A 57254-nucleotide genomic window follows, 5' to 3' on the forward strand; every position below is an offset into this window, starting at 1 on the left:
AGCCAAATGGGCGGCCCTGATCGCCATCTGCCTCGCGGAACTGCTGGTGGTCCTGGACAACACCCTGGTCAATGTGGCCCTGCCGTCCATGGCCGTACAGCTGCAGGCCGACATGAGCGGCCTGCAATGGATCGTCGACGCGTTCACCCTGGCCTTCTCCGGCCTGCTGCTCGCCATGGGACACCTCGGCGACCGGTACGGGCGACGCCTGTTCATGATCATCGGCCTGAGCGGCGTGGCCGTCATGTCCGCGGCCGGCGCACTGTCCTCCGGACTCGGACAGGTCATCGCCGCCCGCGCGGGCATGGGCGTCTTCGCGGCCGTGGTCTTCCCGGCCACCCTGGCGCTGCTCACCAATATCTTCACCGGAGCCCGCGAGCGCGCGGCCGCCATCGCGCTGTGGACCGCCATGGCCGGAATCGCCATCGCCATCGGACCGACCGTCGGCGGCTGGCTGCTCGAGTACTACTCCTGGCACTCGGTGTTCTGGATCAATGTCCCGGTGGCGCTGGTGGCCATCATCGCGGTCCTGGTCACCGTGCCGGAATCCCGTGCACCGCACGTGGATCGGCTCGACCGGATCGGCATCCTGCTGTCCCTGGCCGGCGTGACCGCGCTGGTGTGGTCCATCATCGAGGCCCCCAAGCACGGCTGGCTCGCCACCGAAAGCCTGGCGGGCTACCTGCTCTCGGCCGCCCTGCTGGCCGCGTTCGTGGCCTGGGAACTGCGGGTGCCCGCGCCGGTGCTGAACATGCGACTGTTCCGCAACCGCCGCTTCGCGCTGCCCTCGCTGGCCATCACGGTGTCCTACTTCGCGGCGTTCGGATTCCTGTTCCTGATCACCCAGTACTTCCAGGGCGTGAAGGAACTGTCGCCACTCGAATTCGGCATCCACTCACTGCCGTTCGCGGTGGCGGTCGGATTCGGCGCGCCCATCGCGACCCTGCTGGCGCAGCGGCTGGGCACCACGGCCATGGTGGTGTCCGGACTGCTGACCCTGGCCGTGGCCATGTACATCGCGGGCCGCACCACGGTCGAAACCCCTTATCTGGGACCGGTTGTGGTGTCCATGATCCTGATGGGCCTGGGATTCGCCATCGTTCAGGGTCCGGCGACCGAATCCATCATGGGCGCGGTGCCTTTGGCGGAAGCGGGCGCGGGCTCGGCGGTCAACGACACCACGCGCGAGGTGGGCGGCGCGCTCGGGGTGGCGGTGCTGGGCTCGGTGATGACATCGGTCTACGCGAACCACATCGGCAACCGGATCGCCGGGATCCCGGGCCAGATCATGAACCCGCAGCAGAAGGAACTGGCGAGCAATACGCCGATCAGCGTGCTCGAGATCGTCAAGGCGCCGGTGAATCCGATGTTCGCGCCGGCGAAGGCGGACCTGATCCACGCCATGAAGGTGGCGGCCATGCAGGGCTCGGAGACGGCCTCCTACATCGCGGTCGGCACGCTGGTGGGGTGCGCGGTCATCGTCGCGCTGGCGCTGCCGTGGCGGCCGGAGCGGGGCCGTTCGGTACTGCTGGGGTGGCGTGAGAGTGATTCCGGGACAGCGGAATCGGACCACTGATACGACTAGGTGCCGGTCCGATGTCGGACCGGCACCTGCGTGTCGTTTCGTGAGTCAGATGCTTTCCTTCTCCGAATCCGGGTCCGGCGGCAGCACGCCGGTGACCAGGAAGACGACGCGGCGGCCGATCTCCACGGCGTGGTCGGCGAAGCGCTCGTAGTAGCGGCCCAGCAGCGCCACGTCCACGGCCGCCGCGACACCGAACTGCCAGTCGCGGTCCATGATCAGCGTGAACAGGTGCTTGCGCAGGTCGTCCATCGCCTCGTCGTCGTCGGTGAGCTTGGCGGCCCGCTCGGGATCACGGGTCTCCAGCACCTCCTTGGCGGTGGCGCCCATCTTGACCGCGACGCGGCCCATCTCGGCGAAGTAGCTGTTGACGGCCTCGGGCACGGCGTGGGCCGGGAAGCGGCGCCGGGTCATCTTGGCCACGTGCAGCGACAGCACGCCCATCCGGTTCACATCGGAGACGATCTGGATGGCGCTGACGACCTGCCGCAAATCTCCGGCGACCGGGGCCTGCAGGGCGAGCAGCGCGAACGCCTTCTCCTCGGCCAGCTGGATCATCTCGGCAATACGGTCGTACTCGCTGATCACCTGCTCCGCGAGCTCGAGATCGGCGGTGAGCAGGGACTGGGTGGCCCGCTCCATCGCCGATCCGGCGAGCCCGGCCATGCCGCCGAGCAGATCGGCGAGCTCGGCCATTTGTTCGTTGTAGATGACACGCATGAGTCAAGACATTAGTGCGCGTCGCTGACCAAGTCACCAACGGTGGGTAAAACCTGGGTGCCGGTCGGTCCCGGCAAAGTCGTCGCAGTTCCCGCAGGTCGGGCCGACGCACTACTTACATAGGTCGTCGGCCGCGTTCACGTGCTCGAGATCGGAGGGAAGTGTGACCGGAGCCGCACTGGGACCGCCGGCATCGCTCGGCGTGTCCGGCAGGGTCTGCCCGAAGCCGGTCGGCGTTTTCACCGCGCCCGCGAAATCGGAACCCACCACGACCTCGACAATGCTGCCCAGCCCGCTCGCCGGTTCCAGGATCGCGCCGGGAATGGCGCTGGCCACCGTCCCGGCGTCGGCCTCGTGGCCGCTGGAGTAGCGGACCATGGTCTTGGCGGAGACGCCGTCGGAGTAATTGCCGGTGCTGTAGATCCGGAAGCCCTGCGCGGCCAGCTTGGTCGCGGTGCTGCCCGCCAGACCGCCCTGACCCGACCCGTTGGACACCTGCACCGAGACGGTGCTCGGCTCGACCGCCGCCGGTTTGGGTTTGGCCGCGGGTGCGCTGGTGGTGGTCGCGGGGGCCTCGGTCTTCTTCTCACCGGGCAGCGGCTGATCGTCGATGACGGCGCGGAAGATGGCCTTGATATCCGACTCCCGCGGAATCTCGTTGCCGTAGGAGGTGGTGCCCGCGGTCGGGACGGTCAGGAAGGTGATGGCACCGGCCTGCATCTTCTGCATCGAACGACCCAGGGTCAGCAGGTCTTTCGTGGTGACGCTGTCCATGAAGGAGTGCTTGGCGAAGGCGTCGATGAACCCGTTGAGCTTGCCCGGGTCGAACAGCACCTTGCTCGACAGCGCGCTGCGCAGCAGCGAGGACAGGAACCGTTGCTGCCGGTTGATGCGGTCGTAGTCGCTGCGCTCCTCGCCGTAGACGTGGCGGGCGCGCACGTAGTCCAGTGCGGTGGAACCGTTCACCGTCTGCTTGCCCGGGGTGGTGAGCACGGTGCCGAGGACCTCGTCGACCAGCGGCTTGGTGGTGCACACCTCGACGCCGCCGACCACGTCGACCATGGACTCGAACCCGGCGAAGTCGATGCCGACGAAGTGGTTGATCTTCAGGCCCGACAGTTTGGTGATCACCTTGGTCAGGCATTTCGGCCCGCCCAGCGCGTAGGTGGCATTGAGCTTGTCGCCGTCCGCGGCCGGGAACTTCTGGCCGGTGTAGGCGGCCTTGTCGTTGTCCCAGCCCTCGCAGATCGGGCGGGACACGTCCAGGTCGCGGGGGAAGGACACGGCGACCACGCGGGACCGGTTGGCCGGGATGTTGACCAGCATGACGGTGTCGGAGCGCGCGCCCTCGGCGTCGTCCACGCTGCCCGCGCCGAGCGTGCTGTTGGTGCCGGCCCGGGTGTCGGTGCCGACGATCAGGAAGTTCTCGTCACCGGTCTGCCCGTCGGCGTCGACGACGTCGGCGCTGTTCGGGTCGAGCGCGACGACCTGCTGGAAGTTGTTGTCCTTGGCGCGCAGATAGCTCCAGCCGCCCGCGGTCACCAGCAGGGCGAGCACCGCGAAGGTGGCCAGGGCGCCGCGCAGGGCCAGGTACAGCCGCCGGTTGCGGTGCCGGCGCGGACTCGAAGCCCAGGCGGCCGCTGCGGATCCCACGGAGGCGGGGAGCGCGGTGGTCGGGTAGTCGGCGGGCGAGGCGACCGGGCGGCTGAACAGGGCGCGGGTGCGGCCGGCGACGGTCGGCGCGGGGATGGCCTCGGTGATCGGGGGGAGTTCGTCGGTGACGAGGTCGGCCGTCGGGTCGGCGCGCCGCACCTTCCGATTGTTGCCGGGCGCGGCCACGCGGCGGAGGTGACTGTCGTCGCGCGGGGGCCGCTGGGAGCCGGCGTTCGATTCCGGCTGGGGCGGCGTGGCCGGGGTCGGCTGGGCGCCGGGGGCCGGCTGGGTTCCGGCGGGCCGGGAGCCGACGGCTGGTGCGGCGTTGGGGGCCGGGGCGGGCGCCTGCGTGACCGGTCCTGCCGTCGAGCGCTCGGCGGTGCCGCCGGTGGCCGGGTCGCCGGATTCGGGGCGGGGCCGGCGGCGGGAGAGCCGCTCGCTGTCCACCCGCTCGACGAGGTCCTGCACGGAGATCGGGGCGGCGGCGGACTCGGCGTCGTCGGTGTGCCGGGAGCGGCGGCCGGCGCGCGCCGGGTCGTCCGCGTCCTCGGAGTAGCGCTCCCAAGGGGCGCGACCTCCGGGCCGTGGCGTACGCCCGTACCGATCGTCACCCACCAACGAACCTCACTTTGCTTTTGATGCCCGGGGGCCATGATAACGATTTCGCCACGGTGAACCACTCGAACATTTGTCCACCGAGGTAGATCCGTTTTTTCCGCTATGTCGGAATGCTTCGCCCGCTCGGATGGGCGCGTTCGCAAAGTGTGCCAGGGCGTCGGTGCAACGCCGGGGAGCTGGGCCGGACATTGACCGGATCGTGCCCGCTGCTCCCATTTCGGCAGCGGGCCGGGTGACGGGTCTCCGCTGAGCTCGGGGCCTACTAGCCGCCGCTGTGCATGACGTCGGCGGCCGTGGGCACGGTGGCGTCCTCGGGATCGTCGAGCCAGCCGTCGGGCAAGGCGACCTTGGTCTGCGGGGAGCCCTGGCGGCCGCGCGGGCCGAGCGCGTCCTCGGGGAACGGCACGTCGGGATCGAGCTGCCCGACCAGGTCGCCGATCTGGGTGAGGCTGGTGACGGTGGCGAACTGCCGGCGCAGCGCGGAGCCGACCGGGAAGCCCATCAGGTACCAGGCCATGTGCTTGCGGATGTCGCGCATGGCCTTGTCCTCGCCGTCGTGTTCGACGAGCAGCGCGGCGTGCCGGTAAAGGATTTCGCCGACCTTGCCGAGGGTGGGTCCCGCCGGGATCGGTTCGCCGCGCAGGGCGGCGCTGAGTTCGCCGAACAGCCACGGGCGGCCGAGGCAGCCGCGGCCCACCACGACACCGTCGCAGCCGGTTTCGGCCATCATGCGCAGGGCGTCGTCGGCGCTGAAGATGTCGCCGTTGCCGAGCACCGGGATGGTGGTGACGGTTTCCTTGAGCCGCGCGATGGCGGTCCAGTCGGCCTGCCCGGAGTAGAGCTGGGCGGCGGTGCGGGCGTGCAGTGAAACCGCTGCCGCGCCTTCCTCTTCGGCGATCCGGCCGGTGTCGAGGTAGGTGAGGTGGTCGTCGTCGATGCCGATCCGGAATTTGAAGGTGACCGGCACATCGCCTGCGGCCGCGACCATTTCGCGCACGATCTCGCGGAACAGCCGCCGCTTGTAGGGGAGGGCGGAGCCCCCGCCGAGGCGGGTGACCTTGCGGACCGGGCAGCCCAGGTTCATGTCGATGTGATCGGCCCAGCCCTCGCCGACGACGATGCGCACGGCTTCGCCGAGGGTCTTGGGGTCGACGCCGTAGAGCTGCATGGACCGCGGGGACTCGTCGGGTCCGAAGGCCATCATATTGAGGGTCTTCTCGTTGCGTTCCACGATGGCCCGCGCGGTGATCATCTCGCACACGTACAGCGATGTGGCGCTGCCGAATTCGCGGCACAGGGTGCGGAAGGCGACATTGGTGATGCCCGCCATCGGGGCCAGCACGACCGGCGGATCGAGCGGGTAGGGCCCGATCCGCAGCTCGGTCTTGGGGGCTTCGAGCGAGGCAGTCACGCCTTCCAGTCTCTCATCCGCGTGACGGTGGCCAGAGCCGCATCCTGCGCGCAGTGCCTCCGATCACACCGTTCACCACATCCGCAGGCCGCGCCGGCGCACCACGGCGACCGCCAGCGCCGTGCCGGCGGCCCACACCGTGACCCCGATCCCGAGGTGGATCGCGCCGCGGGCCGCGCCCGACATCGAGCGGCCCAGGTGATGGCCGAGGATGGCGCGCTGCTCGCCGTCGATCGGCGCGACGAAGTAGTAGAGCCCGTACGGAAGTACCAGGTGGAGCAGCCAGGGCACGGTGCTGGGCAGGTCGCGGCGCGCGGCCCAGCGTTGCCCGAGGGCGCGGGGCGGCACCGCGAGCAGCGCCGACACCAGGTTGCCCACGCCGAGCCAGGCCAGGATCGGCAGCGTGACATCGGTGACCGAGACTCCGGTTCGCTGCATCGGGTGGGCGCTGGTGGTCGCGGTGAGGACGGCGGTGGCCAGCAGCGTCGGCAGTCCCACGATGATCAGCAGGGCCAGGTTCTTGATGATCAGGATGCGCTGCACCGGTACTCCGGTGGCCAGGCTCAGCCGGGTCCGGTCGGCGTCCACACCCAGCACATTGGTGGTGGTGACGTCGGCCAGCACGAAGGTCGCGAAGTAGATGCCGACGAGTACCACCCAGCCGTGTTTGTGCAGGGTGAGTGGCGAGATCAGCACGAACAGTCCCGACAGCAGCACGTTCGCGCCGACGCCCTCCAGCCACAGCGCGGGTGGGGTGAACGACCAGCGCACCTCGCCCGCGACCTGCTGCCACAGCGGTTGTCCGGGTTGGATCGGGTGGGGGGCCGGATGGCGGCGCTCGGTGTGGAATTGGGTGAGTGCGCGGTCGCGTAGGGCGAGCATGGTGCCGCGCATCGGTTCACTCCAACGAGTCGACGAATTCGCCTATCCGGGCGGCCACGGCGCCGGGCAGTCGTCGTGGCAGATGGTGACCACCCCCGTTGACCAGTTCGATTCGGGCGCAGGGCAATTGCTCGCAGAGCGCGTGGGAGGTGGAGATCGGCACGACCTTATCGGCCGGGTCGGCGAGGATCAAGGCCGGGATCGGGATGTCGGAGAGCCGCCCGGTCCACCGGTCGAGCCCGTCGAACAGTTCGCGTTGTTCGGACAGAAAGCTGCGCCACACCGCGCCGTGCCGGTGGTGGACGCCGCCGAGCAGGTGGAGGTGTTCGGCGTGCCGGTGCGGGAGTGGCTGTGGTCGAGGCTCTTTCGCGCCAGCCACGGCAGCACCGACCACGCGGTCACCGCGAGGGCGGTGTCAGCGGGCGGTGGGGCGGGTGCCCGGCTGGAACATGAAGCTGATGGCCTCCATCAGCGGCTTGCGCTGGGTCTTCTGGATGGCGGCGATCCGCCACTCCCCGTCGGTGTCGCGCACGACGGTGTAGGTGGCGAGTTTGCCCAGCTTCGCGGGCTGCTTCTTGCCCACGTCCCCGGCGGACACGACGACGGCGGTGTCGTTGCAGTAGCGGCGGATGTCGAGGGTCTCGCCCCACATCCGGGTGCCCTTCAGGAAGGAGTCGAACAGCGCCTGGTGGGCGCGGCCGATCTCGTCGCCGCCGTGGTAGACGGTGCCGGCGAAGGTCACGTCGGTGGCGTCGGCGGTGAAGCAGGCGCCGTAGGCGGCGCCGTCGCCGTTGTTCCAGGCTTCGGCGCTGCGGTCGAGGAGGGCGTGGATGGCGTCGAGGTCGGTGCTGGTGGTCATGGTTCAATCCCCTTCAGATGTTCGCTGCTCCTGGAAAGTATCTTCTCACAAGAAGTATCTTCCTACAAGAAGAGAATTGAATCGGAGGCGTCCCATGCTGTCGGACCCCGCACGGGCCAGTGCGATCTATCGCCGCTACCTCAGTGCCCTGGTGCTGCACGCCCAGGCCGGGGCGCGGGCCGTCGGACTCGGCGCGACCGATCTGTACGCCCTCAACATCCTCGAGCTGAACGGCGCGATGACCCCCGGCGAGCTGTCCGCTCGCACCGGACTCACCACCGGCCCGACCACCCGCCTCATCGATCGCCTGGAGCAGGCGGGCCATGTGCGCCGCGTCCCCGACGCCGCCGACCGGCGCAAGGTGCTGATCGAACCGATCGCGCAGCCCGGCGAGCTGGAACGGGTGCTCGCCCCCGCGCGCCGCAAGGTGGGTGAGATCCTGCTCGGCTACACCCCCGAACAGCAGGAAGTCCTGTTCGACTACTTCGAGCGCGCGGGCATCGCGTTCCAGGAGGCGGTCGACGAAATCGAGTGAGCCGCAGGGCTACTCGTACGGCAACGGCCCCCCGGGATCGGAATCCCGAGGGGCCGTGTCGAATTCGAGCTCGATCAGGCGTTGGCCGCGGCCAGGTCCTTGTCGCGCTTGGCGGCCTCGCGGGCCAGCATCTTGTCGCGCTGCTCCTCGAACTTGATGACGTCCTTGCCGAGCCGCTCCAGGAAGAGGCCCAGGCGCTCGCGGGTCTCCTCACCGCGCACGGTGAAGTCGTCGCGCTCGAAGATGCGCCACTTCTTGAGCACCGGGTTCACCACCTCTTCGAGGTGCTGACGCAGGTCGTAGATGCCGTGCTTGGCCATCAGCACGCCGTTGCGGCGGAAGTTGGGCATGCCCGCGCCCGGCATCTGGAAGTTCTCCAGGATCATGGTGATCGCGTCGAGGGCCTGGTCCGGGGAGAGGTCCAGGGCCGCGCTGCACAGGTTGCGGTAGAAGATCATGTGCAGGTTCTCGTCGGCGGCGATGCGCTGCAGCATGCGGTCGGCGATCGGGTCATCGCAGACGCGGCCGGTGTTGCGGTGCGAGACGCGGGTGGCCAGTTCCTGGAAGGTCACGTACGCCACGGAGTGCAGGAAGCCGGCGCTGCCGGTCGCTTCCAACTGCTCGGTGGGGGAGGCGAACCCGTTGGTCATGTGGATCATGCGGGCCTGCTCGAGGGCGACCGGGTCGACGCCGCGGGTGACGACCAGGTAGTCGCGCATCGCGATGCCGTGGCGGTTCTCCTCGGCGGTCCAGCGGCCGACCCAGGTGCCCCAGGCGCCGTCCTGGGAGAAGTTCTCCGCGATCTCCCGGTGGTAGGAGGGCAGGTTGTCCTCGGTGAGCAGGTTGGTGATCATGGCCGCCTTGGCCAGTTCACTCAGTCGCGACTGTTCGGGATCCCAGTCGATGCCGCCCATGGCGGCGAAGTTGCGGCCCTCGTCCCACGGCACGTAGTCGTGCGGGTGCCATTCCTTGGCCAGGGAGAGGTGGCGGTTGACGTTCTCTGCGGCAACCGGCTCCAACTCCGTCAGCAGCTCGAGTTGAGTCAGATCCTTTGCCATACATGTGCCCTTCGTGTCGTGCGTCGTGCTGTCATGCCCTCGCCGGCCTGCCGCCGCGCCCATACCTTACGTGACCGTAGGGTGATGTGAAACTCATCTGTGCGCCATTGCGGGGTAGGTGAGAGATGTCATAAGCAACGGCCCACAGCGTGTGGTCTATCGCTGTGGGCCGCGCTTCGTTAGCTCCGCATCGGGATTGGATGCGAGATCACTTCTTTCCCAGTAGACCGCCCAGGACGCTGCCGAGTACGCCACCCGCGTTCTGGCCCATGGCCTTGCCCAGCACGTCGGCCAGACCGCCGCCGCCCTGACCGCCGGTGGCCCCGCCGAGCAGGCTGCCGAGGATGTCGCCGATGCCGCCACCGCCGGCCGCGCTGGGCTGGGCGGCCGCGCCGCCACCGCCGAGCATCTTCTTGCCGAGGTAGGCGAGCACGATCGGCGCGAGCATCGGGAGCAGCTTGCTCATCAGGTCTTGGCTGATGTTGCTGCCGCCGACATTGCCGAGAGCGCTGATCACCGTGTTCTTTTCGGCGCCGAAGGTCTGGTCGACGATCTGGCTGCCGTTGGAGACATCCACCTGGTTGATATCGACGCCGCCGTCGAGCAGACCGAGCGGCTGGTTGGCGACTTCGTTCTCCAGATTCAGACCGACCTCGGGGTTGCCGGCCTGTGCCTGGAAACCGCCGAGTAGTACGGGGACGGCCGCGTCGATCGCCGTCTTCGCGGTCGCCTCGTCGACGCCGAGCTGTTCGGCGATCTGGGCGACTGGAACATTGGAGAGCAGGTCATCGAAGGAAGTCATGAACTCCGCCTGTGGTGATGGATTCCCGGGGAAAAGCCCTACTCGGGTCACGGTAGGTGAAATCCGGACAGATTGCCACAGATTCGCGGATGTGGCGAGGGGTCCGGGACGTGTCCCGGACCCCTCGCAACTGTGCCCCCACCAGGGCTCGAACCTGGGACCTGCGGATTAAAAGTCCGTAGCTCTACCAACTGAGCTATAGGGGCGTGCGGGACGTCAGTTTAATGTGCGGACCCCGCAAGTGTTAAACGAGTATCCGATTGTGGTCTGGCAGACGGTATTTGCGCAGGTCATGGTGCCGGGGAGGAGTGCGCGGCGCGGCGTGTGGCGGCCCGTTGCGCATCGCGGGTCGGCCGGCGAGTAATGACGGGGTGTGCCGATCGGGTGACGGGCCGTGCCGATCGCCGGGGCTCGGTGCGCCGCGGGCGCGTGTTGGGGGGACGATGTGGCGCTGTGAGGGTGCGGACCGGTCGGTGCGTCACCGCGACGGAGCAGAGCCGGGGTGCTGCGGGGGTCGGCGCGGAATTCGGGGGTGGAGTGGCGGCGCGGTCTTGTCGCGCCCGCGTCCGGTCCGGTGAGCGGGCGCTGATCACGGTTGACCACGGGTCCGGTAATCACCTTGCCACTCAGTTTGTTTGGTTCCCCCGGGATGTGAATATCATCCAATGGTGATGCGTGGCAAGCTTTTTGGGGAGGAGGCTCGCTTCCGGCCGGGGCCGGTGCGAGCGCGGGGGTGGTGGCCGCGCGACGGTGCGCGCCGTCGGGAGCCGGTGCGTGCGGCGGTGATCGGCGGTCGAACTTCGGTGAGATATGGGCGAATTCGTCGTTTCGGACCAATCGTCCATACGATTGCTGCGGAATTGCGGTTTCGGAAAGGAGATGTGCTGGCTAACTGACTTTCCGGTACACGTCACGCTGGGTGAACTTTCCGGGTACGGTGACCGACTGGTGAATTCCGGAGGGGCTGGGATTGCCCCGGCGGCACGGGATTCGGCTTATCGTTGATGTGCCCGAACGTGTCGCGACCGGCTCATCCGATCGCGGCTCCAACAGATGAAGCTGCGGGGAGGCGGACCAGGACGACGTGAAACACCCGGGTGCGCACCCCCTGCGGTGCACCCGGGCGGGAAAAACTATACCAGTTGGTGTGTTTCAAGTTTCTCGCGCTTTTTCGTACCAAAAGTTTGGTAATTCCGGGCGTAGCCCGATTTGAAGTATTTGAAAGACACGTAACTTCGCGTCGAGGCCGTACCGCGGTCTGCGACGGTTAGCTAGCTTCGGAGGCGTTTCGAGCATGGCACGGCAACAAGAGCGGGCCCGCCGGACACGCGCGGCGATCATCAGGTCCGCCGCCGTTGAGTTCGGGAAGAGCGGCTATGCCGCTGCATCGCTCAACCGCATATTGGAAGGCTCCCGGGCGACCAAGGGGGCCATGTACTTTCACTTCGACTCCAAGGAGGATCTGGCCCGCGCGGTGCTGGAAGCGGCGGTCGACCGCTACCGGACATCGACCGAAAGGTGGCTCACCAGAACCGATCTCGGTCCCCTCGACGTGCTGCACGGCATGATCGACGAGATCGCGCTGCGGCTGGAGAACGACATCATCATCCAGGCCGAGTTCCGGCTCATCATCGAGCCGGAGTTCTACCGCGACATCCAGGCCGGCGGCGGCCGCATCCTCGGGCGCGCCATCCGGCAGCTCGCGGTGAAGGCGGCCGAGCACAAACAGCTGCGCCCGGACGCGGATCCGGACCGGTTCACCCGCACGCTGGCGGCGGCCCTCGCGGGCCAGCGCTACATCGCCGATGTGCTCACCGGTCCGGCGGATCTGCGGGCCCGGTTCGCCGAGGCGCTCGAGGTGATCGTGGACGCCACCGCGACACCGGAGTGGACCGAGGAGTTCCGCCGCATCGGCTGGCGGGTGTCCGCCCGGCTCGAAGATCTCAACTTGGGACTCTGACCAGCTGATTTGGGAATCACGCGGAGCCTGTCATAAGCTATCTCCGCTCCCAACGGAAGCCGTTGAGCAAACGGTCCGGAGAAATCCGGCGGGCCCCCTTCGTCTAGCGGCCTAGGACGCCGCCCTTTCAAGGCGGTAGCGCGGGTTCGAATCCCGTAGGGGGTACAACGATGGCAACATCGTTGTCGGAGCACAAGCAAGGCCCTGTGGCGCAGTTGGTTAGCGCGCCGCCCTGTCACGGCGGAGGTCGCGGGTTCGAGTCCCGTCAGGGTCGCAAGAAGTTTTTGCGACCAGCAAGAAACGCACGAAGCTTGGCATTCGAATCGGGTGCCTTTCGGCCAGGTAGCTCAGTTGGTACGAGCGTCCGCCTGAAAAGCGGAAGGTCGCCGGTTCAATCCCGGCTCTGGCCACTTCATCGCAGGGAGCCCCTGCTCGCGGAGAACGCGAGCAGGGGCTCTCTTCGTTTCTGCGTGTTTTTTCGTCCCCGGGTCCGATCTTGGTGGAATGCTGGGATGTATGGCCGAGGACAACCAGTGGTATTACTGCATCTCCCACCACAAGGCGGAGCAGGGGAAGTCCTGCTGGGTCGGGGATCGGATGGGACCGTACCCGGATCAGGCGACAGCCGAGCGGGCGTTGGATATTGTGCGAGAACGAAACCGGCGTGCCGACCAAGAGGACGACTGACGCTCGAGTGACGGGGGTGAGCGCGCCTACACGGTGCGCTCACGAGGCACTCAGGCGGACCAGGTACGGTTTCTGAGCCAGAAGACGACCGATCGGGAGGGCGTACCTTGAAGGTCACCGTGGTGGTGCCGACCTACAACGAGCGGGAGAACCTGCCCGTTGCGGTGGAGCGGCTGACCGCACTGCCGGTGGACGACCTGCATGTGCTGGTGGTCGACGACAATTCGCCCGACGGCACCGGCGAGGTCGCGGACAAGCTGGCCGCCGATCTGCCGAACGTGGTGAGCGTGCTGCACCGGACGGAGAAGGACGGCCTGGGCCGCGCCTACATCGCCGGCATCACCCAGGCGCTCGCCGACGGCGCGGACGTGGTGATCCAGATGGACGCCGACCTGTCGCACCCGGCCGAGGTCATTCCGGCCATGCTCGACAAGCTGCAGACCACCGACGCCGGCGTGGTGCTCGGATCTCGTTACGTCCCCGGTGGTTCCACCGCCGCGGAGTGGAAGTGGTACCGCAAGGCGCTCTCGGCCTGGGCCAACTTCTACGTGAACATGATCCTGCGCCTGGGCGTCAAGGACGCCACGGCCGGTTTCAAGGCGTGGAAGGCGGACACGCTGCGCGCCATCGACGTGGCCTCGATCAAGTCGAACGGTTACTCGTTCCAGGTCGAGATGAACTACCGGACCGTGAAGAAGGGCATCTCGATCGCCGAGGTCCCGATCCGGTTCGAGGAGCGCACCCTCGGCGCGTCGAAGATGAGCCTCAAGGTGCAGCTGGAGTCCGCGGCGATGCCGTGGAAGCTGCTCTTCGGGCGCTCCGTCTAGAACTCTGTGATCCCGGGTTCGCGACCCTTCGGGTCGCGAACCCGGCGCTAGGGGTTGTCAGTATTGCCAGGCCAGTGGAGCAGGGTTTCGACGAACAGTTGTCGGACCTGCTCCACTTCGCTGTCCATCCGGGCCGGGTCCCAGCCGCCGACGTCGATCGGCGGTAGCACGGCCACGTCGACCACGCCCTTGCGCACGACGGCGGAGTTTCGCCAGGCGATCTCGCCGGCATTGCGGATCACCACCGGGATGATCGGGACGCCCGCCTGCCGGGCGATGTGGAACGCGCCCTTCTTGAACGCGCCGACGCGCGGTGTCAGCGAGCGGGTGCCTTCCGGGGCGATCACCACCGACAGTCCGCCGCGCAAGGTTTCGACGACCGGTTCCAGCGCGGCCTTGGCGGCGACGGTGTCCCCGCGGTCGATGAAGGTCACTTCCACGAAGCGCATGAGGGGGCCGAAGACCGGGTTCTTGGTGATCTCCCGTTTGGCGACGCCGGTGAATCCGGTGCCCAGGACCTCCGCGAGCACCACGATGTCGAACTGGCTCTGGTGGTTGAAGATGAACACGGCCGGGCGCGGGGAATGCGCGTATTCGGCGCCGGTGACCCGGACCTTCACGCCGGTGCCGCGCAGGGTCGAGTCCGCGGCGTAGGTCATCATCGAATCCGCCATCTGGCGGCGCTGTTTGGTGTGTGCCTTGGCTGCCACGCCGAACAGCGCCCCGCCCAGCAAACCGGTGAAGCCGGCCAGGGTGCGGGCGTAGTCGGTGGCCTTGGGTGCTTGCCGGGGCCGGAAATGCAGGACCGGCCAATCCTTTTCGGCCGCCTCCAGCACCACGCGCGGGTCCGGGTTGACCGCCACCGGGTGTCCCGCGGTCTGCAGTAGTGGCAGGTCGGCGGCGCTGTCGGCGTAGGCCCAGCTCTGCGTGAGGTCGATATCGTGGGCGATGGCGAAGCGGCGGACGGCGTCGGCCTTGCCGTTGCGCCACAGCGGTTTTCCCTCGACGTGCCCGGTGAGCACGCCGTCCTGGACGGCCATGCCGGTGCACAGCACGTGCGGGATGCCGAGTTCCTCGGCGACCGGTTCCACCTGGTAGCGGCTGATCGAGCTGATCAGGACCAGGGTGTGCCCGGCGGCTTCGTGTTCGCGGACCAGCCGCCACGATTCGGGGTAGATGTGCCCGTACACGTTGCGCGCGAAGGTCTGCCGCCCGAGTTCGGCGAGTTCGGCTTCGGGGACTCCGGCCCAGTCGTACATGGCGGCTTGCAGGAAGCGTTCGTATTCGCCTTCGCTGCGGGCGCCGCGGATGCTGCCGAGCAGGCTGGCGGTGAGCGCGCCGCGAGCGCTGCCGCGCCGCAGCATCCGGCGGGCGAGCGGGGGCGGGTTGAAGCCGTGCACGACGGTGCCGCCGAAGTCGAAGATGGCGGCGACGCGGGGTCCCTGCGGGCCGGTGCGGACGGCGGCGAGGGCGGCGCCGAGATCTTGTGCGCCGACGGGTCGCTGGGTGACGCCGACGCCGGGGCGCAGCGGCAGGGTGGGGCGGCCCGCCGCGCGGCCCCGGACCCGGTGCGTCATAGTGCTTCCCGGCGGTTGGAGGGGTCGAGGGTGGCGGCGCGGGAGATGCGTTGTCCGATGGCGCGCAGTTCGGCGGCGAAGGCGCTGCGGCGGGCGGCCAGGTCGGCGGGATCGCCGGCGGGGGTGAGCAGGCCGTGGTTGTCGGCGAGTTTGACGGCGCTGCCGAACAATTCGGAGGACACCGATTCGGGGCTGTGCAGGCGTTGTTGCAGCAGCATCTGTTTGCCCACCTGCAGGCATTCGTCGATGAGGGCTTTGCGGTCGACGTCGATGACGGGGTCGCGGGCGGCGAGTCGTTCGGCGACCACCAGTTGCGCGTCGAAGAAGGAGCGCAGCACGCGGTGCGCCATCATGAAGCCGGAGTCGGCGAGCCGGGCCAGGATTTCGGAGCCGAGGGTGCCGGCGGCGGTGCGGCTGTGCCATTCGGGGTCGACGCGCAGCATCTCGGCGTCGAGCTGGCTGGTGAATTCGGCTCGTTCGGGGAAGAAGAATTCGAATTTGAGCAGGTCGCGCAGCCGGTAGGCGGCGTCCCAGCCGGCCCGCAGTTGATCGCCTTCGGGGGCTTCGACACCGGTGAGCACGGCCAGTTCGAGGATGGCCCGGTTGACGAACCAGTGCACGGCGCTGTTGCGGTAGAAGGCGGCCTCGAGGTGGGCGCCGGCGTTGATGGCGTACACCGGTTCCAGTCCGGCGCGGTACACGGTGACGACGGTGGCGACGGCAAGTTGTTCGAGCACCACGGCGAGTCCGTGGTCGTCGCGCAGGGTGCCGAGTTCGCCGCCGGGCAGGCCGCGGCTCTCGATGTAGCCGAGTACGGGGGCGATGGCGGTGCGCAGTTCGGCGCGGGTGAGGGCGCGTTCGTGGACGCCGAGCAGTACCAGGGTGGTGAGGGCGTTGACGGTGATGGGGGTGACCTCGTTGATGCCGACGGCCACTTCGAAGGCGAGCCGTTGCACCGCCAGGTGTTCGGCTTCGACGGTCAGTTCGTCGGTCGAATTCGGGTGTGCCGTCAGCGGATCCCCGTGGACGGCGAGCCGTTCGCGGGCCGAGAGCGGGGTACCGAAGCGCACGTACACGTGCCCGGCGGAGTGCTGCTGGTTGCGGACGTAGCGGGCCAGCCAGGTGAGGCCTTCGGCCTGTTTCCCGCCGCCGGTCTGTTCGACGGCGATGGCCCCGATCTCGTTGAGCCGTTCGTAGGTGATGGAGACCGGCACCAGCATGACGTCGTCGATGCGTTTCGAACGCAGCGCCGCCGCAAGGTAGTTCAGCAGTCCGTAGCGGGGCGGGCGGAGTTTGCCGGTGCGGGTGCGGCCGCCTTCGAAGTACCACTCCAGGTTGAAGCGCTTGGAGAGCAGGTAGGCGAAGTATTCCTCGACGACGGCCTTGTAGACCTCGTCGTCGCCGAAACTGCGGCGGATGAACACGGTTCCGGTGCGCCGGGCGATGGGCCCGATCGGCCAGAACTTGAGGTTGGCGCCGCCGACCACGTGGTTGGGCGGGAAGTCGTTGCGCGCCAGGATGTCCCCGAGTACGAAGGCGTCCACGTAGGAGCGGTGTGAGGGCAGGAAGACCAGCGGGTAGCGCCGGTTGAGCGAGCGCAGCCGGTCCAGCCCGGTTTCGTCGGCGTCGACGTTCCAGGTGGAGGCGTGCACGGGTCGCATGGCCTGGGTGAAAAGGTCCGAGACCAGGCGGCTCTGCGCGGCGACGAGTTCGCGCAGGCCCTTCTCGGCGCGCCGGTACACCTCGCGCGGCGGGAGCCCGGCCTCCACGGCGATGGTATCGAGCCGCCGCAGGAATTCGGGGGAGTCGAGGATCTCCTCGACCACCAGGCGCGGCACCTTGTACCGGTCGCCGATGACGGCGCGTTCGGCGCGTTCGAGGGCGACGATGCCGGCGCGCACGATGGCCCGCCCGAAGGCGTCGGGCACGATGGCGGATGCGGGGTTGTTGGCGCGCAGTTCACTGAGCCGGGCGGGTTGCCCGGTGAGGACCAGGTGCCGGTCGGGGGCCTTGCCGAGGAGTCGCCGCTGCATGAACCGGTGCGGTTTGCGCGGGTTGGACATGGTGAGCAGATCGCTGAAGGTGGTGCGGCGCACGCCGTCTCGTTCGGGCGGCAGCCACAGCACGCGGACCGGGACCACCAGCGGGTCGTCGCCGCGCCGGACCAGCCGGTCGGTGACGGCGGCCGGGTCGAGGTCGATCTGGGTGACGGGGGCGGAGGTGCCGAACTCCTGGGTGATGCCGCCTTCGGCGAGCCAGTGCCCGATGAGTTCGCGCTCCACCCGGGAGGTGGCGTCGACCAGGGCGACCACGGATTGCGGGGAGCTGAGCGCGGCTTCGGGGAGCCGGCTGTCGTGATCGAGCATCTTCGTTCCCTCCGCATGGGCCGCTGCGATCCATTGAAGCCCAATCCGGGGCGCAGGGTCGGGAGGTCGGGCAATTAGCCGGTCGGACCCGGGGTTTCGGGGGCGTCGTGATCGTTCTCGCTCGGCAGCCCTCCCCATCCACGGGAAGGTAATGCTAACCTCACCTTCGAGTTAGGTAAGCATAACCTTGGAGGTCTGGTGTCGGTCGCTGACGAACGGGTACGGCTCGAGGGGGAGCAGCGGTGGGGAGAGCACGTCACCGATCCGGTCGCGGCGGTCTCCGCCCTGGCGGCGGCGGATCGTTTCGGTGAGTACGTGGTGTACGAACGACCCGGCGAATGGGTCTTCGCGGCCGACCCGCTGGGCGGCGTCGAACTGGACGCGGGCGAACTGCGGGTCAGCTGGGACGGCCGCACCACGGCCGGACCGTGGACCGGCAACCCCGCGCAGGCGATCGATCGCGCGCTGGCCGGACTGCCCCTCGACGGCCGGAACGCGTTCGGCTGGATCGGATTCGAGTTCTGCGCCTGGTCGCTGGGCGCGACCGAGCACGTGCACCCGCGGGCGACGCTGGCGCACTTGATGATTCCGCGCATCGAGGTGCGCATCGACGCCACCGGCGTGCGGGTGTCGGGCGCGACCCCCGGTGAGACCGGCGACATCCACGAGCTGATCGCCGCCGCCCAGGGCGCCGCGCTGCCCGTCTCGCACCCCGTCGACGTCACCCCGGACCCCACCGGCTATGAGGACCGCGTCGCCGCCGGCGTCGCCGAGATCCGGGACGGCAAGTACCAGAAGGTGATCCTGTCGCGGAAGGTCGACCTGCCCTTCGCGGTCAACGTGCCCGCCACCTACCGCCTCGGCCGCGCGCACAACACCCCGGCCCGCTCGTTTCTGCTGCGCCTGGGCGGCCTCGAAGCCGCGGGCTTCAGCCCGGAACTGGTGGCGGCCGTGGACCACGACCGGGTGGTCACCACCGAGCCGCTGGCCGGCACCCGGGCCTTCGGCCGCGGCGACGACATCGACCTGGCCGCCCGCGCCGACCTGGTGCGCGACCCGAAGGAGATTGTCGAGCACGCCATTTCGGTGCAGACCTCCTTCGCCGAGATCGCGGCCGTGGCCGAGCCGGACACCACCGCGGTCTCCGACTTCATGGCGGTCCGTGAGCGCGGCAGCGTGCAGCACCTGGCCTCCACGGTGCGCGGCCGGCTGGCCGCCGACCGCAGCCCGTGGGACGCGCTGGAGATGCTGTTCCCGTCCGTCACCGCCTCCGGCATCCCCAAGGCCGAGGGCGTGGACGCGGTGTTCCGCCTGGACCACGACCCGCGCGGACTGTATTCCGGTGCGGTGGTGACGGTCTCGCCGGACGGCGCGCTGGAGGCGACGCTGGTGCTGCGCGCGGTCTACCAGACCGGTGCGGGCGCGTGGCTGCGCGCGGGCGCGGGTGTGGTCGGGCAGTCGCGGCCGGAACGGGAATTCGAGGAGACCTGCGAGAAGCTCGGCAGCGTCGCACCGTACGTGGTGCGCGCCTGACCCTCAGATCGGGAAGTCGACGCCCGTCAGCCGCTCGGACAGCTCCCAGAGCTGCCGGGCGGTCTTCTCGTCGTGGGAGGCGGCGTTGGAACCGACCCGGGTGGGGTGGCCGCGCCAGTTGAACCGGTTCGGCCCATAGTAGGCGCCCGGCTCGATGTCGGCGGTCGCCGCGTACAGCGTTGGCAGCGCGCCCATCTCGGCGCTCTGCGCTACCAGCCGGTTGCCGAGCCCGACCAGCTGCTCGAGCACGTTCTGGGTCTCGCCGCTGATCTCGGTGGCGGCGTAGCCGGGGTGCGCGGCCACCGACAGTTTCGGTGCGCCGGTGACCGCCAGCCGCCGCTGCAGTTCGTAGGTGAACAGCAGCATCGCCAGTTTGGATTGCGCGTACGCGCCGAAGCGGGAGTAGGCGCGCCGCTCCCAGTTCAGGTCCTCCAGATCGATGCGGCCGATCAGGTGGGTGAGGCTGGAGGTGTTGACCACCCGCTCCGAAATCCGGTCCAGCAGTAGGCCGGTCAGCGCGAAGTGGCCGAGATAGTTGGTGCCGATCTGCAATTCGAAGCCGTCGGCGGTGGCGCGTTTCGGCACCGCCATCACGCCCGCGTTGTTCACCAGCACATCGGCGCGCTCGACGGTGCCGGCGAAGGCGCGCACCGAGGCCAGGTCGGCCAGATCCAGGGCGCGGATCTGGACGTTCCCGGGCATGGTCGCGGCCACCGCCCGCGCCTTGATCTCATTGCGGCAGGCCATGATCACCTGTGCCCCGGCGGCGGCCAGGGCCCGGGCGGTGGCCTCGCCCAGTCCGCTGGTCGCGCCGGTCACGATGACGATCCGGCCGCTCTGGTCAGGAATATCCGATGCGCTCCACCCGCCCATAGATGAACTCTATGACGGAACGGTCAGTGGCGCGCGGCAAGGGCCTTCTTGTCGATTTTGCCGACGGCGGTGACGGGCAGGGAAGCGGCCTGCCGCAACACATCCGGGAGTTTGTAGGTGGCCAGGCCGCGGTCGGTCAGGAAGGCCTTGATGTCGGGCAGCGACGGCAGTTCGCCCTCGGTCACCAGGACCACGCCCACCTTTTCGCCCAGGCCCGGGTCGGGCAGGCCGACGGCGGCCGCGTGCCGGACGCCCGGATAGGCGAGCAGGTGCTCCTCGAGCTCGTCGCAGGAGATGTTCTCGCCGCCCCGGTTGATCACGTCCTTGATGCGGCCCGACACGATCAGGTGGCCGCTGGGCAGCCGGCGCACCAGGTCGCCGCTGCGGTAGAAGCCGTCGGGGGTGAAGGCGCGCGCGTTGTGTTCGGGGGCACGGTAGTAGCCGCGCAGCGTGTAGGGGCCGCGGGTCAGCAGTTCGCCCTCCTCGCCGTCGGCGACGTCGCGGCCCTGCTCGTCCACCACCCGCACCTCGTCGGCGGGGGCGAGGGGGCGGCCCTGGGTGGTGCACACCAGATCGTCGGAGTCCGCGGCGCGGGTGTAGTTGAGCAGGCCCTCCGCCATGCCGAACACCTGCTGCAGCCGGACGCCCAGCGCGGGCGCCACCTCGCGGGCATTGACCTCGGCCAGTTTCGCGCCGCCGACCTGGAGCAGGCGCAGCGACGACAGGTCGGCGTCCTCCCATTCCACTGCCGCGCACCACAATTGGGCCAGCGGCGGCACCACGGCGGTGACCGTCACCCGGTGGCGTTCGATGGCGGCGAAGGCGCTCTCCGGGCTGGGGTCGGTGACGAAGGCCATGGACCCGCCGGTGGCCACGGTGCCCAGCACGCCGGGGCAGGCCAGCGGGAAGTTGTGGGCGACAGGCAGGGTCGCGAGATACACGTCCTCGGGACCGAGCTCGCAGACCTCGGCGCTGGCGGTGGCGTTGTAGACGTAGTCGTCGTGGGTGCGGGCGATCAGCTTGGGCAGGCCCGTGGTGCCGCCGGACACCAGCATGAGCGCGATGTCGGAGGCGTCGACCTCGGGGAGTGAATCACCGTCGGCGGGAATCGAATTCAGGTCGGTGAAGGGGCCGGGGTCGCCGAGCACCAGGACGTGGCGCAGGTCCGGGACGTGCGCGCGGACCTCGGCGGCCAGGGTGCGGTAGTCGAAGTCGCCGAGCCGGTCGGCGATGACGTACGCGACCGCGCCGGACAGCCGGGTCAGGTGTTCGATCTCGGCGCGGCGGTGCGCGGGCAGGGTGAGCACCGGGATGATCCCGGCGCGCAGCAGTCCGAACAGCAGCGGCAGGAATTCGGGGGTGTTGGGCAGCTGGAGTACGACGCGGTCACCCGGACGCAGGCCGAGGCGCAGGAATCCGTGTGCCATCTGGTCGGCGGCGTCATCGAGTTCGGCGTAGCTGGTCGCGGCGCGGCCGGGCTGGTCGCTCAGCAGGGCGGGCCGGGCGGGCCACTGCCGGGCGGTGTCGCGCAGGAGTTCTCCCAGCGGCCTGCCCGCCCAGTAGCCGTCTCGCCGGTACCGCTCGGCGAGGTCGGCGGGGAAGGGGACGAATCCGTCGCGATGGTCCGCGGGTGCGGTGCTTGTCACTGCTCTGACCTCTTGCTGGTAAGGGTGTCCTTGCATAGGTTAGGCAACCCTATCTCAATGGGTTACGCTTCTGCCGAACGACATCCGAATCCCCGGATCGGCCGTGCCCACCCAACCCCTCGAACAAGGAGTACCAGCGGAAATGGAGTCACCTCAGGGGCCGTCGGCGAGCATCGCCCGGGACGAGATCCGCACCGCCATCGCCGGTCACCTCGACCTCGACCCCGCCGCCATCGCCGACCACGACGACCTCATCCAGCTCGGCCTGGACTCCATCCGCACCATGAAACTCGCGGGCTCCTGGCGCAAACGCGGCCTGGCCGTCAACTTCGCCCAACTCGCCGCCGAACCCACGGTCGCGGCCTGGCACCTGCTGCTCGGCGGCACGGAACACGACGGCGCGGAGAACGGAAGCCCGGCGGAGGGCGGGGCGGACGTGCCCCTGGCGCACGACGAAGCGTCGGCCGCCGTGAACGCGGTTGCCGAACAGGGTGATTCGGGCGCGTCGAGCCCGACCGCCGAGTGGGTCGATGTCCGCGGCGCGGCGACTTCCGCGGACGCCGTGGCGCCCCTGGCGGACGACGGGACCCCCTTCGCGCTCGCTCCGATGCAGCACGCGTACTGGGTGGGGCGGTCGGACGGGCAGGAGCTCGGGGCCGTCGCGGCGCACCTCTACGTCGAATTCGACGGGGCCGGAGTCGATCCGGAACGGTTGGGGACGGCGGTCGCGGCGCTGGTGCGGCGGCATCCCATGCTGCGGACCCGGTTCCTGCCGGACGGCACGCAGCAGACGCTGGAGCGACCGGGCCGGGAGGTGTGGAGTGTCACCGATCTACGGGACGCCGATGCCGAGGCGGCGGAGGGGGCGCTGGAAGAACTGCGAGACAAGCGGACTCACCAGCTGATGGCGGTGCAGGACGGCCAGGTCGTCGACATCGCACTGACCCTGCTGCCGGCGGGCCGCACGCGCCTGCACCTGGACGTGGACATGCTCGCGGCCGACGCCATGAGCTACCGCATCCTGGTCGCGGACCTGGCCCGGCTCTACCACGGTGAGCAACTACCGCCGCAGGACTACACGTTCCGGCGGTACCTGGCCGAACACGCTGCTCCCGCACCGGAACACGCCGCCGACCGTGACTGGTGGCAGCAGCGGCTTCCGGAACTGCCCGGTGCACCGGAGCTGCCGCGCGCCACCGACGTCGTCACCCGCCCGAGTGCTGTCGTGGCCGCGGGTACCGCGTCGGGTCGTGGAACGACCGGCGAGCCGGGCCACGCCGCGCGCCCGAATCCCACGGAACGCGATGGTGCGCTCGGCGGCATGGAGAACCCGGACCGGAGCGTCGCGGGGGAGCGGGCGGCGCGAACCGTGCGGTTGCATCGGTGGTTGTCGCCGGAGGCCAAGGGGCGCATGTTCGCCGCGGCGCACGCCCGCGGGATCACCCCGGCGATGGCGTTGGCGTCGGTGTTCGCCGAGACCATCGGCGGCTGGTCGGCGCAGCGCCGGTTCCTGCTGAATCTGCCGCTGTTCCACCGGGAGCCGGTGCATCCGCAGGTCGACGGGGTGGTCGGCGACTTCACCTCCTCGGTGCTGCTCGAGGTCGATGTCACCGAGCCCGCCACGGTCACCGACCGCGCCCGCGCGCTGCAGCGTGAATTGCATGCCGCCGGAGCCCATTCCAGCTACACCGGCCTGGAGGTGCTGCGCGACCTGGGTCGCCTGCGCGCCGAACCGGTGCTGGCCCCGATCGTCTACACCAGCGCCATCAACCTGGGCGAACTGTTCGCCGACCGGGTCACCGAGACCTTCGGCGACCCGGTGTGGATCATCTCCCAGGGCCCGCAGGTGCTGCTCGACGCGCAGGTCACCGAGGTTCGCGGCGGCCTGCTGCTGAACTGGGACGTCCGCGCCGACGCCTTCCCTCCGGCCATGGTCGAGACCATGTTCACCCGCTACATCGACGCCGTCCTGCGGCTCGCGGGCGGCGATGAGTCCGTGGACGGCTCAGCGGAACCCGGCCACGCCACGGCGGATTCGGCGGGTGCTGTTGCGGCGGAGGACCGCACCGGCGAAGCGCCCGCTGCGGCCGGGGCTCCCGGTGGTGCGGGCTGGGAGGCCGAGGCGGCGGTGCGGATTCCCGTGGAGCAGGCGGTGGTTCGCACTCGCGTGAACGCAACGGATGGTCCGGTGACCGGTCGTGCGCTGCACACCGGCCTGTTCGAGTTCGCCGTCACTACTCCGGACGCGCCCGCGGTGCTCTGGGAGCCGGAATTCGGTTCGGCGGCAAGTGTTCTCACCTACGGCGAGCTGGCCGCGCAGGCGCTGGCGGTGGCGGGCGCGTTGCGGGCGGCGGGCGTCCGGCCGGGCGATGCGGTCGCTGTGCAGTTGCCGAAGGGGCCGGATCAGATCCTGGCTACCGTGGGCGTGCTGGCCGCGGGAGCGGTGTACGTGCCGATCGGTTTCGATCAGCCCGAGGGGCGGCGGGCCGAGATCCTGCGCACCGGCGAGGTGGTGGCCGCGGTGACGGCCGGCGGCGATGTGCCCGGGTTGCCGACGCTCGCGCTGAGCGCCGCGCGGCTGTATCCGGAGCCGCTGTCGCAACCCGTGCTCCCGGATCCGGAGGCCATCGCCTACGTGCTGTTCACGTCGGGCTCGACGGGCCGGCCCAAGGGTGTGGAGGTGCCGCACCGGGCGGCCATGAACACCATCGACGATCTGAACGAGCGCTTCGGGATCGGTGTGGATGACCGGGCCCTGGCCCTGTCGGCGCTCGAGTTCGACCTGTCCGTCTACGACATCTTCGGCCTGCTGAGCGCCGGAGGTGCGGTGATCGCGCTGGATGAGGGACAGCGCGGGGAGCCGGGACGCTGGGCGGAACTGATTCGGCGGCACCGGGTGTCGGTGGTCAATTGCGTGCCCAGCCTGCTGGACATGCTGCTGGAAGCCGCGGCCGGGAAACCTGTGGATAGTTTGCGCATGGTGATTCTCGGCGGCGACTGGGTGGATGTGGCGCTGCCGGGCCGCCTCGCCGCGGTCGCCCCGGACTGCCGGTTCGCGGGCCTGGGCGGCGCCACCGAGACGGCCATCCACTCCACCATCCGCGAGGTGGTGAATGCCGAAGTGCCGCAGGAGTGGTCGGCGGTCCCGTACGGCACGCCGCTGCGCAATGTGCGCTGCCGGGTGGTGGGCCCGTCGGGTCAGGACTGCCCGGACTGGGTCACCGGCGAGCTGTGGATCGGCGGCGAGGGGGTGGCCGCCGGGTATCGCGGCGATCCGGAGCGCACCGCCGACCGGTTCGTCACCCACGAGGGCGTGCGGTGGTATCGCACCGGCGATCTGGCGCGGTACCTGCCGGACGGCTGCCTGGAATTCCTGGGCCGCGCCGATCATCAGGTCAAGATCCGCGGCTACCGGGTGGAACTCGGCGAGGTCGAGAGTGTGCTGCGCGGCCTGCCGGGCGTGCGGCACGCGATCGCCGCGGTGGTCGGCGCGGCCGCGCCGAAACTCGCGGTGGTGCTGGTGGCCGAGGGCGGCGTCGCCCTGGACGTGCCGGTGCTGTTGGAGGCCGCCGCGAACCTGTTGCCCGCGTACATGATTCCGGATCGGGTCGAGTCGCTGGCCGAGCTGCCGTTCACCTCGAACGGCAAACCCGATCGCAAGGCCATCGGTGCGCTGCTCGCGGCGGGGGAGCGGTCCGGTGAATTCGTCGCTCCCCGAGGCGATGTCGAGCGCGCCGTGGCCGATATCGTCGCGACGGTGCTGGGCCGCGAGGGCGTCGGCGTGACCGACGACTTCTTCGCGCTGGGCGGCGATTCGGTGCTGGCCACCGCGGTCATCGCCCGTGTGCGGGACTGGCTGGACTCGCCGGACACGGTGGTCGCCGACTTCTTCGCGGCCCGGACCGTGGCGGGCCTGAGCGCCCGATTGCTGGACCGGGAGCAGCGGGCCGGCGCGGCCGGCCGGCTCGAGGAGGTGGCCCGCCTGTACCTGGAGGTCGCCGCCATGTCCGACGACGAGGTGCTCGCCCTGTCCTGAATAAGGGTGAGAGCTCTGTTTCCAGATCAGGGCCAGAATGCCCAGCAAACCCGCGAGTATCAGCGTGTCCATGGCGCTGACGCTACAGTTTGCGCAGGTCAAAAGGGTTTTAAGTGGGTTGGACAAGCCGCGCACGGTTGCTTGCTTGGTAGGGGGCAAATAGGAAGCGCCGGAACGGTTCGCGCCGACATCAGACGGGCGCGGCTCCGCGCCCCTAGACTCGACCCCGTGAGCGGCTGGGACATCTCCGACATCCCCGATCAAGCGGGCCGGACCGTCATCGTGACCGGCGCCAACAGCGGGCTGGGCGCGGTCACCGCGCGGGCGCTCGCGGGCGCCGGCGCGAAGGTGATCATGGCGTGCCGCAATGAGGTGAAGGCGCGGGCGGTGGCCGATCGGATCGGCCCGAACGCCCAGGTGCGCCGGCTCGATCTGGCCGATCTGGCCTCGGTCCACGAATTCGCGGATTCGATCGAGGGCGCCGACGTGCTGATCAACAACGCGGGCGTGATGGCGGTGCCGCTCAAGCGCACCGCCGAGGGCTTCGAAATGCAGATCGGCACAAACCATCTCGGACATTTCGCGCTGACCGGGCTGCTGCTGGACAAGATTCGGGACCGGGTGGTCACGCTGTCGAGCGGCATGCACGCCATCGGCCGCATCGATCTCGAGGACCTGGACTGGGAGCGCCGCTCCTATCAGCGCTGGGCCGCCTACGGGCAGTCCAAGCTGGCCAACCTGATGTTCGCGCGGGAACTGCAGCGCCGCTTGACCGCCGCGGGGTCGAGCAAGATCTCGGTCGCCGCGCACCCCGGCTATGCCGCCACCGATCTGCAGGGGCACACCGAGTCGCTGTACGACACCCTGATGTCGATCGGCAACCGGCTGTTCGCGCAGAGCGCCGAAATGGGCGCGCTGCCATCGTTGTTCGCCGCCACCGCCGAGGTCGAGCCGGGCGGTTTCTACGGCCCGACCGGGTTGCGCGGCATGCGCGGCTATCCCGGGCCGAGTCCGTCCAGCGCCGCCTCCAAGGACGAGGTGACCGCGCGGCGGCTGTGGGAGCTGTCCGAGCAGCTGACCAAGGTCAGTTACCCGTTCACGCGTCGCTGAACTGAAGTCCGGGAGCATCGCTGAGTCGAAAGGCGCGGGTTGGTGAGCATTCCAATCGATCGACGGGATCAGTTCGAGAAGATCCAGCAGGGTCTGCTGCAGGGTGAGCAGATCCTGGCCGTGTACGACGCCATCGGGGTGGGCACCGGATTCCTGGGGCTCACCGACCGGCGGGTCGTCATCCAGGACAACTCGTTCGTCGGGAAGAAGATCGCGATCACGAGCATCCCCTACGGGCGGATCTCGAGCGTCAGCATCCTGACCAACAAGTCGTTCGCGGGCCAGTTCTTCTCCTCCGGCCACATCGCGATCAGCACCGGGCACCACACCTACGAGGTGGAGTTCCGCGGCGACGACAAGACGCGGCACGTGCACGACGTGATCCTGCATTACATCCTGCGCTGACCGGGGCGGCATCCGGTGTGATCCGGGGCTTTCCCAACTGGTGGGAAGCCCATCCCAGCAACCGTGTCCTACGCCACACGCACGAAATCGGATCTCTGGTACAGTCCCAGGCATGCAGCGTCAGTATTTCTGGTTTAGCCAGCCGGCCCCGGGTGGGTCGTGCGGCGTGACCTCGCGCTGACATCCTCCACCCCGAGCCGGACGAAATCAGACCGGCTCCAAGGGGTTTCGCAGTTTCTCCGTGGGTCGGCCTGGGACAAGGAAACCACCCATGACCACCACCGCCGATCTCGAACGGCACGCCGATCTCGATGACCAGCGCACGCTCAGTGTCAGCCCGCTGAGCTCGCCGCGCGAGGTCCGTGCCGCCCACCCGATCGACGACACCCTCGCCGACACCGTCCGCGCCGGCCGCAAGGCCACCGTCGACGTGCTCAACGGCAGCGACGACCGCCTCATGGTGATCGTCGGCCCGTGTTCGGTCCACGATCCCGAAGCCGCCATGGACTACGCCCGCCGGCTGGCCGCCAAGGCCGCCGAGCTGGACGACCGCCTGCACGTGGTGATGCGCGTCTACTTCGAGAAGCCGCGCACCACGCTGGGCTGGAAGGGTCTGATCAACGACCCGCACCTGGACGGCAGCTTCGACATCAACACCGGCCTGGACCTGGGCCGCCGCCTGCTGGTCGACATCACCGCGCTCGGACTGCCGGTGGCGTGCGAGTTCCTGGACCCGATCACCCCGCAGTACATCGCCGACCTGGTCGCCTACGGCGCGATCGGCGCCCGTACCGCGGCCAGCCAGGTGCACCGGCAGCTGTCCTCGGCGCTGTCCATGCCGGTCGGCATCAAGAACGGCACCGACGGCGACGTGCAGGTCGCGGTGGACGGCGTGCGCGCCGCGGCCGCCTCGCACGTGTTCCCCGGCACCGACCTGGACGGGCGTTCCGCGCTGATCCGCACCGCGGGCAACCCGGACTGCCACGTCATCCTGCGCGGCGGCAGCAACGGCCCCAACTTCGACGCCGCCTCCTGCTCGGAAGCCCTGCTGCGGCTGGAGAAGTCGGCGCTGCCGCAGCGCCTGGTGGTGGACGCCTCGCACGGCAACTCCAACAAGGACCACAACAAGCAGGTCGACGTCGTCACCGATCTGGCCGAGCGCATCGCCGGCGGCGAGGACACCGTGGTCGGCCTGATGATGGAGTCCTTCATCGTCGCGGGCCGCCAGGACCTGACCCTGGGCAAGCCGGAGGAGCTCACCTACGGCCAGTCCATCACCGACGCCTGCATCGACTGGGACACCACCGTCGCCCAGCTCGAGCGCCTCGCCGACGCGGTCGCCCAGCGCCGCGTGGGTCGCGCGTAGTCCGGCGGCGAGCAGACCCGCACCCGGCCCGTAGCGATTTCGCCTCGCGCTGAACGAGTCCGGCGTGCACACTGAGTTCGGCCCACACCCAGTCCGGCGGGTGTGGGCCGAACGCTTTTCCGGGTCAGACGTCCGCGGGCCAGTCGGGGCTCGGGGTGCGCGGATCCGATCGCAGCCGGCCCGCGACCCAGATGTCGCGGCGGACGCCACGCTGCACACCGCCGCCGCGGATCAGGCCTTCGTATCGGAAGCCCGCGCGGCGCGCCACGGCGGCGGACGGATGGTTGCCGGTGAAGGCCCGCCACTCCAGGCGCTCGAAGCCGAGCCCGGCCGGATCCAGACCGGCCGTCGAGACCAGCCGGGCCGCCCGCGTCATCAGGCCCGCGCCGCGCGCGGTGCGGGACAGCCAGAAACCGATCTCCGCGGTCTCGTCGTCGCGACGCGGATAGAGCGGGCTCAGGCCGATCATGCCGACCACCGGGCCATCCGCCGCCCCGCGCAACGCCCAGGTGGGGCTGCGGGCGGCCCAGCCCGGGCCGACGATGTCGTAGACGAATTTCTCGGCGTCGGCCCGGTGATACGGGACCGGCATGGTGGTCCAGGCGCCGATCGAGGGTTCCTGGCAGAGGGCGGTGATGGCGTCGATGTCGGAGACGGCGGGCGGCGACAACCAGACCGTGCCGTCCGAGAGGAATTCCGCGTCCATCCGGCCATGCTGTCACGGAATCGGGCACGGGCGTTCGGTAATTTGCCGGTACAGACAGGTCGGTGACGGGGCTGTCGGTGCCCGGCCGTAGCATCGAAGAGATGGTTGCCGCTCTCCTCGCCGACTTGTTCGAAACGCATCGGCCGCATCTGGTCTCGGTGGCCTACCGGCTCACCGGCAGTGTCAGCGATGCCGAGGACGCGGTGCAGGAGAGCTGGTTACGGCTCGCGGTGGCCCGGCAATCCGAGATCCACGACCTGCGCGCCTGGCTCACCACCGTGGTCAGCCGGCTGTGCCTGGACCGGCTGCGCAGCGCGGCCGTGCGGCGTGAAACCTATCCGGGGCAATGGCTCCCGGAGCCGGTCGTCTCCGCCGTGACACCCTCCAGCACCCCCGATCCGCTGGCCGTCGTGGTGCGCAAACAGGAGTTCCGCTTCGCCGCCCTGGTGGTGCTGGACACGCTGACGCCGCCGCAGCGCGTGGCCTTCGTACTGCACGACGGCTTCTCGGTGCCGTTCACCGAAATCGCCGACATCCTGGACGTTTCCGTGGACGCCGCGCGCCAGCTGGCCACCCGCGCCCGCAAGGCGGTGACGGCCGCGCCGGAACCGGTCGCCGACGCCGAGCACGAAGCCGCTGTGCGGCAACTGCTGTCGGCGCTGGCCGCCGGGGACATCGAGGCCGTGGTGGCCGCGCTGCACCCGGACGTGCGCACCGTCGGCGACGGCGGCGGCAAGGTATCCACGGCCGTCAATGTGGTTGCGGGCGTGGACAAGAACGTGCGCCTGTGGCTCGGACTGTGGCGCCGCTTCCAGCTCACCGGCGACGTAACCCCGGGCCGCGAGCTGGAGCCGGTTCTGGTCAACGGACAGTTCGGCATCCTCGCCCGGGCCGTCCCGGCGCGCGACGGCGACGCCGGCAGCCCGCAGCGGGTGTACGCCTTCACCGTGCGCGACGGCCGGGTGTGGGGCGTCTACGACGTGGTCAACCCGGACAAGATGGCCGGACTGCGGCTGTCGCCTGTGGGCTGAATCACCGCCGTCGGCCGTTCCCGGCCATGGATTAGGCTCCGGACATGCCGCGCATTCCGACCGTCGCCCGTCTGCAGCCGTTCGCTTCGACGATCTTCGCCGAGATGACCGAGCTGGCCGTCCGCCACGGCGCGGTCAACCTGGGCCAGGGCTTTCCGGACAGCGACGGCCCCGCCGGCATGCTCGAGGTGGCCCGGCAGGCCATCGCCGACGGCTTCAACCAGTACCCGCCCGGGCGCGGCGTACCCGCCCTGCGGCAGGCCATCGCCGCCGACCGGGCCCGCCGCTACGGCACCCACTACGACCCCGACACCCAGGTGCTGGTCACCGTGGGCGCCACCGAGGCCATCGCGGCGACCGTGCTCGGCCTGGTCGAGCCCGGCGACGACGTGGTGCTCATCGAGCCCTACTACGACTCCTACGCGGCCGCCATCGCGCTGGCGGGCGCGCGCCGCCGCACCGCCCGGCTGGTGCCCGACGGCGACGGCTTCGCCCTCGACCTGGACAGCCTGCGCACCGCCATCACCCCGAAAACCCGGCTGCTGCTGGTGAATTCACCGCACAACCCGACCGGCACCGTGCTCTCCCGCGCGGATCTCACCGCCATCGCCGAACTCGCCATCGAACACGACCTGTACGTCATGTCCGACGAGGCGTACGAGCACCTGTACTTCGACGGGCACGAGCACATCAGCCTGTCCACGCTGCCCGGCATGTTCGAGCGCACCATCGTGATCTCCAGCGCCGCCAAGACTTTCAGCGTCACCGGCTGGAAGATCGGCTGGGCCTGCGCGCCCGCCCCGCTGCTGGACGCGGTGCTGGCCGCCAAACAGTTCCTCACCTTCGTCGGCGGCGGACCCTTCCAGCCCGCCGTCGCCCACGCCCTGAACAACGAGCAGCCCTGGGTGGCCGCGCTGCGGGACACCCTCTCCGAGAAGCGACTCCGCCTCTCCGCCGCGCTCGCCGAGGCCGGTTTCGGCGTGAAACGCAGTGACGGAACCTATTTCGTCTGCGCCGACATCACCCCGCTCGGCGCGTCCGACGCCTACGACTTCTGCCGCGAGCTCCCCGAACGCCTGGGCGTGGCCGCCGTCCCGGTCAGTGTGTTCGCCGATGACAAGCCTGCCTGGAACCACTTGGTCCGCTTCACCTTCTGCAAGAAGGAAGAAACGATCGCCGAGGGTGTCCGCCGCCTGCGCGCCGGACACCACGCGGACGCGGTCCGATAACCCGCGGTCCGCGCCCGGGCTGAGGGTTCGTGGCCTGCTGTTCGCGGTCCAGTCGGTGACGAGTGGCCCGCGACAGCGGTGCGGCTGGGCCGGAGAATCGGTCACGTGATCGAGACGAGTGCGGTGCTGGGAGTGGCGGCCGCGGCGCTGGGGCTGGTGCTCACGCCGGGGCCGAACATGATGTATCTGGTGTCGCGGACCGTGTCGCAGGGACGGCGGGCCGGGCTGGTGTCGCTGGGCGGCGTGGCGGTCGGATTCGGGGTGTATCTGGCGGCCGCGACGGCCGGGATCACCGCGGTCTTCGCCATGGTGCCCGCGCTGTATCTGGCGTTGAAGGTGGCGGGCGCGCTGTACCTGGTCTATCTGGCCTGGAAGACGCTGCGGCCGGGCGGGGTCGCATCGTTCGCGCCGACCGAGCTCCCCGCGGATCCGGCCCGCCGGCTGTTCGCCATGGGGCTGGTCACCAATCTGCTCAACCCCAAGATCGCCATCCTGTACATGGCGCTGATCCCGCAGTTCGTGGTGCCCGCGCACGGGCGGGTGTGGTTGCAGAGCCTGTCGCTGGGCGCGGTGCAGATCGTCATCGCGGTCACCGTGAACGGGCTGATCGTGCTGAGCGCGGGCGCGGTCTCGACCTTCCTGGCGCGACGGCCGCTGTGGCTGCGTGCGCAGCGGTACGTCACCGGCACCGTGCTGGGCGCCATGGCCGCGCTGGTGCTGTCCGACCGCACCCGGCCGCTGCCCGCCTGAACCGATCGCCCGCCGGCGAATTGCGGCGGGCCCTCCGTCCGCGCCGGGTCAGGCGCGCAGCGGGCCGGGATAGAGGAACTCGTCGGCCGGACGGTCGGTGCGGTCCAGCCAGGCGGCCAGGAACCCGGTCAGATCGACCGGCGAGCGCGATTGCAGGAAGGTCCGGAACTCCGGCATCGACGCGTTGCCGTACCGGTGCGCCATGACGAAATCACGGACCGCGGGGAAGAAGGCGGCGTCGCCCATGGTCCGGCGCAGCGCGTGCAGGAACAGCGGCCCCCGGTAGTAGACCGCGGTGAATTCGCTGCCCTCGCCGGGGTTCTGGAGCGCGATCTCCCAGAACTTCGGGTCGTCACGGTATTTCGCGACCGTGTCGCGGTAGTCGGCATCGACGTCCTTGCCGTCCTTGCGTTCCGGCCACAGGTAGTCGGCGGTGTAGCTGGCGAAGCACTCGTTCAGGCAGATGTCGGACCACTGCTTCACCGACATGGAATCGCCCCACCACTGGTGGGTGATCTCGTGCACCACGGTGCCCAGGTCGGTCCAGGGCGCGTAGATCGGGCGGGACTGGGTCTCCAGCGAGAACTGCAGTCCGGTGTCGACGTAGAGGCCGCCCGCGGTGTCGAACGGGTACGGGCCGTACAGCTGCTCCTGGAAGTCCAGGATCTCGGGCAGCCGGGCCTCCAGGTCGCGCCCCTTGGTCGCGTTCGGCGCGAAGGCGCTCAGCAGCGGAGTTCCATTGGCGCGCCGCTGTTCCAGGAACTCGAACCGGTCGACGGCGATGGTGGTCAGATAGCCGACCACCGGCTGGCGCATCTCCCAGGACACGGTCCGGTTCGCGCCCTGCACGGTGTCGGACACCTTGTCGCCGATCGACATCACCTCCCACTCCTGCGGCACCGTGGCGTGCAGCGTGAAAGTCGCCTTGTCCAGCGGCGTGTCGTTGAGCGGGTACCAGCTGCTCGCCGAATGCGGTTCGCCCGCAACGAAAGCGCCGCCGCTGGGCGAGAACACCCAGCCCTCGCCCTCGGTGCCGGTCACCTCACCGGCGTACTCCACCTGCACGGTGAACGGCAGGCCCGGGAGCAGCGGAATCAGGGGGGTGACGACCAGTTCGTGCTCACCGCTGCGGTCGAACCAGGCGGGCAGGTTGTTGACCGTCACCTTGGAGACGGCCGGCCCGCTGTAATCGAGGTCGAACACCCGCAGCGCCTGGGTCGCGACGGCGTCGACGCGGGTGGACCCGGTCAGCTGATGGGACGGGGGATCGTAGGAGAGGGTGACGTCGTAGTGGCCGACGTCGTAGCCGCCGTTGCCGTCCATCGGGTAGTAGGGGTCGCCCGCCCCCGGCGCACCGGCCAGTGGATCGCTCGAATCCGCGTGCGCGGGAATCGCATTCGCGCCCGCGAGCAGTACCGCCCCCGCTACCGCGTACCGCCAGTTCCAAGCCATGCGCTCCAGCCGCCCCTTGCTCCGCAGGAAAACCCGACCCGTCGATGGTAATCGGCTCGTCCGGCGCGGATCGTTCAGCCGCGCAACTCCTCCGGCAGTTGCCGGGGGTCCAGCAGCAGGCGCTTGGCGTCGGCCCCGCGCACCTTGGTGGCCAGGTCCAGGTTGTCGGTGAGCAGTTTCCACTCGACCTCGTGGATGGCCTCGCGGGCGCGTTCGATGATGTTCAGGTCCCGGGTGCCCCACGCGATCGGCATGGCGCTCACCGTCTGCCACAGGTCGCCGACCGGGCCGGGCGCGCGATCCACGCGCACGGTGACGGCGGGCACCCGCTCCCCGGTGCGGGCCCGGTGCCCGGGCAGGGACCGGACCGTGCGGGTCACCAGCGCGTACCGGGGGCCGGGGGTGTTGGGCTTGGCCAGATCGACCAGCGCCAGCAGGGTGGCCCCGTTCCCGTTGGTCTCCGACACCACCGCGGGCACCAGGGCGCCGGCCGCGTACAGCTTGTCGACCCGGCCGCGATGCGGCATCCAGTACCCGATGAACGCCGCGGTCACCGCGGCGGCCAGGAACGCCACCGCCAGCAGCCAGGACCACGGGTGGTTCACCCAGATCAGGAACGCGGTGCCCAGTCCCAGCCCGGCCGCGGCCGTGAACGCCCAGATCCGTAGTCGTCGCAGGTACGCGACGACCTCGTTGACCGCCCGGGCATGGTCGCGGTCCACCGCGAATTCGAAGCGCCGCACGTACGTCCCTCCCGCCTTATGGAGGCTCTTCCTCCACTTATCCTATCGTTGGCCCCAGCAGGTCGTCCGCATCGGTGATGCGATAGGCATACCCCTGCTCGGCCAGGAAACGCTGTCGGTGCGCGGCGTACTCGGCGTCCAGCGTGTCACGCGCGACCACCGAATAGAAGTGAGCCTGGCCGCCGTCGTGTTTCGGTCGCAGCAGCCGCCCCAGCCGCTGCGCCTCCTCCTGCCGGGACCCGAAGGTGCCCGAAACCTGCACGGCCACCGACGCTTCGGGCAGGTCGATGGAGAAGTTGGCCACCTTCGACACCACCAGCACCGGAATCTCCCCGCGGCGGAAGGCGTCGAACAGCTCCTCGCGCTCCTTGGTGCGGGTGGAACCCTGGATGACCGGCGCGTTCAAATGCTCGCCCAGCTCGTCCAATTGATCCAGGTACGCCCCGATCACCAGGCTCGGCGCATCCTTGTGCCGGGCCAGAATCGACTCCACCACCGGCAGTTTGGTGCGCGCGGTGGAGCACAGCTTGTAGCGCTCCTCCGGCTCGGCGGTGGCGTAGGCCATGCGCTCGGCATCGGTCAGGGTGACCCGCACCTCGACGCAGTCCGCGGGCGCGATCCAGCCCTGCGACTCGATGTCCTTCCACGGCGCGTCATAACGCTTCGGGCCGATCAGCGAGAACACGTCGCCCTCGCGGCCGTCCTCGCGCACCAGGGTGGCGGTCAGTCCGAGCCGGCGGCGCGACTGCAGGTCCGCGGTCATCCGGAAGACCGGCGCGGGCAGCAGGTGCACCTCGTCGTAGATGACCAGGCCCCAGTCGCGGCTGTCGAACAGCTCCAGATGCCGGTACTCGCCCTTGGTCTTGCGCGTGATCACCTGATAGGTGGCGATGGTGACCGGGCGGATCTCCTTGCGCTCACCGGAGTATTCGCCGATCTCGTCCTCGGTCAGCGAGGTGCGGGCGAGCAGTTCGCGCCGCCACTGCCGACCGGCCACGGTGTTGGTGACCAGGATCAGCGTGGTCGCCTTGGCCTTCGCCATGGCCGCCGCGCCCACCATGGTCTTGCCCGCGCCGCAGGGCAGCACCACCACGCCGGAGCCGCCCGCCCAGAACGAGTCCGCGGCCAGTTCCTGATAGTCGCGCAGATGCCAGTTGCCGGTCTCGAAGTCCAGGTCGATCTGGTGCGCCTCGCCGTCCACGTACCCGGCGAGATCTTCCGCGGGCCAGCCGACCTTGAGCAGCATCTGCTTGATGCGGCCGCGCTCGGACGGGTGCACGATCACCGTGTCGTCGTCGATGCGCGCGCCCAGCATCGGCTGAATCTTCTTGTGCCGCAGGATTTCCTCCAGCACCGCGCGATCCAGGCTGACCAGTACCAGCCCGTGCGCCGGATGCTTCATCAACTGCAGCCGCCCGTAGCGGGCCATGGTGTCGACGATGTCGACCAGCAGCGGCTGCGGCACCGCGTACCGGCTGAAGCTGACGAGAGCGTCCACCACCTGCTCGGCGTCGTGGCCCGCGGCCCGCGCGTTCCACAGGGCGAGCGGCGTCACCCGATAGGTGTGCACGTGCTCGGGCGCGCGTTCCAGTTCCGCGAACGGCGCGATGGCCTGCCGTGCTGCTCCGGCCGACTCATGATCGACCTCCAACAGCAGCGTCTTGTCACTCTGCACGATGAGTGGACCGTCGGTCACGACACCTCCTGGGTGAGTCCGGGCCCGAAACGGGCCTCAACCATTCTCCAGGAACCCACCGACAATGCCACGTGACCTGCGTCCTGTGCCCTGGCAAGGCGCCGGGAAACCGGGGTGATTCCGTCAAAACGGTCAAGACCAAAGTTTTGGTGGCTACGATCACTCGAAACTTGGACGCTTGTCCATATGGCTTATTGACCTGAGAGAACTGAAAAAGATGCAGAGACGCTGGATGCGCGGGCTGCTCGCCGCAGCCCTCGCGGGCGGGGTGATGGCGCCCGCCGCCGTCGCCGACGCCGCGCCCACCGCCGCGACCGTCACGCGGATTCACGCCGACGGCGCACGCTTCGTGGACGACAGTGGCCGGGTCGTGCTGCTGCACGGGGTCAACAATGTCGACAAGGAGCCGCCGTACCTCAACGCGGGGGACGGGCTCACCGTCACCGCCGACGATGCCGCGCTGCTGGCCGGACACGGCTTCAACACCGTCCGGCTGGGCGTGTCCTTCGACGCGCTGATGCCCACCAAGGGCGTGGTCGACACCGCGTATCTCGATCGGGTCGCCGGTGTCGTGGACACCTTGGCCGAATACGGGATCCACACCGTGCTCGACAACCACCAGGACGGGCTGTCGAAGGTGTGGGGCGGCAACGGTTTTCCGGAATGGGCCATCCACGCCCGGCCCGGCGCCGGCGAACCGAATGTCGGCTTCCCGCTGTACTACCTGATGCCCAGCATGAACGCGGGCTGGGACGAGGTGTGGAACAACTCCTACGGCGCCCTCGACTACCTCGGTGACGCGCTCGGGGCGCTCGCCGCGAAGATGAGCGGCCACCCCGGGGCGATGGGCATCGAACTGCTCAACGAACCCTGGCCGGGCACGGCGTTCCTGTCCTGCTTCCCCAACGGCTGCCCGGGCTTCGACGTCAAATATCAAGCGGCCATGCAGAAGCTGACCGACGCGGTGCGCGGCCGCAACGGCGACCTCATGGTGCTGTGGGAACCCAACGTCACCTGGAACGAGACCATGCCCAGCAACCTGGGCAAGAACCCGCCGATCAGCGCGCCCGACATCGCGTTCGCGCCGCACGACTACTGCGTGCCCAGCCAGCTGGCCATCTACATGAACCTGCCGACCTTCCTGCGCGGGCTGTGCCCGATGCAACAGGACAAGACCTGGGGCAATATCGACGCCCTCACCGCGCGCACCCAGCTGCCGACCCTGGTCACCGAATTCGGCGACGGCGACGCGACCGTGCTGCGCAATACCCTGATCCGCGCCGACGACCGCTTCGTGAGCTGGCAGTACTGGACCTACACCTCGCGGTTCGGGGCCGGCGGGCCCAAGCCCGACCCGTTCCTCGGGGATATCGGCAAGCAGCTGGTACGCACCTATCCGCGCGCGACCGCGGGCACGCCGGGCCGGATGATCTTCGACCCCGACACCGGCGACTTCGCCTACCGCTACACCCCGCGCGCGGGGTCCGGGCCGACCGAGATCTACACCTCGGATGTGCACTACCCGGACGGGTACGCGGTGCGGGTGGACGGCGGCCACGTGACCTCCGCGGCGGGTGCGCGGGTGGTGACGGTGGAAGCGGACGCCTCGACGCCGGTCACGGTCTACGTCAACCGGCCGGGCTCGAAGGGTGCGACCGTGCCCAGTGGTCCGATCGGGACGGGCTCGGCCAGTGGTTCGGCGAGCGGGTCGGCGGGCAGCGGCTCGGCGAGCGGGTCGGCGGATTCGGGTTCCGGGAGTGGTTCGGGGACCGGTTCGGCCCGGTAATGCGTGAAAGCTATTGCCGCGCTTGTGTAACGAGCGGGGCGCGGGAACCGACACCCCGGCAAAGGGGCGCTATTGGTCACGCGCCCAGTTTGTTCTCTCGAGAGGTAACCAATCGTGTTGTACTTCGGCCTGCCGATGCTCAGTACCCTCCCCACCCTGCTCATCAACCTCTCGTGGCTGGGCATGCACGGCCTGTCGATGCTCCCGCACCACTGAATCGGTGATGTCGTCCGGACATAACCCGCTGTCTGATGCGGGTCCGGGCGGCACACGGGTATTCTCACCGCGTTCACAGCCGTGAACGGTTCGGTGAGAAAGGTTTTCGCTAGTGAAGTTCGCAGGAACGAGGACGCTGGTGCGCCTCGTGCTCGCCCTCGTGGCGGTGGCCGTAGCCGTACTGGCCGTCTCCGGCTGTTCGATGCTCCAGAACGCCAGCAAGTCCGACACCGCCAAATCCAAGGTGGGCGACTGCATCAACGTGATCGAGGGCTCGGCGACCGACTCCAAGACCGCGCCCGTCGACTGCTCCGACCAGAAGGCCGTCTACAAGGTCGCCGCGGTCTCGGACAAGAAGGCCGACTGCAAGGAAGAGCAGACCTCCTACGAGGAGACCCTCAACGGCGGCACCACCGCCTTCCTATGCCTGAGCCCCAACTTCAAGAAGGGCGCCTGCTACAACGAGAGCCAGACCACCGGCTACAAGTTCGTGGCTTGCACCGCCCCCGAAGCGTCGTTCAAGGTGATCGACCGGATCGACGGACAGGCCGACGAATTCGCCTGTGATGCGAGCACCGCCATCGGCTTCCGCATCATCCCCGACCCCAAGACCACGTTCTGCCTGGGCAACCCCAAGGGGTAAGTAGCCCAACTCTCGGAGCCCGGTGCGCGGGCGGCATGACGAATGCCGTTCGGGTGCCGGGCTTTTCCTATTCGACCAGGGCGACCGAGGCGATGCGGTGCAGAGTGAAGTGGCGGACCGCGCCGGTCACCGGGTCCAGGGCGTCCAGTTGGCCGCCGCCGACCTTGAGGGGTTCGACCACGCGCTGGGAGGCGACGCCCTGGGCGTCCACATAGCCGATGTGGACGCGGCGGCGGGTGCGGGCGGCCAGTTGCAGCAGGTTGAGCGTGGCCTGGGTGCTGGTGCGGGAGCCGTCGGAGCGGACCGCCTGCCCGGCCCGGGCGTGCGCGGCGCGTTCCCCGGCACGGAGTTCGGCCACCAGCGACTGCAGTTGCTCGGTGCTGGGCGGGTTGGGCCGCCAGTTCGGATGCGGGCGCTGCCGGGCGGGCAGCCGGGCGCCGCGCGGCCGCAGGTCGACGATGGTGCCCGCGGAATCCTCGCCCGCCGGGCTGAAACCGGCCGCGCGCAGCCGCTCCAGCACCTCGCCCAGCGGGGCCTGGGAGATGGCGACCGTCGGAGCCACCGCGCGCAGGGCCAGTTCACCCGCGACCGGGGCGGCCAGCACCTCGGCCAGCAGCGCCGGATCCTCGCTGCGCACGAAACTCTGGGCCATGCCCGCGCGCAGCCGGCCGTGCCGGCGGGCCACGTCGTCGATCAGGTAGGTCAGCGACTGGGGGACCGGGGTGCGGGAGTGCGTGGTGAACAGGTGATGCAGTTCGGCGGCGGTCGCCCCGGCGTCCAGGGCGCGGCGCACCGAGGTCTCGCCGATGCGGTAAACCGTTGCCGCGCCCGCGGATTCGACGTCGGCGACCATGGCGATCCGGTCCTGGAGTTCCGGCACCAGCGGGCCCGGCGCGATCACCGTCAGATCCGCCTGCACCAGTACGTGATCCACCGGCGCGGGCAGCGCGTTCGCCATCTCGGATTCGGCGTCCTCGGGGCTGCCGTGCAGCAGCGCGCGGCCCGCGGAGGTGACCGCTCCGCGCGCCATCAGCCCGAGCGCCTCGGCCTCGGCGAGGGTGCTGCGCACCGCCTCCAGCCGGTAGTGCCGGCGGCGGCGGGGCTCCCGCCAGGCCAGGATGCGGCCCAGGTCGGCGGCGGAAACCTCGGTGCCGGGCGGGAATTCGGCCAGCAGGCTCAGTACGGCGTGCCGGTCGCGGACGGCGTAGACGGTGCGCAGTTCCGCCGACAGCGCCGCCAGGGGTTTGTCATTGGCGTCGCGCAGCCCGATCATCCACGGCAGCCGGTCCAGCTCCAGCCAGGCCTGCGCCAGCACCGTCCAGCGGCGCGGCGGCACCACGGCGAGCCACGCGTCGGAGGTGGTGGTGGGGGTCCAGAAGTCGTCGGTGCCGTCGCCCTCGGGGGCGGGTTCGGGTGTGCCCTTGTCGATCAGCCGGGCCGCGGCCAGCAGCTCGGCCAGCAGGCCGAGGCGGTCCTCGTCGATGCCGGTCTGCTTGGCGACACGGCGCAGTTCGCGCACCCCGAGGCCGCCGGAACGCAGCACGGGCGCGGGCGCGCGACCCAGCACCTCCAGCACGGAGGCGCTGTGCCGCAACAGTTCTCCCACCTCACCCGCGGCCACCGCGTTGATGTCGGCGGGGGCGTGCTTGATGGTGTCGGGGTGCGGGGCGGCCAGCGCGTGCGGATCGGTGACCGGCTCGTTGCGCAGCACCTGGCCCACCGAGACCGGCAGCTCCACGGTCTCGTCGTCGATCCAGTTCAGCAGTCGCTGCGCCAGCAGCCGCTGCACCGGCCGCTCGGCCGGGGTGCCGGGCGCGGCGTCGCGGGTGCGCCCGCGCGGGCCGGTGCTCGCCAGCTTGTCCAGCAGGGCGCGTTCCTGCGGCGTGGCCGCGGCCAGGGCCGCGGTGATCTCGGGTTCGGTGAGCGCGTCCGGGAGTTCGGTGGTGCTGCCCAGCGGCCACGGCAGCGCCTCCTGCGCGGCGGGCGTCACGCGCAGGCCGGTGTCGGGGCCCCACACCAGGGCCCGGGCGCGCAGCTTGGCCAGCGCCGCGTTCACGGGCGTGGCGGGCACTCGGTCCGAGAGCAGCTTGCGCAGGGTCTTGGCGGGCAGTGGCGCGCCGTGGCGGCCGTCTCCGGCGCCCTGCACGATCAGGGTTTCGATGACGGCGAAGTCGAGGGTGTTCAGCTCGTCGCCCGCCCGCAGCACGGAGGCGCGCTGCTCGGTCCGGGCGGCCAGCACGGCCATCGAGGCGGGCAGCGGCACGGCCAGATCGGGGCGCAGCTCCAGCAGGGTCACGAGTTCGTCGTCGGCGCGCTTGGCGAGCCACTCGGCCAGAGTCAGATCCGCGCGGGCGGCGGCCGCCTTCTTGGCGGGGCGAGCGGCCGGATTCGACGTGGCATCGGCGGCCTCGGCCGACGTGGCATCCGCGGAATCGGCGGGCGTGGCCTCGGAATCGGCGGGCGCGTCGGTGGCGCCCGTCGGGGTGGGGGTTTCGGTCACTTCACCCGATCCGTCGGGGAGTGCGGGCGCGGTTCAGCGACCGCCGCGGCGACCAGGCGGTAGGCAGGGCCTGGAATCGTAGGCGCGGCGGCCGCCCGGGAACGAGCGCCGTTAACCGCATGGTTGTCGGTCGAACCTCGGATCAGCGGTTGACGATGGTGTGCGGGTGCACGTAGGGCAGCTGCTCGACCGGGAGCGGGAACTCCATGTCCTCGCCGTAGGGCGAGAGTCCACCGGAGCGCGTCGAGGAGAGCTCGGTGACCGCGTGATCGCCGTTGGTCTCCGGCCAGCCATTGTCCACATAGGGCTTGTTCGATTTGTTCACCACGAGCTCATTCTGGCATGCGCCCCCATCGGCCGCCCGCCCCGGCACCCGGAAGTTCGCGCCCATCATGGCGTTCCGTCAGCAACCTGCGGTCAATCCTCGCGAACACCCCGGAAATGACGAATGCCCCGCATCGTCGATGCGGGGCATTCGGGGAAGCACTGGGCTGTTACTGGGGCAGCAGGCCCTTGTTCGCCTGGAAGAAGTTCACGACCGTCGGGTCGAGCTGGGTGCCGTTGGCCTTGGTGGCGTTGAGGAAATCCAGTGCGGGCTGCGGGATCTGGATGCCCTGCTGCTGGGCGACCGCGATGGCGCGGTCCACGGCCTGGAAGACTTCCTGCGTGCCGTTGGTTCCGGCGCCGGGACCCGCCTGCTGCGGAGCCCACTGCGGGACATCGGACGCGGCGGGCGCGGGAGCCTGGCGGGGGGTGGCGGAGCTGGAGAGGCCGAGGCTCGAGGAGCAGGCGGGCCAGGCGCCCCAGCCCTGCGTGGCGAGCACCTTCTCGGCGACCGCGATCTGCTGGTCGCGGGTGGCCTGGTTGGCGGTCGGGGCGTATTCGCCGCCGCCGTGGGCGGTCCAGGTGCCGGGGGAGAACTGCAGTCCGCCCTGGAAACCGTTGCCGGTGTTGATGCCCCAGTTGCCGCCGGCTTCGCACTGTGCGAGGCGATCCCAGTCGGAGTCGGGTGCCGCGCTGGCGTTCCCTGCCATGGCCACTCCTGCGCCACCCAGGGCGATGCCGGTCAGGGCAACCTTGGCGACGGTGCGGCCGGTGTTGGTCGGCTTGCGATGGCGTCCACTCATTTTCGGGTCTTTCCTCTCGTACGCGCTTGCGAGGCCGACTACCGGGGTCGGACTGAGAGGTCGTCCGGCCCGGCGCACATAGCGTGCGCTATGCCTCGTCTTCGCCCCTTGTTCCAGTTGGGGGTCCGTACCCGCGGGGCGAAGTTCGGTGCGGCGGGCCGGTGGCGCCGGGCTGACCCGGCTGGTGGAGAACATTACGACGCCCGCCGGGAAAAATCACCATTTGGTAACCGTCGTGTCCGTCCGGGTCACTTACCGGCACAACGGGTTCCGTGGGGCGTCTGTGCAGGTGGTCGCGGCGAGTCTCGACCGATAGGCGTCCGTCACCAGTCCGTGACCCTTCTGTTATGTGACGAAGATCACATGTGTGGCCGGGTAACGAACTGGGCAATCTCAGCGCGCCCGGCGTCCCGACCACAGCGCGTAGACGATCGACAGCAGGAAGCCCAGCGGCGCGCACATCGCCAGCAGGTACAGCCACACCCCCGGCTTCGAATCGGTCAGCAGTCCGACGCCGAAGATCGCGAAAACCGCCAGCAATCCGATCGCGAACAACCCCATGGCGACATAGAGCAGCCAGCTCGCCGAACGGCGAGGGGTCTGCTCGGAAGAAGTATTGGACACCTCGAGACCGTAAAACTGATGTGCTCGGGCTATTCGCACCGGGGTAGACTCGAAGCTCAGTCGCGTCCTGCATAGCTGTGTGGGGCGCGTTCTTTTGCCCGGTCACGCCGGGCTGGAATGACGAACGGGTGAGCGCAGTGCCGACCGGCAAGGTGAAGTGGTACGACGTCGAAAAGGGCTTCGGCTTCCTGTCCCAGGATGAGGGAGAAGACGTCTATGTTCGATCGTCGGCGCTGCCCGACGGTGTCGAGGTGCTCAAGCCCGGACAGCGTGTCGAGTTCGGTATGGCCGCGGGTCGCCGTGGCCCGCAGGCGCTTTCGCTGAAGCTGCTGGAGACCCCCACCCTGCGCGAGGAGCGCGGCGGCCGGGGTGAGCGCGGTGGCCGCGGCGGCCGCACCGACGGCGCCCCCATCGACCGCAAGTCCCCGGACGAGCTGCACGGCCTCATCGAGGACATGATCACGCTGCTGGAGACCAAGGTGCAGCCGGATCTGCGGCGCGGCAAGTACTCCGACCGCAAGACCGCCCAGCGCATCGCCGAAGTGGTGCGCGGCGTCGCGCGGGAGCTCGACCACTAGGTCGACCGCACAGCTCGAAACAGCGAGCGGGCCCCGGTGATTCGATCACCGGGGCCCGTTTCGTGTTGGGCCGGACCCTGTCTCGGCAGGGTCCGGGTCTCAGCTGAACAGCGCGGGGTCGAACGCGGGCGTGTGCACCGCCCAGATGCCGCGGGAGATGATGCCTTCGTTGCCGGCTTCGTCACGCGCGGGGACGGGCAGGTGCATCTCCATGATGGCCAGCTGCACATGCTCGTTGGCGGGGGTCTTGATGGTCAGCGTGCGCGGGTGGTCCCACTTGGCGTCCTTGTCGCGTTCCGGCTTGCCGGACAGCTTCCAGGGCTCCTTGTAGGTGAGGATCTCCGCGTCGGCCTTGTTGTTGGCCAGGCGGTACCCGATCAGCAGTTCCCAGGGCGCGTCGGCGATCTCCTTGGGCAGCGACAGCTGGATCGTGGAACCGGGCGGCACGTCGAGGTTGGAGACGGCTTCGGTGGTGTTGCACTTGCCCATCGAGAGGTGTTCCTTGGAGATCTCGAGGTCGCAGTACAGGAAGGGATTCACCGTCACGGACTTCCCGTGCGCGTACGCCGTGATCTCCGGATCGGACTTGTCGGTATGGCGGGCGATGACCACGATCGCGGCGAAATAGGCCACGGCCACCACGACTAGAACCGCCAGCAGCGCGATGATCGTGCGGGCTTTGGGTTGGCTCACCGGGTTTCCTGTCCGTTTACGGGTTGGGTTCCTCCCGCGCCGTGCGCGGCGGGGATCTCCTGCTTGGCGTGCTGAGGTCGGTTACCGCCCAAACCGGGCAGCAGCGAATGACCACGGTAGCTGACCACCGTCTGGATCAAGCCCAGCGCCATGATGACGCAGACCACGGCGAAGCCCTTCCACCACATGGTCGGCATCCACAGCGTGGGCAGCAGCACGCCCAGCGCGCCGCCCAGCACCCACGCCAGCTGCAGCACGGTCTCGGAGCGGCCGAAGCCGGAGGCGACGGATTCGGGCGGCAGGTCGTCCTGGATGGAGGCGTCCAGCGACACCTTGGCCAGGGCGCTCGCCCCCGCCGCGATCAGGGTGGCGATGGCCGCGCCCATCAGACTGTTCAGGATCGCCGCGGCGATCGCGGCGGCGACACAGGCGAGGGTGCAGAGCAGCACGATCAGTTGCGGGCGGCCGAGTTTCATGCGCGCGCCGGTGGCGTTGCCGGCAAAGTTGCCGATCGCGGCGGCCGCGCCCACGATGCCCAGCATGGCGATCTGCTGCACGCCGTGATGGCCGGTGGTCTTCACCACGAACGCGACGTAGAAGGTGAGGAAGCCGGTCAGCACGCGCACCGTGCTGTTGCCCCACAGGCCCGTCACCACCGAACGGCCCAGCGGCTGACGGCGTTTGGTGGGCGGCACGTCGCCGGCCCGGCTCGGGTCCAGCACCTCGGTGCGGGAATCGCCGCCGTGGTAGCCGAGGGTGGCGGGCACCTCGCCCTCGGTGTTCTCCACCCAGGCCGGGATGCGCAGGCTCAGGAACGCGCCCGCGGCGGCGAGCGCGGCGGCGAAGAGCAGCGCGCCGGTCGAGCCGGTCACCTTGGCGATCAGCGCGGCCACGCCGCCCGCGCACAGGGTGCCGCCGACCAGCCCGAAGACGGTGAGTCGAGAGTTGGTGCGCACCAGGTCGATTCCCGGTGGCAGCACACGCGGGGTGACCGCGGACTTCAGCACCGAGAACGATTTGCTGAGCACCATCATGCACAGCGCCAGCGGGTACAGCGCCCAGTTGTCGATGTTGAAGATCAGCAGTCCGGCCACCAGCACGCGGATCGCGAACGATCCGGCCAGCGCGACCCGGCGGCCGTGTTGCAGCCGGTCCAGCATGGGCCCGATGACCGGTGCGATCACCGCGAACGGCGCGATGGTGATCACCAGGTACAGCGCCACCTTGGTGACCGATTCCGCGGTCGCGCTGGCGAAGAACAACGTATTGGCCAGGGCCACCGCGATCGCCGCGTCGGTCGCGAAGTTCGCCATGGTGGCGTAGACGAGCGCGGTCAGCCCCGATTCCTCGGCGCCGTCGGCCTTGGCCGCCCGCTGGAAGGTGGCGAAACCGCTCTGCGTCAGTTCGATGCTGCGGCGCGCCGCGACCCGGGTGACGGTCAGTTTCCGGGGCGGCTTGTGCAGCCCGCCGCTGTCCTGGTCGCCGGCTTCGGACGAAAATGCCTGGGTGTGAGCCGTTTCCGGGGGTTCGGTGTCCGCCGGCCGGGTGTGCTCGGGGCGTGTCGAATGTCCCCGATCAGCGGGCGACGACTCCGCGTCGTACCGCTCGGGGCCGGACGGATGCGGAGGCTTCGAGGGATGGCGCTGTGGCGCCTGCCCGCGCCGGGACGCGTCCTCGGGCTCGTGGGGGTGCCCGGACGCCGAGTCGTAGCGCACTTTCCGGGTCGTGTTGAAGTCGTGCGGCTGCTGCCAGGCTTCCGGCTCGCTCGCGGTTCCGTTGGCCGGCCGTGTCTCGTACGGCCGGGTCGGCGGGTTGTCCCCGGGCGTGTCCCGGGTGTCCGCTTTGCCGTGGCGGCGGCGGGCCCAGCGGGACGTGTGCTCCTCCGGTGCGCGCGGTGCGTCGCCAGGGGGTTTGCCACCCGATCCGGCGGGCGGGTCGGCGGGACGCGTGGGTGCGCGCCGGGCGAGGAATTCCGGCATGTCGTCGTCGCCGCGCGGCGGCAGGGGGCGACGGCCCGCGGTGTTCGCGGGCGGATAGCGGTCGTACCCCGGATGCCGTTCGATCAAGGGGGAGTCCTCGTCGCCCCAGCGACCGGGATCGGTACCGGGGTCACGGGGAGCAGTCACGCCCCCAATTCTTGCAGTGCCGCGGTCCGGCGGCTGCACTACCGCCGGTGTGGGCCGCCACAAGTTCGGAGAGACCGGTCGTTTCGGGACGGATCAGGCAGGGACGAAGCGCACTTCGTAGGACGTCGGCCACTTTTTGCCGGTGAGCAGGAAATGATCGGTGCCGGGCAGATGGGCGATGCCGTTGAGGACATCGGTGTCCGGGGTGCGAGCGCTGCTGGGGAGCAGGCCGGAGGCGTCGATGGCGGCCAGTACCTCACCGGTGTCCGGGTCGATGCGCAGGATGGTGTCGGTGGCCCAGGTGTTGGCGTAGACGGAACCGTCCGGCGCGCAGTCCAGTTCGTTGAGTTCGACGTTCTTGTGGCTGGTCAGCGTCACCGTGCCGGTGACCGCGAAGGTCTGCGGGTCGCGGAAGGTCAGCGTCGCGCCGCCGTTGCTCATGATCACGCGGTCGCCCCGGGTGCACAGCCCCCAGCCCTCGCCGTCGATGTGGGCCGTGCGAATCTCGGCCAGGGTGGCCGGGTTTCGGGCGATGGCGATGCCGTCCTTCCAGGTGAGCTGCCAGAGCAGGTCCCCGGCCCGGGTGATGCCCTCGCCGAACAGGGTGGCGGGCAGGTCGGCGCGCGCGATCTCGGCGCCGGTGTTCAGGTCGGTGGACCGGACGGACGAACGACCGTTGAGTCCGGTGCTCTCGTAGAGGACCGACCCGTCGGCTTCCAGTCCCTCGGTGAACGCGCCCGGGTCGTGCGGCCGAGTCGCGACCACTTCGGCACGCCACTTCGGCGTGTTGTCGGCGCTGGTGCAGCCGCTGATGGTCCCGGCCAGGGCCAGGGCCGTGGACAGCGTGATCGTGACGGCCGCTACCGGTGCACGGTGTTTGCGCTCCATACGGCAAAATGTAGGGCGTGAGCGCGGTAGGAGTATCCGAGTCCGGTGTGCGGCCGATCCTGGCGGAGGCGGTCCAGCTGGCCCGCCGTGCGCTCCTGGATCTGGAACCGATCGGCGTGGGCGCGCATCTGGGCGTGACCGGCGAGGACGAATCCTCGGCCACCCACCACTTCGAGGCCACCCTGCCCGGCTATCACGGCTGGCAGTGGGCGGTCGTGGTGGCGGCCCCGCCGGAGGCGACCGTCGCCACCGTCAGCGAGTCGGCGCTGCTGCCCGGCCCCGACGCCCTGGTGGCCCCCGACTTCATTCCGTGGGACCAGCGCATCCGCCCCGGCGATCTGGCGCCCGGCGACCTGCTGGCCCCGCCGCTCGGCGACCCGCGCCTGGTGCCCGGCTACGTCGCCAGCGGTGACCCGGCCGTCGACGAGGTCGCGCTGGAGATCGGCCTCGGCCGCACCCAGGTGCTGTCCCGCGAGGGTCGCGAGGAGGCCGCCGAGCGCTGGTTCTCCGAGTTCGGTCCCGACACCGACATGGCTCGCGCCGCACCGTCCACCTGTGGCCGCTGCGGCTTCTACCTTCCGCTCGCGGGCGCGCTGCGGGCCGCGTTCGGCGTGTGCGGCAATGCCATGGGCGCGGACGGGCGGGTCGTGCACATGGCCTACGGCTGCGGCGCGCACTCGGACGTGGAACTCCCCACCGGCAACGGCTCCCCGCTGTACGAGGCGTACGACGATGCGGCCGTGGAACTGATCCCGATCGCCGAACTCCGCCCGGAAACTGCTGCTACCGAGAGCGAATCCGCCGAAGCGGACGAACCGGGCGCCGAAAAGGCTGCGGCCGACACTGATTCGACGTCCGACGCCGACCCCGCGGTCGCGCCGTCGGGAACCGAGGCCGCCGACGTGCAGGCCGGAGTCGTCGACGCCGATGTCGAGGTGACCGAGGTCGCGGTCGTGACCGAGGGCGGCGACGCCGTCGCGATCGGGGAGACCGAGGCCGAGCAGGCCGACCCCGGAGTGTTCGAGACGGCCGACCCGGACGCGGTCTACGACGACGCCTGGGCGGTGAACGCGGTGACGGTGGAACCCGAGGCCGGATCCCCCGAGTTGAACTGAGCCGTTCGCCGAACCGCCGGTAGCGCCGCCGGATTCACCCCGGCGGTGCCGCCGGCTGCACCGTGGCGAGCGCGGAATTCGGTGGATCGCGCCGGATCCTGTGTAATACCCCGGATGCTTGGCCTTGTCGTGCCAACAACCGTTTTTCGGGAAAGGGCGTAAGCCGTGGTCGCGACCGAAATCACCGATCCGTTCGGAACGGCGGAACTGCGGGCCGGGGTGGTGGCCGCCTGGCGCGGCTCGCCCACCCGGTTGCGGGAGGACGCCGCCACCGAGGCGGACCTGGTGCGCGCCGGATACCGGGACCGGCTGCTGACCGAGCTGGCGCAGAACGCCGCCGACGCCGCGGCGAAGGCCGGCGTCGCCGGACGGATCGCCGTGTGGCTGGACGGCCGCACCCTGCATATCGCCAATAGTGGTGCCCCGCTGGATGTTTCGGGTGTCCACGCGCTGACCGCGCTGCGCGCCTCGGGCAAGACCGAGGGTGCGACCGTCGGCCGGTTCGGGGTGGGTTTCACCGCGGTGCTGACGGTGTCGGACGAGGTGGATTTCCGGTCCACCAGTGGCTCGGTGCGCTTCTCGCGGGCCGAGACCTGGGCGCTGCTCGGCGTGCAGGGCATCGAGATCCCGGGCGCGCCCGGCGATTTCGAGCCGCCCGCGTTGCGGCTGGCGTGGGCGATCGAGGAGCGGCCCGCGAACGGGTTCGACAGCGAGATCGTGCTGCGCCTGCGCGAATCGGTGGACACGGTCGAACTGCTCACCGAGATGCGCGCCGAAGCCGCCGACCTGCTGTTGGAACTGCCCGCCCTGAGCAACATTCGCATCGGCGACGACGAGATCAGGAGCACCCGGCGTGATCTCGGCGACGGAATCTCCGAACTCGTTGTCACCGGCCCGAATTCGGATGAGACTCGGTGGTGGCAGTACCGCACCGACCGCGCCCGCTGGCTGCTGCCGGTGCGCGACGGCCGCCCGGTCGCCGCCCGCCCCGACGTGCTGCGCGCCCCCACCCGCTCCGACGAGGAACTGTCCATCCCGGCCGTCCTCATCGCCGACATCCCCATGCAGCCCGACCGTCGCCGCCTGCTCCCCGGCGCGCCCCTGGCCGCCCTGGCCGCCGGCTACGCCGATTTCGCCCGCGCCCTCCCGCCCCGCGACCGCCTGGTCCTGGTCCCGACCCCCGGCTTCGCCCGCAGCGAGGCCGACACCCTGCTCCGCGAAGCCCTGATCACCGAACTCCGCGACAACGAGTGGCTCCCGGTCCTCACCGTCCGCCAGGACCTCGAACCCGCGCTCGCCCCGGCGGATTTCGACGCCGCCCTCGCCGAACCCACCCCCGGCCCGCGAGCCACCGGTGACCTGGAGCCGGGTGCGATCTCCGCCGCCGGCAGGTCTTCGGATGCGGCTGCCGCCGGCCGGGAGGCCGCGGCGCCGATCGCCAAGGCGCGCGCCACCCGCGCGGCCGAGCCGGAGACGCTGCCCCTGTGGGAACTGCCCGAGGACGAATCGCCTTCCGACGCTGTCGAACCCCATGACGCCATCGGGCCGCACGATGTGGTCGCGGCCGAGTCGGGCGATCTGGCCGCTGCCGCTGATCTGGCGCGGGCCGCCGACTTGGACCGTGCCGCGGACCTGGCCGATGACGACCTGGCACCCGCCGTGGAGCCGGGCTCGTTCGGGCTGGGGACGGTTGTGGATGAATCGCGCACCGCCGGAAATTCGGCGGCGGCGGATTCGAGGGTCGGGGTGGCCTCGCCGCGCCGAGCGACCGTTTTCACCGGTGCGACCACGGAGTTGGCGGATCTGCTGGCGGAGATGGTGGGGCCGCTGGTGATTCCGGAGTTGTCGGGCCGGATGTATACCGAGGCGCTCGCCGTGCTGGATGTGCACAGGGTCGGGCTGGCCCGGATCGCGGAGTTGTCGGGGAGTCTGGAGCGGGAACCGCAGTGGTGGTATTCGTTGTACGACGCGCTGGAGTCGTTCGCGGTGGATCCGCTGTCGGTGGAGGAGCTGGGGGCGCTGGCGGTGCCGCTGGTGGACGGTCGGCTGGTGACCGGGCCGCGCACGGTGGTGCTGGATGATCAGCTGGAGCAGGCGATTCCGGTGCATTGGGCCCGGCTGGCGCATCCGGAGGCGGCGCACGAGCTGCTGGGCCGGTTGGGTGCGCGCCCGGCCACGCCGGAGGATCTGCTGAACGATCCGGGCTTGCAGGCGGCACTGGAGGACGACCCGAGCGATCCGGACACCGTGGACGCGGTGCTGTCTCTGGCGGCCCACTCCCCGGCCGCGCCGGGCGTGCTGCCGTCCTGGTTGGGTCTGGTCGAATTGCCCGATGTCGAAGGCGAATCGACGCCCGCCGACGAATTGCTGCTGCCGGGTGCGCCGCTGGGCCGGGTCCTGGTCGAGGATTCGCCGTTCACCACCGTGGACGCCGCCGTGCTGGAGCGGTACGGCCCGGAGGCGTTGCGCGCCATCGGTGTCGGCTGGGGTTTCACCCTGGTGGCGGAGTCGGATCCGACCGGCCCCGACCATCACCTCGACGACGAGGAGTCCTGGTGGGAGAGCCTGGTCGAGGATCCGGCGGAGCTGGTGGCCGTCCGCGATCTGGACCTGGTCGACGACGCCGAGTGGCCGGAAGCCCTGCGGCTGTTGCTGTCCGAGGAGTCCACCCGCCGCCTGGTCGCCGACCGCGACGGCTACACCGCGTGGTGGCTGCGGCAGCACGCGCACATCGACGGCATCCCGCTGGGCCTGCTGCGCCACCCGGACGACACCTTGTTCGCGGGCCTGCTGCCGCAACTGCCGGGTTTCGACGCGAATGATCTGCGGGTGCTGCGCAGTGTGCTCGCCGACCCGGAGGTGCTGACGCCCGCGCTCGCCGAGGAACTCCTCGACGCGCTCGCCGATCCGGCGAGAATGCCCACCCCCGAATCGATTTCGCAGACCTACCGCCGCCTGGCGGAGGCGCTCGACGCGGGCCGCCTGGACACCGCGGACCTGGTGCTGCCGGGTCAGGTGCGGGCGCTGACCGGCGAGGTGATCCCGGCCGCCGACGCGTTGGTGCTGGACCGCCCGTGGTTCGGCCCGGCGCTGCCCCCCGATCGCCTGGTGGTCGGTGACCTGGCGTGCGCGCGTCCGCTGGCCACGCTGCTGGATCTGCCGCTGGCCTCGGAGGCGGTGACGGCGGAGGTGGTGAGCAAGGGCCGGGAGACCAGCTGGACCGCCGATCCGCTGGGTGTCCTGCTGCGTTTGCAGTTCGATTTGCCGCTGCTCGCAGGCGATCTCGTGGTGCACGACGAATTGCGGGTCCGCTTGTCGGGCGCGTTCGAGGCCACGGTGGTGGTGGCGTGGTGGCGCGAGGGCGATGTCACCCACGTGCAGGGGCAGCCCCAGAACTTCGCGCGGCGTTGAGAATTCGCCCACCGCGTGACGGGTGGGCGCGAGATCGCCTGCGGCGGACCGGAATCAGGTCCGGCGCGGGCGTTTCCGCTGCCCGCGCCGGAGGGATGGGAGCCGGGTCAGGCCGCGTGGGCTGCCACGGTGGTGGCGAGGACGTCCAGTTGGTCACGGACGGCGGCGCTGTCGTTGTCGACCAGCCAGCGCAGCACGATGCCGTCGATGGTGGCGAGGATGAAGCGGCTCAGGGTGCCGACCGGAACGGTCCACTGGCAGTCGGTGGCTTCGCGCGCGTGCTCGAAGATGTCGGCGACCGTGGAGTCGTTGAAGGTGTACTGCTCGCGCGCGATCGCGAGTTTCGCGGGGGTCTGCTCGCCTTCGCGTAGCGCGTAGGTGGTGGTTTCGTAGGTGAGTAGTTGGCGTTCGGGTGTGGCTTCGATGTTGAGCCACATGAGTTCCAGGCCCGCGCGCACCAATTGTTGCAGTGCGGCTTTTCCGGTGCCGACGTCCTGCCATACGGTTTCGTTGGCGTCGACGGAATCACGCAATTCCATCGAAAGCGCCTTGACCAGCTCGGTCATCAGCTGATCTTTGTTTTCGAAACAGTAATGCACCACACCGAGGGAAACACCGGCTGCCTGCGCGACATCGCGGGTGGTAACCCCGGCCACGCCCTTTTTTTCGGCAAGGCCGATGGCTGCCTCGATAAGGTGGGCCCGTCGTTCTTCGACGCTCAATCGGGAGGACACTCCAGGGAGTTAAGCGCCCGGGACGCGTGCAGTCAATTCGCACGCTCCACCAGGTTGCTCGGTACCCCTGTTGGTCAGATGACCAGTCGCTTCCCCGGGCTAATCCAGACCGCGTTGTGCGCCTTTATCACCGCGACGTGCACTTCGGCGCTGAATCGCGAAGATGGTGTAGGCCAGTAGTCCTACGCCCAGACCCATCAGGCACACCGGCCGCGCGGTGGCCCACGCGTCGTTCAGCCACACCGCCACGGTCGCGATCAGGAAGACGAAGGCGCCCACCGCCAGCACGGGACGCGGATCGGTGAAGCGCGGCGGAATCTCCGGAACGGTCGGCGGGGTCACCACACCAGACTAGAGGGCGAGCGCGGTTCGGGTGGCGCGCCGGTGCGGCAGGTCACGGAGCAGGCGAACAGCCGACCCCCGCGCGGGCGTTCCCGTATCGTTTGCCTCTGTGACAACGCCTTCCGACATTCGAGCGCTCGCCGGTGAACTCTCGCTGGCGGTGGTGCGCTTGACTCGGCATCTGCGCGGCCGGCGGGCCGATGCCCAGATTTCGCTGACGCAGCTGTCCGCGCTCGCCACACTGAATCGGGAAGGCGCCATGACGCCGGGCGCGCTGGCCGCCAAGGAGCGGGTGCAGCCGCCGTCGATGACCAGGGTCATCGCGTCGCTGTCGGAAATGGATCTGGTGGAACGCAATCCGCACCCCACCGACGGCCGCCAGATCATCGTGTCGTTGTCCGACGCGGGCCGCGCGCTGATCGCCGACGAGAACCAGGCGCGCGAGGCGTGGATGACCGATCAGTTGTCGCAGCTGTCGCCCGGCCAGGTCGGGGTGCTGGTGGAAGCGGTCGGCATCATGAAGCAGATCGTGGACGAGTCGGAGTAGCCGGCGTTCGGTAACCGCTGTATCCGATCAACTGAAAGGTCGGTCGCTGTCGACGATTTCGCGCCCCAGCGGGAACAGTGACACCGGGATCAGCTTGAGATTCGCCCAGGCGAACGGGATTCCGATGATGGTGACGGCCAGCGCGATGCTGGTCATCAGGTGACCCAGGGCCAGCCACCAGCCGGCCGCGATGATCCAGATGATATTGCCGAGCATCGAGCCCACGCCCGCGCCGGGCTTCTCCACGGCTTCCCGGCCGAAGGGCCAGAGCACGAAATAGGCGATGCGGAACGACGCGATCCCCCAGGGGATCGTGATGATCAGGATGCAGCAGATGAGTCCGGCGACCACATAGCCGAGGGCCATCCAGAATCCGACCAGTACTAGCCACAGGATGTTCAGAATCAGCTGGATCGGTTTCACGATTCCAGCATGCCAGCGCGCACCGGCCCCGCACCACCGGGAAAACCCCGATTCCGAGTGGGGGCACTCGTCAGTGGTAGATGAAAAGGCGTGCACATTCCGCTGCCGGAAACTCCCCACTGCTAATCTCGCGCTATCTAGGCTCTGGCCAGCTCCATAGCCGTTTGATGGCATCGGGAGAAAGTATGGGCACACTTTGAGCAAAGTAAAGCGATTATCGATCGGCCTCACGGCCCTGACGCTCGCCGCCACCGGCACCCTGGTGGCATGCAGTAACGCTGATTCCTCGAGTTCGGGCTCGGCGTCCAGCACGAAAGCCGAGGGCGGCGGCTCGTCCTCCGGGTCCGGCCCGGCGCGCAACCCCTATCTCGCCGCCGACCATTACGCCATCACCCACCTGGATTCCGCGCAGTCCGACAGCTTCCCGGACCCGATCCCGCGCGGCACGTTCCACATCGACCCCAAGGCCATGCCGCGGGTGCCGGTCGGACCGGTCAGCATCATGACTCTGGCCTCGACCTCCGACAAATACCGCTGGATCTCCTCCAGCGCCGGCGTCCGCTACGTCGACGTCTCCGACGGCGGGTTCAAAGAGGTCGCGGCCCTGGACACGCCGGGCGTCGCGCCCATCTCCCCGCAGGCCCTGGACCAGGTGCTGGACCAGAACTTCACCGACGCCGGGCAGATCCAGAACGCCATCGCCCAGGACTGGGGCGGCGCGAACTGGACGCGCATCGCAAACGGCGTCTACGGCCTGGTCGACAAGGACAACCGGGTCTACTTCAACACCTTCGACTCGCAGCTGTTCATCTTCGCGCTGAAGAACAAGGACAAGCCGGAGGACGGCATCGAGGTCGTCAAGCACGTCGACCTGAAGCAGTACCTGGGCACCAAGACCACCTCGCTGGGCATGCCCGAGAACATCGTCGGCGTCAGCATGACCTACGACGGTCACGTCGTGGTGGCCTCGTCGCGCGGTCTGATGGTCTTCGATCGCGACCTCGACGGCACGCCCCAGCAGGTGCGCTTCGGCGGCGACGAGACCGTCTCGAACTCCATGGCCAACGACGAGCACGGCGGCATCTACATCGCCAGCGACAAGGTCATGCGCAAGGTGGTGTGGACCGGCAGCAAGCTCTCGACCGAGGAGAGCGACGGTGCTTGGTCCTCGCCCTACGACTTCGGCCGCCAGCCCCCGGCGGTCAAGTTCGGCATCGGCACCGGGTCCACGCCGACCCTGATGGGCTACGGCAAGGACGACGACGAGCTGGTCGTGATCACCGACGGCGCCGACCACATGAAGCTGGTCGCGTTCTGGCGCAACAAGATTCCGGAGGGCTTCGCCCAGAAACCGGGCGCCAAGTCGAATCGCATCGCCGACCAGATCGAGGTGACCGCCGGTCAGACCGATCCGAAGCCGGAGTTCATCCAGTCCGAGCAGTCGGTGGTGGTCAACGGCTACGGCGCGTTCGTGGTGCAGAACATCGGCGCGGGCGGCGAACCCGACCGCCTGGTGGACGTGCTGGCCAACGGCCCCGTCGACGCCCCGCCGCACGGCATGCAGCGCTTCGAATGGGATCCGAAGGCGCACCAGTGGAATTCGGTGTGGGAGCGCGGTGACGTGGTCTCCACCTCCATGGTCCCGGCCACCTCCACCGACACCGGGATCGTCTTCGTCAACGGCTACAGCAAGGCCGACGGCTGGGAGGTCACCGGCCTGGACTGGAAGACCGGAGAAACCGTGCACCGCACCATCTTCGGGCAATCCAACCTCGGCAACGGCGCGTACGCCATCGTGGAGGGCCTGCCCAACGGCGACCTCCTGTTCAACAGCGTCGGCGGACCGTTCCGGGCGAAGATCGCCGGGAAGTAAGGACCTCCGGCTCCGTCCCAGGGCCGGGTGGGGTCAGTGGCCGGACGGCACCCTCGGGTGCTGCCCGGCCACTTCCTGTAGAAGAACCAGCCTGTAGAAGAACCAGCCTGTAGGAGAACCAGCCTGTTTCAGAAGAACCAGCCCAGTTCGGCGTCGCGATCGCCGGTGAAGGCCTCGTCGAACGCCCGCAGCACCGCCGGGTCCTTGGCCTGAATCCGGTTGGCGGCGGCGTAGACCCGGGCCCGGTAGACGCCGAAGTAGAGGCTGCCCAGCACATCGATGCCGAGTTCCAGGTCCGGGGTCCGGTCGGTGCGCTCGCATTCGGCGACGCCGTCCCGCACCCGCAGCGCGAAGACGCCGCCCGCGTTCCGGAACGGATCGTCCACGGACAGCACCACATCCAGGTCCCGCTGGTAGGAGCGGGCGGTGAGGGCGGCGGGGACGTCCATGACGCGGGCCCACAGGGTGTCGTGGCGGCCGACGACCTCCACCAGCCGGGGATCGGTCAGCAGGTAGGGGAGTGGATCGCTGTCGGTCGTGCTCGCCTTGACGGTGTGCACCAGATCCATGCTCAACAGCACCCGCCACAGCGCGACATGGGCTTCCGGTGTGACCGCGCGCAATTCACGGACGGTGACGGTGTTCTTGTAGTCCTGCCAGCGGCGCCGCAGGATGGCGTATCCGTCCGGGTGGATCAGGAAGAACTGCGCGGCGCCGTCCTCGTCCTGCACCGCTTCCGCGAAGATCCGATGCCGCCAGCGCGCTTCGGGTCGCACCTGGGCGCCGGGGGTGAGCCGCCGCCAGCGGTCGTAGATCCCGGGCAGCGCGAGTTCCGCCTCTTGCAGCGACGCCATCTGAACGCCGCCGGGATCCGCTGTGCTGGACCGGAATTCGGCGATCCGACCGCGCACCGAGATATCCACCTCCGCGATGGACGGGCCGTACCCGAAGCGGCCGTAGATGCCGCCTTCGCTGACCGAGAAAATAGTGAGCGGCAGCCCCTCGGCTTCGGTGCGCCGATGCAGCTCGGTGTAGACCGCCCGAAGGATGCCGCGCCGCCGGTGCGTGGGCGCGACCACGACGCCGGTGACGCCGCAGGCCTGCACGGTGCGCCCACCGGGCACCGTGACGGTCATGGTGAGGTCGTTGGCGTGCCCGACGATCCGATCGCCGTCGACCGCCACCAGGGCCCGCTCGGTCGGGAAGACCTGCGGCCAGTACTCGAGGTCGGTCGCGGTGCCGCGCATGCCGAAAGCCATGTCCGACAGCCGGGTGATCTCCGCGGCTTCCTGAGCTCGTGCCGAACGCACGGTAATGCCATTCGTCGATGCCATGACTCGAACATCCCAGGATTTCTCGTCCGGCGCATCCGAATTCTCAGGGGTGAGCTGCGGCCCCCGCCGCGGCAGCTCACCCCTGAGAACGGACCCCCCGATCGGCCCCCGGCCGACATTCCCCCAGATGCAGCCCCCCTGACTGCGATCCCCCCGGAGCGCAGCCCCCGACTGCGATTCC

46 protein-coding genes and 4 tRNA genes (1 of these 50 only partly in view) are annotated in these 57254 nt (G+C 69.5%); 22 read left to right on the forward strand and 28 right to left on the reverse strand.

Annotated features, from left to right (window positions below; genetic code table 11):
• Nucleotides 1–1576, forward strand: the 3' portion of a protein-coding gene (locus ACYVKL_RS23800; protein ID WP_379168148.1) for an MFS transporter. It extends 59 nt beyond the left edge of the window; the window shows 1576 of its 1635 coding nt (coding positions 60–1635); its start codon lies off the left edge, out of view; it ends in the stop codon at nucleotides 1574–1576.
• Nucleotides 1577–1630: 54 nt separating this feature from the next.
• Here ACYVKL_RS23800 and phoU read toward each other — a convergent pair whose 3' ends face one another.
• From phoU to ACYVKL_RS23830, 6 genes are all read right to left on the reverse strand, one after another.
• Nucleotides 1631–2302, reverse strand: a complete 672-nt coding sequence (phoU, locus tag ACYVKL_RS23805) for a phosphate signaling complex protein PhoU (RefSeq protein WP_213558209.1) — start codon at nucleotides 2300–2302, stop codon at nucleotides 1631–1633.
• A gap of 111 nt (nucleotides 2303–2413) precedes the next feature.
• Nucleotides 2414–4570, reverse strand: coding sequence for an LCP family protein (locus ACYVKL_RS23810; RefSeq protein WP_379168150.1), 2157 nt, complete (start codon nucleotides 4568–4570; stop codon nucleotides 2414–2416).
• Nucleotides 4571–4835: 265 nt separating this feature from the next.
• Nucleotides 4836–5984, reverse strand: a complete 1149-nt coding sequence (gene dusB / locus ACYVKL_RS23815; RefSeq protein WP_213558207.1) for a tRNA dihydrouridine synthase DusB — start codon at nucleotides 5982–5984, stop codon at nucleotides 4836–4838.
• 72 nt (nucleotides 5985–6056) lie between these two features.
• Nucleotides 6057–6878 (reverse strand): hypothetical protein, encoded by an 822-nt coding sequence (locus ACYVKL_RS23820; protein ID WP_379168152.1) that lies wholly within the window; start codon nucleotides 6876–6878, stop codon nucleotides 6057–6059.
• 4 nt (nucleotides 6879–6882) lie between these two features.
• Complete coding sequence (locus ACYVKL_RS23825; protein WP_379168155.1) at nucleotides 6883–7245, reverse strand: alpha/beta fold hydrolase; 363 nt, start codon at nucleotides 7243–7245, stop codon at nucleotides 6883–6885.
• Nucleotides 7246–7281: 36 nt separating this feature from the next.
• Nucleotides 7282–7725, reverse strand: coding sequence for an SgcJ/EcaC family oxidoreductase (locus tag ACYVKL_RS23830; RefSeq protein WP_379168157.1), 444 nt, complete (start codon nucleotides 7723–7725; stop codon nucleotides 7282–7284).
• Nucleotides 7726–7819: 94 nt separating this feature from the next.
• On the opposite strand from ACYVKL_RS23830, the gene ACYVKL_RS23835 reads away from it, so the two are divergent.
• Complete coding sequence (locus tag ACYVKL_RS23835) at nucleotides 7820–8260, forward strand: MarR family winged helix-turn-helix transcriptional regulator (protein WP_213558204.1); 441 nt, start codon at nucleotides 7820–7822, stop codon at nucleotides 8258–8260.
• Nucleotides 8261–8334: 74 nt separating this feature from the next.
• Here the strand turns inward: ACYVKL_RS23835 and ACYVKL_RS23840 are convergent, their stop codons facing one another.
• From ACYVKL_RS23840 to ACYVKL_RS23850, 3 genes are all read right to left on the reverse strand, one after another.
• Nucleotides 8335–9318: an acyl-ACP desaturase gene (locus tag ACYVKL_RS23840; protein WP_213558203.1), complete on the reverse strand. Its 984-nt coding sequence runs from the start codon at nucleotides 9316–9318 to the stop codon at nucleotides 8335–8337.
• A gap of 208 nt (nucleotides 9319–9526) precedes the next feature.
• The gene (locus tag ACYVKL_RS23845) at nucleotides 9527–10120 is read right to left on the reverse strand and encodes a DUF937 domain-containing protein (protein WP_379168160.1); all 594 of its coding nucleotides are present in this window, start codon (nucleotides 10118–10120) and stop codon (nucleotides 9527–9529) included.
• A 133-nt stretch (nucleotides 10121–10253) separates the two neighbouring features.
• Nucleotides 10254–10326, reverse strand: a tRNA-Lys gene (locus tag ACYVKL_RS23850).
• Between the two features lie 1088 nt (nucleotides 10327–11414).
• Here ACYVKL_RS23850 and ACYVKL_RS23855 point away from each other — a divergent pair.
• From ACYVKL_RS23855 to ACYVKL_RS23875, 5 genes are all read left to right on the forward strand, one after another.
• On the forward strand, nucleotides 11415–12080 hold the full coding sequence (locus ACYVKL_RS23855; protein ID WP_379168162.1) for a TetR family transcriptional regulator: 666 nt from the start codon (nucleotides 11415–11417) through the stop codon (nucleotides 12078–12080).
• A 92-nt stretch (nucleotides 12081–12172) separates the two neighbouring features.
• Nucleotides 12173–12245, forward strand: a tRNA-Glu gene (locus ACYVKL_RS23860).
• A gap of 35 nt (nucleotides 12246–12280) precedes the next feature.
• Nucleotides 12281–12354, forward strand: a tRNA-Asp gene (locus ACYVKL_RS23865).
• 62 nt (nucleotides 12355–12416) lie between these two features.
• Nucleotides 12417–12490: transfer RNA gene (locus ACYVKL_RS23870), tRNA-Phe, on the forward strand.
• A 402-nt stretch (nucleotides 12491–12892) separates the two neighbouring features.
• On the forward strand, nucleotides 12893–13594 hold the full coding sequence (locus tag ACYVKL_RS23875; RefSeq protein WP_213560669.1) for a polyprenol monophosphomannose synthase: 702 nt from the start codon (nucleotides 12893–12895) through the stop codon (nucleotides 13592–13594).
• Between the two features lie 47 nt (nucleotides 13595–13641).
• Here ACYVKL_RS23875 and ACYVKL_RS23880 read toward each other — a convergent pair whose 3' ends face one another.
• Complete coding sequence (locus ACYVKL_RS23880; RefSeq protein WP_379168164.1) at nucleotides 13642–15171, reverse strand: HAD-IB family hydrolase; 1530 nt, start codon at nucleotides 15169–15171, stop codon at nucleotides 13642–13644.
• Entirely contained in the window at nucleotides 15168–17537 is a 2370-nt protein-coding gene (locus ACYVKL_RS23885) for a glycerol-3-phosphate 1-O-acyltransferase (RefSeq protein WP_379168166.1), read from the reverse strand. The genes ACYVKL_RS23880 and ACYVKL_RS23885 overlap by 4 nt, the downstream gene beginning before the upstream one ends.
• A 198-nt stretch (nucleotides 17538–17735) precedes the next feature.
• Here ACYVKL_RS23885 and ACYVKL_RS23890 point away from each other — a divergent pair, with 198 nt between their 5' ends.
• On the forward strand, nucleotides 17736–19070 hold the full coding sequence (locus ACYVKL_RS23890; protein WP_379168168.1) for a salicylate synthase: 1335 nt from the start codon (nucleotides 17736–17738) through the stop codon (nucleotides 19068–19070).
• 3 nt (nucleotides 19071–19073) lie between these two features.
• Here the strand turns inward: ACYVKL_RS23890 and ACYVKL_RS23895 are convergent, their stop codons facing one another.
• Together ACYVKL_RS23895 and ACYVKL_RS23900 are read right to left on the reverse strand one after the other, a co-directional pair.
• Nucleotides 19074–19943 (reverse strand): oxidoreductase, encoded by an 870-nt coding sequence (locus tag ACYVKL_RS23895; RefSeq protein WP_379168170.1) that lies wholly within the window; start codon nucleotides 19941–19943, stop codon nucleotides 19074–19076.
• Between the two features lie 23 nt (nucleotides 19944–19966).
• Nucleotides 19967–21625 (reverse strand): (2,3-dihydroxybenzoyl)adenylate synthase, encoded by a 1659-nt coding sequence (locus ACYVKL_RS23900; RefSeq protein ID WP_379168171.1) that lies wholly within the window; start codon nucleotides 21623–21625, stop codon nucleotides 19967–19969.
• Between the two features lie 106 nt (nucleotides 21626–21731).
• On the opposite strand from ACYVKL_RS23900, the gene ACYVKL_RS23905 reads away from it, so the two are divergent.
• The 4 genes from ACYVKL_RS23905 (at nucleotide 21732) to ACYVKL_RS23920 (ending at nucleotide 28506) form a co-directional block, all read left to right on the forward strand.
• Nucleotides 21732–25625 (forward strand): non-ribosomal peptide synthetase, encoded by a 3894-nt coding sequence (locus ACYVKL_RS23905; protein ID WP_379168173.1) that lies wholly within the window; start codon nucleotides 21732–21734, stop codon nucleotides 25623–25625.
• A 228-nt stretch (nucleotides 25626–25853) separates the two neighbouring features.
• Nucleotides 25854–26735: an oxidoreductase gene (locus tag ACYVKL_RS23910; protein ID WP_379168175.1), complete on the forward strand. Its 882-nt coding sequence runs from the start codon at nucleotides 25854–25856 to the stop codon at nucleotides 26733–26735.
• Nucleotides 26736–26777: 42 nt separating this feature from the next.
• Complete coding sequence (locus ACYVKL_RS23915) at nucleotides 26778–27140, forward strand: PH domain-containing protein (protein WP_213558195.1); 363 nt, start codon at nucleotides 26778–26780, stop codon at nucleotides 27138–27140.
• A gap of 271 nt (nucleotides 27141–27411) precedes the next feature.
• On the forward strand, nucleotides 27412–28506 hold the full coding sequence (locus ACYVKL_RS23920; protein ID WP_379168177.1) for a 3-deoxy-7-phosphoheptulonate synthase: 1095 nt from the start codon (nucleotides 27412–27414) through the stop codon (nucleotides 28504–28506).
• Nucleotides 28507–28630: 124 nt separating this feature from the next.
• Here the strand turns inward: ACYVKL_RS23920 and ACYVKL_RS23925 are convergent, their stop codons facing one another.
• The gene (locus ACYVKL_RS23925) at nucleotides 28631–29212 is read right to left on the reverse strand and encodes a GNAT family N-acetyltransferase (RefSeq protein ID WP_379168179.1); all 582 of its coding nucleotides are present in this window, start codon (nucleotides 29210–29212) and stop codon (nucleotides 28631–28633) included.
• A gap of 101 nt (nucleotides 29213–29313) precedes the next feature.
• Between ACYVKL_RS23925 and ACYVKL_RS23930 the strand changes: the two genes are divergently transcribed.
• The 3 genes from ACYVKL_RS23930 (at nucleotide 29314) to ACYVKL_RS23940 (ending at nucleotide 32222) form a co-directional block, all read left to right on the forward strand.
• On the forward strand, nucleotides 29314–30243 hold the full coding sequence (locus ACYVKL_RS23930; RefSeq protein ID WP_379168181.1) for a sigma-70 family RNA polymerase sigma factor: 930 nt from the start codon (nucleotides 29314–29316) through the stop codon (nucleotides 30241–30243).
• A gap of 44 nt (nucleotides 30244–30287) precedes the next feature.
• Nucleotides 30288–31472, forward strand: coding sequence for a pyridoxal phosphate-dependent aminotransferase (locus tag ACYVKL_RS23935; protein ID WP_379168184.1), 1185 nt, complete (start codon nucleotides 30288–30290; stop codon nucleotides 31470–31472).
• A 105-nt stretch (nucleotides 31473–31577) separates the two neighbouring features.
• Nucleotides 31578–32222 (forward strand): LysE family translocator, encoded by a 645-nt coding sequence (locus ACYVKL_RS23940; RefSeq protein WP_379168186.1) that lies wholly within the window; start codon nucleotides 31578–31580, stop codon nucleotides 32220–32222.
• Between the two features lie 48 nt (nucleotides 32223–32270).
• Here the strand turns inward: ACYVKL_RS23940 and ACYVKL_RS23945 are convergent, their stop codons facing one another.
• The 3 genes from ACYVKL_RS23945 to ACYVKL_RS23955 all read right to left on the reverse strand — a co-directional run bounded on the left by ACYVKL_RS23945 (nucleotide 32271) and on the right by ACYVKL_RS23955 (nucleotide 36113).
• Nucleotides 32271–33674: a M1 family metallopeptidase gene (locus tag ACYVKL_RS23945; RefSeq protein ID WP_379168187.1), complete on the reverse strand. Its 1404-nt coding sequence runs from the start codon at nucleotides 33672–33674 to the stop codon at nucleotides 32271–32273.
• A gap of 74 nt (nucleotides 33675–33748) precedes the next feature.
• Nucleotides 33749–34417: a DUF3239 domain-containing protein gene (locus ACYVKL_RS23950; protein ID WP_379168189.1), complete on the reverse strand. Its 669-nt coding sequence runs from the start codon at nucleotides 34415–34417 to the stop codon at nucleotides 33749–33751.
• A gap of 37 nt (nucleotides 34418–34454) precedes the next feature.
• Nucleotides 34455–36113, reverse strand: a complete 1659-nt coding sequence (locus tag ACYVKL_RS23955) for a DNA repair helicase XPB (protein ID WP_213558187.1) — start codon at nucleotides 36111–36113, stop codon at nucleotides 34455–34457.
• A 217-nt stretch (nucleotides 36114–36330) separates the two neighbouring features.
• Between ACYVKL_RS23955 and ACYVKL_RS23960 the strand changes: the two genes are divergently transcribed.
• Both ACYVKL_RS23960 and ACYVKL_RS23965 read left to right on the forward strand, forming a co-directional pair.
• Nucleotides 36331–37899, forward strand: a complete 1569-nt coding sequence (locus tag ACYVKL_RS23960) for an endoglycoceramidase I (RefSeq protein WP_379168190.1) — start codon at nucleotides 36331–36333, stop codon at nucleotides 37897–37899.
• A 328-nt stretch (nucleotides 37900–38227) separates the two neighbouring features.
• Entirely contained in the window at nucleotides 38228–38758 is a 531-nt protein-coding gene (locus tag ACYVKL_RS23965) for an LppU/SCO3897 family protein (protein ID WP_213558186.1), read from the forward strand.
• 67 nt (nucleotides 38759–38825) lie between these two features.
• Here ACYVKL_RS23965 and ACYVKL_RS23970 read toward each other — a convergent pair whose 3' ends face one another.
• The 4 genes from ACYVKL_RS23970 to ACYVKL_RS23985 all read right to left on the reverse strand — a co-directional run bounded on the left by ACYVKL_RS23970 (nucleotide 38826) and on the right by ACYVKL_RS23985 (nucleotide 43009).
• Nucleotides 38826–41099, reverse strand: coding sequence for a helicase-associated domain-containing protein (locus ACYVKL_RS23970; RefSeq protein ID WP_379168877.1), 2274 nt, complete (start codon nucleotides 41097–41099; stop codon nucleotides 38826–38828).
• A 301-nt stretch (nucleotides 41100–41400) separates the two neighbouring features.
• Complete coding sequence (locus ACYVKL_RS23975) at nucleotides 41401–41586, reverse strand: hypothetical protein (protein WP_213558185.1); 186 nt, start codon at nucleotides 41584–41586, stop codon at nucleotides 41401–41403.
• A gap of 166 nt (nucleotides 41587–41752) precedes the next feature.
• Nucleotides 41753–42385 carry a transglycosylase family protein gene (locus ACYVKL_RS23980; protein WP_379168191.1) on the reverse strand — a complete coding sequence of 211 codons (633 nt, stop codon included), beginning with the start codon at nucleotides 42383–42385 and terminating at the stop codon, nucleotides 41753–41755.
• Between the two features lie 393 nt (nucleotides 42386–42778).
• Nucleotides 42779–43009, reverse strand: a complete 231-nt coding sequence (locus tag ACYVKL_RS23985) for a hypothetical protein (protein WP_357198322.1) — start codon at nucleotides 43007–43009, stop codon at nucleotides 42779–42781.
• Between the two features lie 137 nt (nucleotides 43010–43146).
• Between ACYVKL_RS23985 and ACYVKL_RS23990 the strand changes: the two genes are divergently transcribed.
• Complete coding sequence (locus ACYVKL_RS23990) at nucleotides 43147–43587, forward strand: cold-shock protein (RefSeq protein ID WP_379168879.1); 441 nt, start codon at nucleotides 43147–43149, stop codon at nucleotides 43585–43587.
• A 99-nt stretch (nucleotides 43588–43686) separates the two neighbouring features.
• Here the strand turns inward: ACYVKL_RS23990 and ACYVKL_RS23995 are convergent, their stop codons facing one another.
• The 3 genes from ACYVKL_RS23995 to ACYVKL_RS24005 form a co-directional block, all read right to left on the reverse strand.
• Complete coding sequence (locus ACYVKL_RS23995) at nucleotides 43687–44280, reverse strand: DUF2771 family protein (protein WP_379168193.1); 594 nt, start codon at nucleotides 44278–44280, stop codon at nucleotides 43687–43689.
• The gene (locus ACYVKL_RS24000; protein ID WP_379168195.1) at nucleotides 44277–46406 is read right to left on the reverse strand and encodes an MFS transporter; all 2130 of its coding nucleotides are present in this window, start codon (nucleotides 46404–46406) and stop codon (nucleotides 44277–44279) included. The genes ACYVKL_RS23995 and ACYVKL_RS24000 overlap by 4 nt, the downstream gene beginning before the upstream one ends.
• 93 nt (nucleotides 46407–46499) lie before the next feature.
• The gene (locus ACYVKL_RS24005; protein WP_379168198.1) at nucleotides 46500–47294 is read right to left on the reverse strand and encodes a glutaminyl-peptide cyclotransferase; all 795 of its coding nucleotides are present in this window, start codon (nucleotides 47292–47294) and stop codon (nucleotides 46500–46502) included.
• Between the two features lie 17 nt (nucleotides 47295–47311).
• On the opposite strand from ACYVKL_RS24005, the gene ACYVKL_RS24010 reads away from it, so the two are divergent.
• Complete coding sequence (locus tag ACYVKL_RS24010; RefSeq protein WP_379168200.1) at nucleotides 47312–48409, forward strand: DUF3027 domain-containing protein; 1098 nt, start codon at nucleotides 47312–47314, stop codon at nucleotides 48407–48409.
• A gap of 180 nt (nucleotides 48410–48589) precedes the next feature.
• Nucleotides 48590–51820: a sacsin N-terminal ATP-binding-like domain-containing protein gene (locus ACYVKL_RS24015; RefSeq protein ID WP_417629433.1), complete on the forward strand. Its 3231-nt coding sequence runs from the start codon at nucleotides 48590–48592 to the stop codon at nucleotides 51818–51820.
• A gap of 107 nt (nucleotides 51821–51927) precedes the next feature.
• On the opposite strand, the gene ACYVKL_RS24020 is transcribed toward ACYVKL_RS24015, so the two are convergent.
• Together ACYVKL_RS24020 and ACYVKL_RS24025 are read right to left on the reverse strand one after the other, a co-directional pair.
• Nucleotides 51928–52554, reverse strand: a complete 627-nt coding sequence (locus tag ACYVKL_RS24020; protein WP_213558181.1) for a TetR/AcrR family transcriptional regulator — start codon at nucleotides 52552–52554, stop codon at nucleotides 51928–51930.
• 99 nt (nucleotides 52555–52653) lie between these two features.
• Nucleotides 52654–52896: a DUF2530 domain-containing protein gene (locus ACYVKL_RS24025; protein WP_213558180.1), complete on the reverse strand. Its 243-nt coding sequence runs from the start codon at nucleotides 52894–52896 to the stop codon at nucleotides 52654–52656.
• A gap of 109 nt (nucleotides 52897–53005) precedes the next feature.
• On the opposite strand from ACYVKL_RS24025, the gene ACYVKL_RS24030 reads away from it, so the two are divergent.
• Nucleotides 53006–53443 (forward strand): MarR family winged helix-turn-helix transcriptional regulator, encoded by a 438-nt coding sequence (locus tag ACYVKL_RS24030; RefSeq protein WP_213558179.1) that lies wholly within the window; start codon nucleotides 53006–53008, stop codon nucleotides 53441–53443.
• A gap of 27 nt (nucleotides 53444–53470) precedes the next feature.
• Here ACYVKL_RS24030 and ACYVKL_RS24035 read toward each other — a convergent pair whose 3' ends face one another.
• Complete coding sequence (locus ACYVKL_RS24035) at nucleotides 53471–53866, reverse strand: YccF domain-containing protein (protein ID WP_379168205.1); 396 nt, start codon at nucleotides 53864–53866, stop codon at nucleotides 53471–53473.
• A gap of 196 nt (nucleotides 53867–54062) precedes the next feature.
• Between ACYVKL_RS24035 and ACYVKL_RS24040 the strand changes: the two genes are divergently transcribed.
• A complete protein-coding gene (locus tag ACYVKL_RS24040; protein ID WP_379168206.1) occupies nucleotides 54063–55739 on the forward strand; it encodes a hypothetical protein in 1677 nt (558 codons plus the stop codon).
• 128 nt (nucleotides 55740–55867) lie between these two features.
• Here the strand turns inward: ACYVKL_RS24040 and ACYVKL_RS24045 are convergent, their stop codons facing one another.
• Complete coding sequence (locus ACYVKL_RS24045; protein WP_379168208.1) at nucleotides 55868–57073, reverse strand: GNAT family N-acetyltransferase; 1206 nt, start codon at nucleotides 57071–57073, stop codon at nucleotides 55868–55870.
• Nucleotides 57074–57254: the final 181 nt, after the last annotated feature.

It is taken from the genome of Nocardia tengchongensis, assembly GCF_054781395.1.

Bases quoted from the DNA above. Each gene is read 5' to 3' on its own strand.
- phoU (WP_213558209.1), bottom strand. From the start codon at position 2,302: ATGCGTGTCATCTACAACGAACAAATGGCCGAGCTCGCCGATCTGCTC.
- ACYVKL_RS23820 (WP_379168152.1), bottom strand. From the start codon at position 6,878: ATGCGCGGCACCATGCTCGCCCTACGCGACCGCGCACTCACCCAATTC.
- ACYVKL_RS23830 (WP_379168157.1), bottom strand. From the start codon at position 7,725: ATGACCACCAGCACCGACCTCGACGCCATCCACGCCCTCCTCGACCGC.
- ACYVKL_RS23835 (WP_213558204.1), top strand. From the start codon at position 7,820: ATGCTGTCGGACCCCGCACGGGCCAGTGCGATCTATCGCCGCTACCTC.
- ACYVKL_RS23840 (WP_213558203.1), bottom strand. From the start codon at position 9,318: ATGGCAAAGGATCTGACTCAACTCGAGCTGCTGACGGAGTTGGAGCCG.
- ACYVKL_RS23845 (WP_379168160.1), bottom strand. From the start codon at position 10,120: ATGACTTCCTTCGATGACCTGCTCTCCAATGTTCCAGTCGCCCAGATC.
- ACYVKL_RS23855 (WP_379168162.1), top strand. From the start codon at position 11,415: ATGGCACGGCAACAAGAGCGGGCCCGCCGGACACGCGCGGCGATCATC.
- ACYVKL_RS23880 (WP_379168164.1), bottom strand. From the start codon at position 15,171: ATGACGCACCGGGTCCGGGGCCGCGCGGCGGGCCGCCCCACCCTGCCG.
- ACYVKL_RS23885 (WP_379168166.1), bottom strand. From the start codon at position 17,537: ATGCTCGATCACGACAGCCGGCTCCCCGAAGCCGCGCTCAGCTCCCCG.
- ACYVKL_RS23895 (WP_379168170.1), bottom strand. From the start codon at position 19,943: ATGGGCGGGTGGAGCGCATCGGATATTCCTGACCAGAGCGGCCGGATC.
- ACYVKL_RS23900 (WP_379168171.1), bottom strand. From the start codon at position 21,625: ATGCAAGGACACCCTTACCAGCAAGAGGTCAGAGCAGTGACAAGCACC.
- ACYVKL_RS23905 (WP_379168173.1), top strand. From the start codon at position 21,732: ATGGAGTCACCTCAGGGGCCGTCGGCGAGCATCGCCCGGGACGAGATC.
- ACYVKL_RS23920 (WP_379168177.1), top strand. From the start codon at position 27,412: ATGACCACCACCGCCGATCTCGAACGGCACGCCGATCTCGATGACCAG.
- ACYVKL_RS23925 (WP_379168179.1), bottom strand. From the start codon at position 29,212: ATGGACGCGGAATTCCTCTCGGACGGCACGGTCTGGTTGTCGCCGCCC.
- ACYVKL_RS23930 (WP_379168181.1), top strand. From the start codon at position 29,314: ATGGTTGCCGCTCTCCTCGCCGACTTGTTCGAAACGCATCGGCCGCAT.
- ACYVKL_RS23935 (WP_379168184.1), top strand. From the start codon at position 30,288: ATGCCGCGCATTCCGACCGTCGCCCGTCTGCAGCCGTTCGCTTCGACG.
- ACYVKL_RS23945 (WP_379168187.1), bottom strand. From the start codon at position 33,674: ATGGCTTGGAACTGGCGGTACGCGGTAGCGGGGGCGGTACTGCTCGCG.
- ACYVKL_RS23960 (WP_379168190.1), top strand. From the start codon at position 36,331: ATGCAGAGACGCTGGATGCGCGGGCTGCTCGCCGCAGCCCTCGCGGGC.
- ACYVKL_RS23980 (WP_379168191.1), bottom strand. From the start codon at position 42,385: ATGAGTGGACGCCATCGCAAGCCGACCAACACCGGCCGCACCGTCGCC.
- ACYVKL_RS24005 (WP_379168198.1), bottom strand. From the start codon at position 47,294: ATGGAGCGCAAACACCGTGCACCGGTAGCGGCCGTCACGATCACGCTG.
- ACYVKL_RS24045 (WP_379168208.1), bottom strand. From the start codon at position 57,073: ATGGCATCGACGAATGGCATTACCGTGCGTTCGGCACGAGCTCAGGAA.